This window comes from Salipiger pentaromativorans (genome assembly GCF_024721115.1).
Taxonomy (GTDB): domain Bacteria; phylum Pseudomonadota; class Alphaproteobacteria; order Rhodobacterales; family Rhodobacteraceae; genus Salipiger; species Salipiger pentaromativorans.
This window is the reverse complement of the sequence record NZ_JAMDHK010000015.1, coordinates 30360-87259: the sequence shown is the minus strand read 5'-3', so window position 1 is coordinate 87259 and position 56900 is coordinate 30360. Positions and strand designations below refer to the sequence as shown.

The following is a 56900-nucleotide window of genomic DNA, read 5'->3' as shown; positions in this document are numbered from 1 at the left end:
GGGGCCGGCCAGCAGGTCGGTACTGTCCGCGCCCGACAGGTGCCCGCCCTTGAGCAGAACGTAGTCGGACCCGAGAGACAGGAGTTCAGGCAGGGCGGCGGTCATGGTCACGGCGGTCCAGTCGTCGGGACGGTTCAGCAGGACGGCGGCCTCGGGCAGGTTCGGTGTGATGACTGCTGCCAGAGGCACCAGCGCCTCGCGCAGTGCCGAAACCGCCGGCGGGTCCAGAAGGGCATGACCGCTTTTCGCCACCATCACCGGGTCCAGCACGATGTTGCGCGCCGCGTGATGGCGCAGCCGGTCGGACACCGCGCGGGCGATCCCGGCGTTGGCGATCATGCCGATCTTCACCGCGTCGATGCGCACGTCGTCGAAGACCGCGTCGATCTGGTCGGCCACGAAAGCGGGATCGAGCGCCTGAAACGACCGCACGCCGCAGGTGTTCTGCGCAACCACGGCGATGACGACCGAACAGGCATAGGTGCCAAGCGCGGAGAAGGTCTTGATATCGGCCTGAATACCCGCGCCGCCCGAGGGATCGGTGCCTGCAATGCTCAGAACATTGGGGATCATGCCGGCACCTCTGCCATCAGGGCGGCCGCGTGATCCGCAAGCTCGGCCACATCGCGGCTGAGCGCGAGGTGGCCTTCCTTCAGCGCCGTGATCTCGATCCAGCGGGCCTCGAGCGCGTCATCTGCGGCAATCGGGTCTCCGGCGGTCCAGCGGCACAGGACGGCGACCAGGATGAAATGGCGGCGCAAGGTGCCGGTGCCGTCGTGATCAAAGGCGTCGAGCGCCGTGATCACCCGCAGCGGGTCTGCGGAAACGCCGGTCTCCTCGGCCAGTTCGCGGATGGCTGCGTCGAACAGGGGTTCGCCCGGGTCAATCCTACCGCCGGGAAATCCCCAAAGGCCCGCATCGGGCGGATTGGCGCGACGCACGAGAAGCACCTGGGTGTCGCGCACGACTACGGCGATGGCCGCCGGGATCGGGCGTGGGTCTGTCGGTTGATATGGCAAGGCGGCCTCGTCATGCTGAGGCCGGCAAGGGCAAGAGAGCGCTGCGATCCTGTCCCTTCGCCGGCATGATCCGGATCAGGTTCAAAGGGTCACCGCGCTGCAATCGCCAGCGATATCTCAGCCCCTTGTCGGGACACCCCTAGGTGAGCGGCAGCTTATCAGGCTGAGCGCCCGGTTCAATGCCGGGCGGATGTGCTTGCGCCTGCCGTCGCTTGCTGAAACTTTAGGCAAAACAGACAAGGCAGCAGTCATGGAGTCCCTGTTCCGTTCGCTTGGCCCGGTTATTGGCCGCCCCTCGCCAGCCGAGGCCCTTCGCGCCGGGATCGGCGCCCTGATCGGGCTTGGGGTGACGGGCGCATTCCTGTTGTCGCCCGTGGTCGACCTGACGCTCGGCCTTTACCTGATTGCCCCGTTCGGTGCGACGTCGGTTCTGCTGTTCGCAATGCCCAACAGCCCGTTGGCGCAGCCGTGGTCGGCGGTGGTGGGCAACACTCTCGCGGCACTGGTCGGTGTGGTGGTCTGTTCCGCGGTCGCTGACCCTGTCCTGCGGATCGCCCTTGCGGTCGGGCTGACGATTACGGTCGGCATCCTGTGTCGCGCGATCCATCCCCCGGCGGGTGCGGTCGCCATGACAGCGGCGATGAGCCCGGAGGCGGTCGAGCGACTTGGACTCTGGTTCGCGATCGCGCCCGTCGCCACAGGCACCCTCGCGCTGGTCGTCTGTGCTGCGATCTACGCCCGGCTCACGGGGCGCAGATATCCATTCCGCCAGTTCGATGAGCCAAGTCGCCACCGCACCGAAGATCCCGATCCCGCCAAGCGCATCGGGCTGTCCCGAGAAGAACTGAAAGAGCTGCTGGACCGGTATCGCCAGTCGTTCAATCTGGGTGTCGAAGACCTGGCGCGGTTGATCGGCGCGGCCGAGTTGCAGGCCGCCGCGCACCGGACAGGTCCGCTTCTCGCGACCGACGTCATGTCGCGTAATCTGGTGACCATTGGCCCAGACACTCCGCTGTCAAAGATTGCGGACCTGTTCAGACATCATCGCTTCACATCGCTTCCGGTGACCGGGGTCGAGGGGCATTATCTTGGCGTGATCTTCCAGATTCACCTGATCGACCGAGCGCGCGAGGATGCGCTTCGGCTCGACCGTGGCTATCTCGCGGCGTTTCGGCGCCTGATCGACCAGGATCGTACGCAGCCGGTCCGAGCCAAGGACATCATGAGCGTCGCCGGGCCTCGGGCGGTACCGGCGACTCCGGTCGGAGTGCTCCTGCCGATGATGGCCGATGGTGATGTCGATGCGGTGCCGGTCCTTGAAAAGGGCCGGATTGTCGGCATCGTCACCAGGACGGATCTCATCGCCGCCCTCGCGCGGTCCGGTTTGCGAGCCCAGGACTGAGAGGCGGCGGCCCGGGTCAGGCCGGCTCGAGCGGGTGATCTTCGGGCGCCGGGACGCTTGCGAGACCCGCGACAGGGACATTGTCGATCAGGCGCACGCCATCGAGCCAGGCGGCCAGGAAGAGGCGACCGGGGCGGTCTGCCCTGTTCATCAGCTTGAGGTCGGGATCGCTGCGCAACTCCAGGTAGTCGATCGTGTCGAACCCGGCAGTGAGCAGCGCCGCCCTGGCGTTATCGAGGGCCTGCGCGACTTGTCCGCCGCGGGAGATGACACGCGCGGCGTCGTCCAGGACCTGGGCGATCACCGGCGCAATTTCGCGTGGCCCGGGCCCGAGCCGGAGGTTGCGCGACGACATGGCGAGGCCGTCGTCCTCGCGCACGGTCGGACAGCCGACGATCTCGGTCTTCAGATCCAGATCCTCGGCCAGCCGGGTCACCACCTGCAGTTGCTGGTAATCCTTTTCACCGAAATATGCCCGGTCGGCATCGCACTGCAGGAACAGCTTGGTCACCACCGTCGCCACCCCGTCGAAATGCCCCGGCCGCGCCCCCCCGCAGAGCCCTTCGCTGACGCTGGCCACGGAAATCGTGGTCGCAAAGCCTTCGGGGTACATCTGCGTCCCATCGGGCACATAAAGGACATCCGCGCCGTGAGGCGTCAGCTTTTCCGCATCGCTGTGTTCCGTTCTGGGATATTTCGCCAGATCCTCGGGGTTGTTGAACTGCTTGGGGTTCACGAAAAGCGTCACGATCACCCGGTCATTCTCGGCGCAGGCGCGGTCGACAAGGCTGAGGTGACCGGCGTGCAGCGCGCCCATGGTCGGCACGACGCCGATGCTCTCTCCGGCGCGGCGCCAGTCTTGGGTCATGGCGCGCAGCTCGGCCTTGGTCCGGATGATCAACATGTGCCTGGTTCCTCCTGCGAAAAGACATGTTCAGGGGCGGGGAAGCTGCGGGCGCGGACCTCCTGGGCGTAGGTGCGGATGGCGGTGCGGGCGTCGCTGGCAAGATCGCCATAGCGCTTGACGAACTTCGGCTTGAAGGCATCGAAAAGGCCGAGCATGTCGTCGATCACCAGGATCTGTCCGTCACAGCCTGAAGAGGCCCCGATGCCGACCGTGGGAATGTCGATACCCGCGGTGATCTGATCCGCCAGAGCGGCGGGCACCTTTTCCAGCACGACCGAGAACGCCCCGGCGCGGGTCACCGCATGGGCGTCTTCCAGGATCCGGTCCGCATCCGCGCCGCGTCCCTGCACCTTATAGCCGCCTAGCGCGTTTACCGCCTGTGGCGTCAGGCCGATATGGGCCATGACGGGGATGCCGCGATCCACGATAAAGCGGACCGTCTCTTCCATATGCGCGCCGCCTTCCAGCTTGACCGCGCCGGCCCCGGTTTCCGCCATCAGTTTGGCGGCATTGCGAAAGGCCTGGGCCGGGCTTTCCTCATAGCTGCCGAAGGGCATGTCGACGACCATCAGCGCGCGGCTGAGGCCACGGGCGACGGCGCGGCCGTGCAGCACCATCATCTCCATCGTCACGCCGAGGGTCGAGGGCAGCCCGTGCAGCACCATGCCGACACTGTCACCGACCAGAACCAGATCGCAGTCCGCGTCCGCCAGCTGTGCCACGGGGGTCGTATAGGCGGTCAGGCAGACCAGCGGATCGGCCCCCTTGCGCGCACGGATGTCGGAGGCGGTGAGGCTGCGTTGCGGGGCGGATTGGCTCATGTCGGTCCTCCTCAGACAGGCTTCCGTGGGGTTACCCGGTTCGACGTTATTTCGCAAGCGAGGCGTAATATTATTGCGTTTGAACATGAGAAAACGTCATACATGTGCGTGGTGGGTTGTGGGCTCAGAAGTCCAGTCCGAAGTCCAGCACCCGCGCCGAATGGGTCAGCGCCCCGGACGAAATATAGTCCACGCCTGTCGCCGCGACCTCGGCGATGCGGTCCAGCTTCATGTTGCCCGAGGCCTCCAGCACCACCTGGCGGGCGGTCATTTCCACCGCCTTCGAAAGCTTTTCCGTGTCCATGTTGTCCAGCAGAACAACGTCTGCGCCGCCCTCGTCCAGCACCTCGGCCAGTTGGTCCAGCCGGTCGACCTCGATCTCGCAGCGGATCATGTGGGACGCCTGTGCCTTGACCGACTGCAGCACCGGGCGGACGCCGCCGGCGGCGGCGATGTGGTTGTCCTTGATCAGGATCGCGTCGGACAGGCTGAAGCGGTGGTTGAACCCGCCGCCATGCAGCACGGCCTGCTTTTCCACGATGCGCAACCCCGGCGTGGTCTTGCGGGTGCAGGTCACGCGGGTGTCGGTGCCGCGCGTTTCCGCCACGAAGGCCGCGGTCAGCGTTGCGATCCCCGACATGCGTCCGGCAAAGTTCAGCGCGACCCTCTCGCCCGACAGGATCGAGGCCGCGTCGCCTTTGATCTCCATCAGCAGGTCGCCCGGCGCGATCACGTCGCCGTCTGACTTGTGCGCGATGATCTTCAGCGCGGGATCGACGAGCCGGAACGCCAGCGCGGCAATCTGCAGGCCCGAGACGACGCCGGCGTCGCGGGCATTCAGACGTGCCGCATAAGTGGTTCCGGCCGGAATGACCGTGCGGGTGGTGATGTCGCCATAGGTGCCCAGATCCTCCATCAGCGCGGCACGGACGAGCGGTTCAAGGATCAGGTCGGGCAGGGGGGCCGATTTTGCACGGGGGCTCATGCTGGTTCCTTTCGGGTCAGTGTGTCGCGGATCGTCAGCGCGTCGTTCAGGGTCATCAGCGAGCGGGTGCCGGTTGCGCCGTCGGGCTTGGGAAAGTCCGAGCGGAAATGCGCGCCCCAGCTTTCGCGGCGCTTCAGCGCGGCGGCGGCGATCAGGGTGGCGGTGGCGGTCATATTGAGAAGCGCGTCGCAATCCGGCTGCGCCGCTTCTATGTCGGCGATGTCGGTCAGCGTCCGGGTCAGGCCGTCTGCCGTGCGGATCACGCCTGCGCCATCGGTCATCGCTTGCCGCAGCCGTGTGACCAGCGCGGGCTCGGGGGTTTCTGCCGGGGGAAGGTCGGGCAGGGTGACGGGCGCGACATCCATGGGCGCAGGCAGCGTGGCGTCAATCGCCAGCGCGCAGCGGCGACCATAGACCAGCGCCTCGAGCAACCCGTTCGAGGCCAGACGGTTCGCACCATGCAACCCGGTCGAGGCGACCTCTCCACAGGCCCAAAGGCCGGGCAGGGTGCTGGCCCCGCGGGCATCCGTCGCCACGCCGCCCATGTGGTAATGCGCGGCGGCGGCCACGGGGATCACCTGGGTCACTGGGTCCAGCCCGGCCTGCTGGCAGGCGGCGGCGACGGCGGGGAACTCCGTCAGGATCTTCGCGCCCAATGCCGCGCGGGTGTCCAGCGCCGGGGCCAGCCCTGCCTGCGTCTGGGCATAGACGGCGCGGGCCACGATGTCGCGCGGGGCCAGTTCGCCATCGGCATGCGCCCGGGTCATGAAACGGTGGCCATCGCGGTCCACCAGCACCGCCCCCTCGCCGCGCAGCGCCTCGGTCGCCAGGGGGCGGGGTCGATGCCGCAGGCAATGGCAGTGGGATGAAACTGCACGAATTCCGCATCGGCGATCTGTGCGCCGGCGCGGGCGGCCATGCCGATGACCTGGCCCCGGATGCGCGGCGGGTTGGTCGTCAGCGCATAAAGTCCGCCCGATCCGCCCCCGGCCAGCAGCACGGCAGCGCCGCGCAGGGTGACGCTTGCGCTTTGCCCCTGATCGCAGCGGGCGACGGCCACGCCGGTGACGCGGCCGTCCGAGACCTCAAGCCCGGTGGCCATAACCCCTTCGAGCACCTGGATATGTCGGGCCCCGCGCACCTGTGCCGTCAGGGCGCGCATGATCTCGGTCCCGGCCTGATCGCCCCGCACCCGCACCACGCGGGCAAAGCTGTGCGCCGCCTCACGCGAGAGCACATAGCCGCCGTCTGCGGTTCGGTCGAACGGCGTGCCCAGCCCGGTCAGGTCAAGGATATGACCCCGCGCCTCGGCGGTGACCGACGTCGCCACGCCCGGATCGACGGTGCCCGCGCCGGCGGTCACGGTATCGCGGGCATGGGCATCGGCGCTGTCCGCCGGATCCATCGCCGCCGCCACGCCACCCTGCGCCCAGGCAGAGGACGCGCCGGTCCCCAAATCCTCGGGAGAGATCATCAGCACGGGACGCGGGGCCAGTTTCAGCGCGGCATATTGCGCCGCCAGCCCTGCGACCACGATCAGGATGCGACCCGTGTCGATCGAGGTCATCGCCCTAGCCGGCCATCTTGGCTGAAAGGTCGATCATGCGCTGAACCGCGATCCGGGCCCTGTCGGCGACCTCCGTGTCGACCTCGACCGCGCCTTCCATCGTGTGCAGCGACCAAAAGCACCTTTTCCAGCGTGATCTTCTTCATGTAGGGGCACATGTTGCACGGGCCGACGAAATCGACATCCGGCAGCGCGTCCGAAATGTTGGAGGCCATGGAGCATTCGGTCACCAGCATCGCCTTTTCCGGCCTCTGCTGTGTCACGTAGTCGATGATCCCGCTGGTCGAGCCGGAAAAATCCGCCTCGGCCACCACGTCGGGGGGGCATTCGGGATGCGCGATGATCCGGGTGCCCGGGTTCCATTCGCGGAAATCCCGCAGGTCCTGCGCGGTGTATTGTTCGTGCACGATGCAGGCGCCGTCCCACCACACGATGTTCTTCTCGGGCACCAGATTGGCGATGTTCTGCGCCAGGTATTTGTCCGGCGTCATGATCACCGTTTCCGCATCCAGCCCGCGCACGATCTGCACCGCGTTGGACGAGGTGCAGCAGATGTCGGAGGCCGCCTTTACCTCGGCCGTGGTGTTCACATAGGTGACGACAGGCGCGCCGGGATACCTGGCGCGCATCTCCGCGATGCCCTCGGCGGTGATGCTTTCGGCCAGCGAACAGCCGGCCTCCATGTCGGGGATCAGCACCGTCTTCGCAGGGTTCAGGATCTTGGACGTCTCGGCCATGAAATGCACGCCGCATTGCACTATCACGTCGGCCTTCACCTTCGTCGCCTCGATCGCCAGCTGAAGGCTGTCGCCGACCACGTCCGCGATGCCGTGATAGATCTCGGGCGTCATGTAGTTATGCGCCAGGATGACCGCGTTGCGATCCTTCTTGAGCTGATTGATCGCCGCGACATAGGGCGCATAGATCGCCCAGTCGGGGGGCGTCACGACACGGTCCATCCGGGCGTAGATGTCAGCATTTGCCTTGGCGATGTCGGTGGACGGAGATAGATCGTAGTGATCGGCGAGTTCGGCGCGCAACGCGATCTGGTCGAGCAAAAGCGGAGTTCCTGAGGTTACTTCGGGCCGCCGCAAAGGGCGCGGCCGTACGCGGAGGGCGTCGGCTGAAGGGTATCTACGAGGCGAATGACGTAAGGGCAAGCTTGAGGGAGCGTGCCACATTAATTGCATATGCTAACATTTGCGGCAGGCTGGAGGTCCCAATCCCAGGTCTAAGCGTCTGACCAGGGTTTCAGTGCGGCTCCGGCCGCGAGTCGCGACCTCAGGGGGAATTGTCGTATTCCGAACTGACCTCGGAATCGAACAGGATGCCGCCTCACACGTTAACAATGGCCTCATCGCCCTTTTGGAAGGCGAGGTTGCGGACGGATGGCGACATTGCCGCGCACCAGGCCAGAAGGATCTATGAATTCGATGGCCCCGCAGTCGATGTCACGCGGACGTCCCTCCAGCGCGCAGGGACTGTATTGCGCGGATCAAGGCCACAGCCTGTCTCGTAGCTCACGTAGGCCGCGCACCACTGGCCCGCGGTCCGCACGCGTTCCATGCGGTCCAAGGCCCGTGGCACCTCGTCAACATGGTCGGCGTAGATAAACTCGCGAGGTGCGGTGAACCGCATCTCGGTGCCTGCCCAATCGTCGCGCAGCAGGAGGCGGTGAGCGTCCGACTTGGTCTCTACTGGTACCCTCGAGGGGTCAGGCCTCTTCATCGGCCGTTACGAAGGCCTGAGAGGTGTCGTAGTCCACCGCGAAGCGCATCTCGCGGAGGGGTTTCACGCGCCGGATGGATTCGGCGTAGATCTCGTGCGCCTTGTAGGCGGCCAGCGCCGCGTCATCCACGAACTCTCCGTAGACGACCACGTCGACCTCCTTGCTGGCCGGATCCGTCTTGCGGTTCAGAGCGATCTCGAGGTGCTTCGCATACGGAATCCGCGTCAGGATCTGCAGTCCCTTTCGGACTGTGTCGAGGTTGCCGTCGTTCGGAACAGTGAAGAATACGACATGGCGGATCATTGAAATACTCCGGGCGTTCAGTGGTGGGAGCTGGCCCCAAGCCTCATGCTGGGAACCACGCGCCCCGCGCGGTAGCCCTTGTAAGGTTTCGGCCCGACACCGCAACCCGATCGGCCCGCCATCGTCACGTTTCGCCCTGAGAAACAGGTGCGATGTGGGAGGGAAGACTCTCGTTGAACTGAAAGATTTTATGCCGGGGCACCAGGTTCGGAGCCGGGCGGGAGGTCCGTTCTGACAGCCGATTTAACCGCTGTGCGACCGAGTCTCGGAAAGTGAAAGCAGGCTTTGAGAGGGACGGATCCGAAGACGGAGGGAAGGGTCTGGCGGAATTTCAACCGGACCCGTCAGCCTTGAGTGGTGTTGCTCACCACCCTTGTCCGATCCGCGCGCGGCTGCCGCGCGCTCCTCAGACATCGGAGATATTTCATGGCCAAAGCCACCAAGCGCAAATTCGACGCCGCCGCATCGATTACTGACGAGCTTATCGCAATCATCGACCGGGGCGTGCTGCCCTGGCGCAAGCCCTGGACGGTCGGCGGCAGTGCGGTGCCGCTCCGGCAGAACGGCGAGGCCTATCAGGGGATCAACAACTTCCTCCTGACTCTGCGCACCATGATGGCCGGGTACAGCTCGCCCTACTGGATGACGCTCAAGCAGGCCAACGAGCTGGACGCGCGGGTCATCAAGGGCGAACGATCGTCGCTGGTCGTCTATTACGGCACCGCGGAGCGCCGCGGAGCCGATGCTGCGTCCGACGAGGATGCCGAGCGCGAAGACTCCAAGGCCATTCCCTTCCTGAAATCCTATCGCGTCTTCAACGCTGACCAGATCGAAGGCCTGGACGCGCAGTTCCACCCCGTACCGCCCGATGCGCAGGAGTATCCCGAACGTGCGCCGATCCCGCACATGCAGGACTTCTTCGAGGCTATCGACGCGATGGTCAGCTTTTCGGGGCGTGATGCCTGTTATGTTCCTGCGCTCGACAAGATCTATCTCCCTCCGATCGAGCTCTTCGAGGACCCGCGCAATTTCTATGCCGTCTGGGGACATGAGCTAGGGCATTGGACCAAGGCGCGACACCGGCTGAACCGAAGCTATGGGGATGCGCGGTTCGGCAATACCGCCTACGCCCGGGAAGAGGTCGTGGCCGAGCTCTGCACCGTTTTCCTCGGACAGAAGCTGGGATTTTCCGCGCATACGCTGGAGCTGAACGCGGCGTACCTCGACAATTGGGTACGCGTGCTCAAGTCGGACAAGCGCGCGATCTTCAAGCATGCGGCGGACGCGCAGCGCGCCTGCGACTACCTCGTCGCCGCGTCGGAGGCGGGGCAGGGGAAGGCGGCCGCATGAGGGCGTGGAATTGCCCCCAGGCCGTCCGAGATGTGACCGGTCGGGGGCGGTGCACCGAAAGGGAAAGCAGGCTTTGGGTCTGGTGGTTTCAACACATTCCGAAAGGACGGACCCATGAGCCACCCTCAGCCCAAAGACACGGATGCCCCTGATGCGACGGTCATAGCCGCCCAGAACGATGCCTTCCGCAGGCTCGCCTGCTTGGGGCTTGCCCCAGACCAGCCGATCCCGGGCCGGATGCATGTCACCCGTTCGCTCATGGAGGCCGGAGACGGGTTCATGGCCGAGGCGGTGAAGGCCACGGGGGAATTCGACGCCTTCGAGCCCGAGAACGACCCCGAGGGCTGGCACGATTTCGGGGCGGTCACCATCCGCGGCGAGACCGTGTTCTGGAAACTTGATCTCTACGAGGCGGCATCGGAGTTCCGCTACGGCGCCGAGACCCCGGACAATCCTGCGACCACCGTCCGCGTGCTGACCATCATGATGGCCCACGACTGGTAGGGCGGGGCGTACCTCCCTCTTCAACATCGACAGGCCCGCTGACCCTTCAAAAGGGAAAGCGGGCTTTTTGTCATGTGATCCCCGGAAGGGGGATCGGTCAGGCCGCCCGGGAGAAGCCCGGGGGCCGGATAGCGTGGAAAGGACATCCCATGACTTTGAGCTTCAAACCCGTCTCCGTCGCCATCGGCGATCTCGGGATCCACCCGGCCAACGTACGTGCCAGATCTCCGGAAACCTATGCACCGGAGGATATCGCCGACCTGCAGGCCAGCATCGCGGTGCTGGGCCTGCTGCAGCCGCTCCTCGTCCAGGAGATCGACGGGGTCTTCGGCGTTCTTGCCGGCGGGCGCCGTCATGCGGCGCTCCGTACGCTCGTGGCGGACAAGTCCGCCAAGGGGTTCACGGCCCGCACCAAGGTCGAGTGCCGCCTGGTTCCTGACGATTGCGACCTGACGACCGCAGTGTCGCTCGCCGAGAACATCACCCAGGCGCCAATGAGCGCGATCGACGAGTTCGAGGCCTTTGCGCGCATGATGGAGGTCGACGGGCAAACGCTCGAGAGCATCGCTGCGACGTTTGGCACTACGGTCGCGGCGGTGAAGGGGCGACTGCGCTACGGTCTCATCCACCCCGATATCCGCGCCGCGGCGCGCGCGAAGTCGATCACTCTCGACGTGATGAAGGCCTTTGCGGACCATCCGAGCCAGGAGGTTCAGCGGGAGGTCTTCGAGGCGCTGACCAGGGAGGACGGTTACCTCCAGGCCTACACGGTCCGGAGCGCGCTCAAGTCCCGCGGCGTCCAGGTCAGCGACGACATCGGCGCCTTCGTCCGCGAGGAGTACGAGGCGCGCGGCGGCGCGATCGCGGCCGACCTACTGGACGAGCATTCGGTGCTCGAGGACACCGCGCTGGTCGAAACGATCCTTCTCGAAAAGCTTACCGCAGCCGCGGAACAGGCGCGGGCCGACGCCGGCTTTGCCTGGGCGGAGGCTGTGATCCGCTACGACTATGCGTCCATGGCGGAATACGGCCGCGTCTATCCCGGTCCGGTCGATCCCGACGAGAGGGGCCAGGCCCGGCTCGACCAGATCATCGCCGAACTCGAGACGCTCGAGCGTGAGATGGAGACGAAAGATCTCGAGGATGAGGCCTATCGCGCGCTCTATGACAAGGTCGACGATCTCGAATCCGAGGCGAGAGGTCTGCAGGAGGCCTACAGCGCCGATGACCTGGCGCGCGCGGGCGTGATCGCCGCCTGGTCGAACGGTCAGGTGACCTGCCATGTCGGTCTCGTGCGCCCCGAGGACAAGGTCGCGAGCTCCGATAGCAATCCGGCGCCGACGACGAACGTCACGGGGGCCGGGGAGAGCGACGAGATCAGCTATCCCGCCTCTCTGACGGAGGACCTCAAGACCGAACGGGCGATGGCGCTCGGCGCGGCAATGGCGATGCATCCGGAGGCTACGCTGGACCTCACGCTCTTCAAGCTGGTGACCGATGTGCTGGGCCACGGCATGAGTGTCACCCACGCGATCAAGGTCGATGCGCGCCAGGAATATCGCAGCCACGCCAAGATGGAGGAGATCGACGGCACGTCGCTCGACCAGGTGGCGGAGGCGCATGACGCGCTCGACCTCTCCTGGGCCGACGAGGCCAAATCGCCCGCCGATCAGTTCGCCCTCTTCCGGGCGCTCGATGCGGGCGAGAAGGCGAAGCTCGTGGCCTACGCCGCCGCGGCGACGACGCAGCCGTGCTTTGCTAGGGATCGGCGACACGACAGCCTGATGCATGACTTCGAGGCCGAGATCATGCCGGACATCCGCGCGCATTGGACACCGAATGCGGCGCTCTTCAATCGCTTCAAGAAGGCGTGGCTCCTGAAGATCCTCGGCGAGGAACTGGGGCTCGCACAGGAGGCGGTGACCCTGGCGTCCTCGACGAAGAAGGAGGTTGTCGCCTTCTGCGACAAGCTCTTTGCAGAGCCCTTCGCCACCCTGACAGACGCTCAGCGGGCGGCGGTCGCGGCCTGGTGTCCGCCGATGATGCAGACCTCCGGCTCCGAACAGGCCGAAGCCGAGACCGACGCGCGCGGCGAAGAGCCAGCCGTCTCTGAGGCGGCCTGACGATCCGAAGACCCGCGCCGCTCTCCGAGCCCGGCGCGGGTCAGACCCTTTCTCAGATCACACCGAAAGATAATCCCATGGCACTTCTCACCTTCTCCGCGACCGAGGTCGCGGCCCAGATCGCGCATGCGCGCAGTTGCACGACCTTCCTGCCGAACTGGAACGGTCCCGTCGGCCTGCCTGCGTTGATCCTGATCGTCGGGACCGGGGTCCACCTCCGCTCGAACGGCATCGACGGCACGACGACGCGGATCGTCACCACCGAGCAGGCCGATCCGTCCTTCGCCTTTGCCCAAGGCATCGACCCGTTCCGGGACCGGGACTGGATGGCCGCCCGGCAGGCGGCATTCCGTGACCTGACGGGACAGTTTTACACCGATATTCTCGACGACGTGCAAATGCTCATCGACCGTGGGCACGACACCATCCGGCTGGCGACCGATGGACACACGATCCGCGTCTTCCTGCGCCGGGCGGCCGATTACCTGATCGGCGGCGCCTACGATGTGCCTTCCGGGCTTGGCGGCACGTTCCGGGTGATCCTCAAGGACGCCACCGACACCCACGCGATCGTACAGAACCGCGGCAATTGCGAGGATTTTGACGAGATGCTGCCTTACCGGGTGCCGCTCGACGCGCTGATCGAGGTCGGGGATCGGCGGGCGGCGTAACCCGGCCTTTCTTACACCCGCATCGCCAATGCCCTGCAGGCTGCGTCCTCTCGGGGCATTGGCGACAAACCATATTTTCAAGAGAAAGGACCCTGAAATGGGCTGGCTCTTCTATACCGACCGCCGCGTCAAATCCCATGCCGACGAAAAGGCAGAAATCACCCGGATCTGTAGCTTCGAGAGCGATACCCACAGGACGGTCCTGGTCCGGGCCAGCAAGGTCGGATCGACATGGTACGCCGCCGCGAGGGTCACGCGCCTCGACAGCTCAGCGATCGAGGATGCCACCTATCTGACCGATGAGGACGGGTCGATCACCTTCGCTGCCATCTTCCTGACACGCTACGATGACGGATGCTGGGGCTACAAGGACATGGAGGAGAGCGCCGGGCCGGTGGAGTCGCGGGCGCCGCTGAGCCTATTGGCACTGCTGTCCGAGTTGAAGGACCCGGACAGCCATGCCCATGCCTGGCGCCAGCGCTGCCGGGACTGGGCGGCGATCCCGGACTACGCGGAAGGCGACAGGATCAAACTTGCCGCGCCGGTCACGCTGACCGACGGCGGCACCTGCCAGGTCGTTACGGTGACGCATTATCGTTGCGGGCGGCAAAAACGCCGATGTTACCGCATGGAGGGGACCGGCGGTCTCGTACGACTGTCGAAAGCCTCGTTGGCAGGATCCGTGCTTCTCGGCTCCGCCAGAGGCGATGCGAGCCCGGTCCTGGCGGAGTTCTTCTCGCGGCAACAGCCTCTCTGAGATATCGCCGACGCGCTACGCTCGCGATTGCTCCTGCTCGTTTCCCTGAACCGCCCCAATTCGAGCTCTCAAGCGCCTCCATCCTCCAAAAGGGAAAGGGGGCGTCTTGTTCTTTGGAATTTAGACCCTGACCCAAAGGACAAATGAAATGGCCGACCGACGCCTGAACCCCGCATCCTCAATCCCGACGAAAGCCCTCCTTCGGCATGCGCTGTCGGAGATTGGCATCGAACTCGAAAGCCAGCCCCTCCGGAGCTCCACGCTGGCCCGGATCATGCGCGAGGCCTTCAGCGGCAGCGATGCCGGTGGCGCCTGGTCCTGGCGGATGGCCTACGACACGATGCAGGCTGCCGCCGTGATGGAGACCATGCGCGCCAGCGGATCAGACGCAACCACGGCTGCCAGATCGATTGCCGCGCGACTCCTGACGGAGACCCGGCGTTCCGAGCAGCAGATCCGCCTGCAGCAATTCTCGACCCCGCTGCCCTATGCGGCTCTGGCCGTGCGTGCCGCCGCCATCCGCGCCGGCGAAACCGTCCTGGAGCCCTCGGCCGGGACCGGCACGCTGGCCGGGCTGGCCGCACGCGCGGGCGCGACGGTGATCCTCAATGAGATCGATCCCTTCCGCCGCGCGCTCCTTGAGGTGGTCTTTGACAGCGAGGTCACCGGCTTCGATGCGGAGCATATCGATGATCTCTTGGCGGTCTCCGAGCTTCCGGGCATCATCGTGATGAACCCGCCCTTCGCCTCTTCGGTCGATCGCTCGCGCGACAGACACATCGCGGCCAAGCACCTGATTTCTGCCGCCAAGCGTCTCGCGCCCGGCGGACGTCTCGTGGCGATCATGCCGACGGGCTTTACGCCCGAGCGGGACGCGGCCCATTGGGCCCGGGCGTCGGATATCGCACACCCGCTTCTCGCTCTCACACTCCCGGGTCATGTCTATCGCAAGCTCGGCACCACCGTGGAGACCCAGCTCATGGTCTTCGACAAGGTGGAGGGCGAGGTCGAGATGCTCCGTTCTGAGGTCGCCGACCTTGAAGCGGCTCAGGAGATCGTCGATGACATCGCCAAGTGCCGACCTGCCACGCCGATCCAGACCCGAACGCAAGTCCGGCACATCCGGCGGCAGGGTGGCTTGCGCACAACGCGCAAGCCCATGGCTCCCGCATCTCGCACCTCCAGTTCGACATCAAGCGCCGCGATCCCGCTCACCTTCACCCCGCTTGAGGCGGCCCGCGAAAACACCCCCGTGTCAGACATCTATGCACGCTACCGCCCGCAGCGGATCGAGATCGCCGGCGCACAGGAACACCCGACGCCACTCGTCGAAAGCATCGCCATGGCCTCGGTCGCGCCGCCGGTGCCGTCAAATTCTGCCGCCAAGGAGCTGCGCCTTCCGGCTCGGCTCATCGAGGAGGGCCATCTCTCGGAGGCGCAGCTCGAGACTATCCTCATGGCCAATGACGCGCACGCGCGTGACCTGCCGGGCCGGTTCACGATCGAGGACGATCAGACGCGGATGGTGCGGGCGGACGCTGATCCGGAGGCCCGTGCCTATCGCCTTGGCTATTTCCTCGGCGACGGGACGGGATGCGGAAAGGGTCGGGAATGTGCGGGGCTCATCCTGGTGAACTGGCTCGCCGGTCGGCGCAAGGCGGTCTGGATTTCCAAGTCGGCCACGCTCATCGAGGACGCGATCCGCGACTGGACCGATCTCGGCGGCTCGCCCGCCGATATCCAGCCGCTCTCGAAATGGAAGCCGGACCAGGATATCGCCATGGGCGACGGCATCCTCTTCGTGACCTACACCACCCTGCGGTCCGTCGGCAAATCCGGACAGACCCGGCTTGAGCAGATCCTCGACTGGATGGGTGAAGAGTTTGACGGCGTCCTGGCCTTCGACGAGGCGCATGCGATGCAGAACGCCGCCGGTTCCGACGAGGGGAGAGGCGTCAAACCCTCGCAGCAGGGCCTTGCGGGCCTGCGGTTGCAGCTCGCGGCCCCTCGGGCGCGGGTCTTTTATGTCTCGGCGACCGGGGCCACCAATGTTTCGAACCTCGCTTATGCCTCTCGCCTCGGCCTCTGGGGGCCGGGGGCGGAGTATCCCTTCCCGAGCCGGGAGAGTTTCGTTGCGGCGATGGAGGCTGGCGGTGTCGCGGCCATGGAGGTGGTGGCGCGTGACCTCAAGACCCTCGGCTTCTACACGGCGCGGGCGCTGAGCTTTGACGGCGTGGAATACGACGTGCTGGAGCATGCGCTGACCCCGGCCCAGATCGAGATCTACGATGCCTATGCAGGGGCCTTTCGGACCATCCACCAGAACCTTGAGGCGGCCCTGACCGCAACCGGAGTCAACGATGCCTCCGGCGAAACCAATGCCTCGGCCGCCCGGGCCTCGGCCAAATCCCGGTTCGAGAGTACCAAGCAGCGGTTCTTCAACCATCTGCTGATGGGGATGAAGGCCCCGACCATCATCCGCGCCATCGAGGAAGATGTCGCCGCAGGATATGCCTGTGTGATCCAGGTGGTCTCGACGGGCGAAAGCCTGCTGAAGCGTCGGCTCGAGGCGATGGACCCCGACGACGCGCTGGTCGAAGGCGCGCTCACGCCTCGGGATTACGTGCTCTCCTATCTGGAACAGGCCTTTCCGATCCACGCCCAGAAGCTTGTCGAGATCGACGGCAATGTCATCGCCGAGCCGCTGCGGGATGAGAACGGGGCGCTGGTCGTCTCGCGCGAGGCGCTCGCTCTGCGAGACGCCGCAATGGAGGACCTCATGGTGCTGGCACCGATCCCCTCGGCGCTCGACCAGATCCTCTGGGCCTTTGGCGACGAGGCCGTGGCCGAAGTCACCGGACGTTCCATCCGTCCGCTGAAATCGCAGGACGGCGCGCTCTTCATCGAGAAGCGCAGCGCCAGCAGCAATTCCTCGGAAACCCGCGCCTTCATGGATGGCGAGAAGGACATCCTGATCTTTTCGGATGCCGGTGGCACGGGCCGATCCTATCACGCCGCTCGATCCGCCAGGAACCAGAAGCGGCGGCGGCACTACCTGCTGGAGCCGGGCTGGCGGGCCGACGCGGCAATCCAGGGGCTTGGCCGCACGCATCGCTCCGCCCAGGTCAGCGCGCCCTTCTTTCGGGTCTGCACCTCGGACGTGCATGGCGAGAAGCGCTTCACCTCGACGATCGCCCGGCGGCTCGATCAGCTGGGGGCGCTCACCAAGGGCCAGCGCGAGACCGGTTCGCAGGGCATGTTTCGCGAAGAGGATAATCTGGAAAGTGCGATTGCGCGGGGCGCGCTGCGCGGCTACCTGGCCGACCTCGCGGCCGGGCGTGCCCGCGCGATGACCTACGAGACATTCTCCGACTGGACGGCGCTGCGGCTGATCGACCAGGACGGCGTGCTGCTTGAGGAATTGCCGCCTATCCAGCGGTTTCTCAACCGGGTGCTGGCCCTGCCGATCCACATGCAGAACGCGCTCTTTGCCGAGTTCATGTCCCGGATCGCCGATCAGACCGAGCGGGCCCGCGCCGCCGGCACGCTCGACCTCGGGGTGGAGACGCTGCGTGGCGAGAGGATTGAGCAGGTCTCGGCGGAGGATCTCTGGACCTGTCCGCGCTCCGGGGCCGTGACACGGATCATCGGGCTCGAGGTGACGGATCCTGTTCGTGTTCTCTCTGCCGCAGAGGCGCTGGAGAGAACCCCCGACAAACTGCCGATGGTCAATCGTGCCTCCGGCCGCGCGGCGCTCGTCTCCTCCCGTCCCATGCAGATGTATGACGAGGAGATTGTCACGCTGATGCGCAAGGTAACGCGGCCGACGGGGTCGTCTTATCTCGAGGAGACGAAGTTCGAGGCCTCGGCCTGGGAAGAGATCGACCGCGACGCGTTCATGCGCCTCTGGGACGAAGAAGCCGATACCCTGCCGACGACCACCACGACAAAGCTCTATCTGCTGACCGGGCTGCTGCTGCCGATCTGGAAGGACATCCCCTCGGGCAACGAGCGCATCTACCGCGTCACGCCCGAGGGGTGGGGGAGCATGATCGGCCGGACCGTTAGCGAGGACGGGGCCGCGGCCCTGCGCGCCCGGTTCATGGTCGGTGCGCCGAAGACACCGGGGGACATGCTGACGGCCGCTCTGGGCTCCACCGCCCCGGTCGATCTGGGGCGCGGGCTGACCCTGACCCGGCGCCGCGTCGCGGGCGGGGCGCGCCTCGAGATCGACGGGGCGGATCGGGGGGCGATCGACGGGCTGAAGGCCATGGGATGCTTTACCGAAATCATCGCCTTCCAGCTCCGGGTCTTCGTGCCGCACGGGGAGGGGATCGATGTCGCCGCGATCCTCGGTCGGATCGTCGGGTCGGCAACCGCCAACTCTTCAGACCGGGCCGCCTGAACAGGCACGGTCTTTGCGGCGTCGCGGGACCAGAGGACGAGGTCCGTCCCCGCGCCCTTCGCCGGACCGACAGATGGATCAGATCGATCGACACCTTGCCGCAACCCGACCTTCCCGTCGGGTTGCGCGCCAACCCAACATCACATCGACATGGAGAGCCAGATGACACTCGCAGAAATCAGGGCGGCTGTGGAGGCCGGCACGACGGTCCATTGGGCGAACGAAAGCTACCGCGTGATTAAGGACCGTCTCGGTCAGTACCTCGTCATCTACACGCCGAACGGCAATGCCATCGGGCTCACCGATCACGCGGGCCAGAGGCTGAACGGGCGGGAGGCGGACTTTTTCGTGGCCCAGGCGGGGGCAAATACTTCGGGCGGTCAAGGGAGCCACGCGTGTGGCGATCGAAGGCCGTCGCCCGAGCGCTGCCGCGGACTGACCGGCAGGAGAGAAAGAAAAAGAGGGCTTCTGGTTTTTGCGATCCCATGAGGGGTCGGAAAGCAAACCGGGGTGCTGGCACGAGGTCAGACCCCGCAACCTAAGGAAGGTAAGACCCATGTTCGCAGGAACCCTGATCAAAACCGCCGACACCGCCGCCGCAGCCTTCACCGGCATGATCCATTCCTCGCGGTTCGACATCGCGATCCAGCTCGAGACCCGGACCAAGATGTCCGAGCGCAGCCCGGACTTCGACGTCACCGCCGTCAACAAGTCGGGGCGCAAGGTGCGCATCGGCACGGCCTGGAGCGAGATCGGCAACACCACCGGCAATCCTTACCTGTCGATGCAGATCGATGTCGGCCTCGGCCCGTTCCGGGTCAACGCGGTGCAGACCAAGGAGGCGCGGGAGGCACAGAGCGGCGAATACGAGGTCATCCCGCTGGTCTCGAACGGCACCATGAAGTCCGGCTCGATCTCGGGCGAGCTGACCGCGATGGATGCCGACAACGCCTTCGCGGGATACATCGCCAACATGATGTTCGACCTCGATTTCATCCTCGTGGAGAACACCTACAAGACCGAAGAGACCCATCCCGATTACCGGATCGAGGTCAGCTCACCGCGCGGCACGCCGATCCGCGTGGGCTCGGCCTGGATGGCCCGGAGCAGCCGGACCGGGAACGACTACGTCTCGCTCCTCATCAACACGCCCGACGGCGATCTGCGCGTGAACGCGGTACAGAACGAAGAGCAACGCGGCGGCCAGACCTTCTCGATCATCCCCTTCGTCGAGAGCGCCGCGCCGGACCGCCCGGGCAGCACCGGCATGGCCCTCGTGGGGTAGGAGACCCCGCACGGCGCGCCCGCTCAAACGGTTTTGAGCGGGCGCGCACTCCAGCCCAGAGAGGCCGGTCCCGGGAGGGGAGCCGCGGGATCGCGGTTCCCCTTTTCCCATTCCATCCGAGAGAAAGGAAAATCCCATGTTCAACTTCGACCATCCCAAGCTGATCACGCTGGCCGAGACCGAAGGCTACAGCGATATCGTCGACTTCCTCGAAGACTGCGCGCTCTACAGTCTCGTTCCTGCGATCTGCATGGCGCCCGGATGCGATTACACCGCCGAGCTTGAGCCCGATCAGAGGGCCGGGTTTTGCGAGCTCTGCGGCCGACCGTCCATGAAATCGGGCCTCGTCATCGCCGGCTTCATCTGACCCCCGGCCCTTCCGCTCCACTTCTCATGACTGGGAATGTACTAATGTCACACAACACTTCAGACGCCGCGGTGACACCCGCTGCGGGGTTTTCCGAACAAGAGATCGCCATGATCGATGCGGCGACAGCGATCCTGCGCCGCCATGTGCGGGCGACCACGGCGCTCCAGTCCTGGGACAAACTGACCGACTATCTCGCGCTCACCGCCGTTCGGGAACGGGTCGAGACCTTCCGGGTGCTGCTCCTTGATCGAAAAAACAAGCTGATCCGCGACAAGGTCATGTCCCGCGGCAGTGTCAGCCATGTGCCGGTCTATGTCAGCGAGGTTCTTCGCGCCGCGCTGGTCCTCGATGCCTCAGCAATCATTCTGTGCCACAACCACCCCTCCGGCGATCCGCAGCCGAGCCAGGCCGACATCGACATGACCCGGAAGATCGTTGACGCATGCCGGGTGATGGAGATCACCGTCCACGACCATCTAATCGTCGGTTTTGGTCGGGAGAAAGCCGCGTTCAGCATGCGGGCAGCGGGCCTGATCGGAGCGTGAGGCCAGATCATCGACTCTGGGGTTGACGTTAGTGGCGGATACGATGCGGACGTGCGCTTGCGAGACAGCCGCAGCAACCTGCGCGGACGGCCCGGTTGGTCGCGCGTTCACATTGGCGGGATGCGCTGCGCGGCGAAGCAAAGCGCATTTACGCTTATTTCGGTTGTTTCGCTTATTTCTCTTGAAGGGGATGGTCTACGGGCGCATATCTGCATCAAACCCAAGGGAGAAAACCATGACCGACACCACGCACGCGGAGGTTGAGAAGGGCTTGGAGAAGCGCCTTCCTACTCCAGAAGAAATCAGCTCTGCTGCGCATGCGGCCACGGCCATCGCCATCGCGATGGATGCCGACGGAAACCTCAAGGTTTCAGGTCAGGATGGGGACCATGTTCACATCGCGCCCGCCGTCGGCCATCTAATCATCGACCTGCTGGGTCATGTGGCCTCCGGCAATATGGTGACCCTCGTCCCGGTCGGCACGATGCTGACCACGCAAGAGGCAGCGGATATGCTGAATGTGTCTCGGCCGCATCTCACGAAGCTCTTGAAGGCGGGCGAAATCGAATTCGAGGAAGTCGGCAAGCACAGGCGCGTCCCGCTCGAAGCGTTGACCGCCTACCGTGACCGAAAGCGTCAGGAGCGTGAGGACGCGCTCGACGAGCTCGCTCGGCTCGGCCAGGAGTTTGACGCAGCTTGAGTATCGTCGCCAATCCCTTTGTCGTGATCCTTGACGCGAACGTCCTGTTTCCGTTTCGCGTCCGGGATGTGCTGCTCACATTCGCGCACGAGGGTCTGTTCCGTGCCCGTTTCACGGAGGAGATCATGGCCGAATGGACAGAGAACCTGATCGAATTGAAGCCATCGCTCGAGGACAGCATAAATTCTCAAGCCCGCATGATCCGGCAGACCTTCGACGAATGCTTCGTGACGGGACATATGTCTCTGATCGACGGCCTCGATATGCCGGACAAGGATGATCGACACGTCCTCGCGGCCGCGATCCGATGTTCCGCCCAAGTCATTGTCACTGAAAACTTGCGCGATTTCCCGTCAGGTCTTCTTGACGACTATGACATCCCAGTACTGGGCGCCGATGATATGCTCGTGAACACATACGAGCTCTTTCCCGTCGAAGCTGCTCGTGCGCTCGGGCGGGTCCGCCGCCGCTACAGGAACCCGAGCATGACCGTGAGCGAATTTCTTCTCGATCTCACACGGGCAGGCCTTCCGAAACTCGCAGCGGTCGCGCGACGAGACATCGAGGCGCTTTGACAGCCAGCGTGGGCGGTGCCGCAAGGACGCAGACCAGGAAGGTCGGCTCGCAGGTGGTGAGCTTCAAACGTGATCGATGCGTCTCGCATGCGGCGCGGTGGTCACCACCAGCCTGACGGCTCTCCCCTGCTCGGCTTCGCTTGTCGCAGGGGAGATATCGGCCCTTGGCCGATCGCGCATTCGGCCATGCGGCCTCACCGCGGCGTCGCACCCGGCATCCCGGTTTGCCCGTCTCGCGAGCACGTCGCTCCCCGGCCGCTGCGCCGGATTGCGCTCTGGTCTGTTTTGGCCGGGGCCAAAACGATCCCGCCGCTCCATCCGTCTGCCGCGTCCGGTCGCGCCGCTTGCCTGCTCGCGTCGGGCAAACCTACCGTCATTCACACACACATGAGCGCGGAAGCATATCCTCCGGATGGCCCCCAAATCAGCCCGCCTCAAGGATCGCAAAACTTTTCGGCGAGGGCGGTGCGCGCGGAGGTGTCAGCCCAGTGGTCGACGGCGCGCCCGTGGTTGGCGATGCGCCCGGAAAACTTTTGCGCCCGGCAAGCCGGCGGCTGCGCCGTCCCTGACCCGGACAGATTCGGTGAACCAGACATTCGGCCATGCCCCCACACTCACGTGGTGGCGCCTCAAACATCTGGAGATACCGACATGTCTTACGATCAAGCCACCGCCTACGAGACCATCGAACTTTACGGGCTGACCGAGAAGGGCGCGGTCCTGCCGATCCCGGAGGACGACCTGCTCAAGGACAGCATCGTCCGGGAGACCTTCGAGACCTTGCTCGGCCAGCTGCGGGGCACCGGGCTCGAGGCCGAGATCGAACCGCTGGCGCACGGGCTCGCCACGATCCTGCAGCGCCGCAAGGTGGCCCTGACGAAGGAGGTCGACCGGACCGCCGACAAGATCGGCGCCCTGGCCAAATCGCACGACGGATCGGAGATCGCAGAGACCGCCCTCGAAGAGGCCCAAGTCCGCTTCCTGCAGCTGAGGGAAATCGTCGGAGCCGTCGAGACGATGGCCGAGGCGGCGGCGGAATGCTACGAGGTCGAGACCGGCCACGCCTTCATCCCGGCCGCAGGCTCGCGCGCGAGCGTCCGGGCGCAGGAGACCGGCGCGGTCTTCGAGGCCCGGCAGCTGCTCGAGCAGCACGATCGCGAGACAGCCGCGAAGTCGAAGGTCGAAGGGGTGCCCCTGATCGTCTCCGGCGCCACCGACTGGACCGACATCGACGTGATCTTCACCACGCTCGACAAGGTTCGGGACCGGATCCGGCAAAACCGCAATCAGGAGATCTTCCTCTGCCACAAGGGTGGCAAGCACGGGGCCGAGATGATCGCGGCGAGGTGGGCGCGCGCCCGGGGGGTCGCGCAGGCGCGGTTCGATCCGCGCTGGTCTGCGTATGGACGTGCCGCGCCGTTCAAATGCAACGACGAGATGCTGGACGACAAGTTCGCCGCGACCGGGGTCGTGCTCTTCGGCGGCAACGGGGTCGCGCTGAACCTCGGGCAGAAGGCCGAGGCAAGAGGGCTGACCGTGATGCGGGTCGCGGATCCCGCGAAAAAGAAGACCGAGCAGTGAGAGAAGAGGCCGCCTTCGGGCGGCCATTTCGTCGTTCTCATGGTCCGTGGCCGGTCGGTGTCTGCGGCGTCGGGGTGTCCGCGAAGGAGGTCAGGATTTGGGCGCCTGCCCGCTCGTCGAAACTATCGGGTCGGAGTGCGGTATTCGGCGAATGGGGATCACAGGTCATCGTTCGACCTACGACTGAGGGGACACCGTTCAGCACAATGCAGTTGCGCCCGATCCTGCTCGGATCGCTGGCATCAAACATGCTCCCGTTTCGGGTCGGGCGGGGAATGCGACCTTGCGGCAGATAGCCGTGCCCAGCCGATCCGGGGCTTCCAAACCATCGCACCGACGTGGATGCAGACATCGTTCTCGGCTCTCGCACCTGGCATTCGACCTTGATCTGGACGGTGGCATTTTAGATGCGGGCGAGCCACCCGGATCACGCCTCTTTGCTCACACTTTCGGATCGCACGGGGGCGGGTCGTCCGGTCCCTCCGCTTTAGCGTCGGCAAGAGCAAATACGGCTTCCACTCCGGGTGTCGCGGACCCTCCGCATTTGCGCTTGCGACCGACCCTCGGCTCCCCGTGCCAGGTGATCCTCATCGCAAAAAGGAGAGACCCAGATGACCACCCATTACGTTGCCACCGTCCCCGTCAAGTTCACCGATGCCGAGGGCGAGGTCCGCACCCGCTTCCAGCGCGTCGGCGCGATGTTCCGCAACACCCGGACCGGGGACGGAACGGAGTTCTTCAGCCTCAAGCTCGACTTCCCGGTCGCCGTCCAGGAACTGGTGATGTTCCCGCCCAGCTCGAAAGAACCGCAGGACTGATCGCACCCCCGAAGGGCCGCCAAAAGGCGGCCCTTCTGACTGTCGACTTGCGCATCGACCCCTCCCGTCAGGACCCAGAACGGTCCTGACGGGAGGAGGTGAAAGAGCCGCGAACAGGTCTGCCAGCCAGCCTCAAGGGGGCCATCCCCAAAAACAGTCAGGCGGGGCCTGCCGGTTTTTGCGGCAGAGATTTGGTGGGCCAAATCTGGCCTCCCTTGACCCTGTCTGTCAGCCCCGTCGGGGGGAAGGCGCGCCGCCCCTCGCGTCCGTCCGAACACCTGCGTGTTCGGCCAGACCCTCCGGCGCGGGCGTAAAAAAGGCGGCCGGTGCGCTCACGGAAAGGGGGCTGGCGACCCTTCGGGCCGCGGCCTCGCGCCCCCGGTTTCACCGGGGCCGCTCGGCGGAAAACGGAATACGAGGCCGCCAGCGCTCCATCTATACAATAGTATATCATTGACACGTTTATATAGGTTCGTATGGTAGAGGCGGCCTCGTATGAAGGTGGCAGGAAATAGGGGGGCTTTCTTCGTATGAGCCGGACCAAGAGACTGACACAGACGGAGCGGGCGGAGATTATCCGCGAGGCCGCAGCAGGTGTGGGGACTTCCGCGCTCGCGGAGCGGTTCGGGGTCACGCCGCGGGCCATCCAGTACACGTTGAAGGCGGACGAAGAACGCCAGAAGGATGCGGCCGTGGCGACGGCCGCGGTGACGGTGAAGCTGACACCAGAAGAGCTTGCTGCGCTGGATGAGGTGCTGTCCGCGGCGGGGATCGAGACCCGCACGGAGGGGGTCCGGCGGCTGATCCAGGCGGCGGGGGGAACGTTCGTTCCGGACGCGAATCTGGCGGCTGAGATGGCGCGCTACCGGGCCTCCTTGCACGAGGTCGGCAACGGCGTCGTGCAGGTCGCCAAGCAGATGATGAAAGCCAGCCGGGAGGGGCAGGGGGAAGGCTCCGCGCCGAACGCAGAGTTGTCCGAACTGCGCCTCGTGCAGATGCGTGCGCTGGCGCGGTTCATCCTCGATTCCGCTGACGAGATCGACCTGCTTTTGCGCCGTCGTCGGGATGGGATGCGGCTCTCCGCCACTGCCGCTCTGAGGGAGTTTGCCCATGCGGCTGAATGATGCCGTCCATGACGTCACCGGAGAGATCTTCCGGGATGGCTGGAGCCGGATACGGGGCTCGATGCAAGGGCTGCAGGCGTCCCGGCAGAGGCAGCTCGTGCGCGCCGCTGCGGGGCATCGTGCGGCGGTCTTCAAGGCGATCCGGGGCGGGGGCACGCATACCAAATCCCAGCTCATGAACCAGCTTGATTACCTCACCACCAAGTCCTCGCATATCGTGGACAGCAGCGGGTTCCTGGACGGGAAGACGAGGCTTGAGGGATCGGAGATCAAGGACCTGACGGAGCGGTTCGCCAAGCGCTGGAGTGCGGGGTTCAAGCCCAAGCTCGGACAGACGACGCATATGCTGATGTCCTATCCGATCGGCACCCGGGGCGAGGACGTGCGCGACATCACCGCCAATGTCGCCGAGCGGTTCTTTCAGTCCGAAGAGGGACATTTCGACTACATCATCGCGGTGCATGAGGATCGCGATCACCCCCACGCACATATAGTTTTGAATCGCCGGTCGCAGGAGGGTGAGTTCTTCTTCCTGGGTCGCGATCACCGGTTCAACTACGACGATTTCCGCCTCGCCATGGTGGAAGAGGCCGAGCGGTTCGGCGTGCGTCTGGAGGCCACGCGGCGGCTCGATCGGGGTGTCGTGCACTACCCGCCGCGCACCCGCGAGGTCTATGCGGCCAAGGTTGAGGGGCGGGCCGCGGAGCCACGGCCACGGGTCGGGGCCGATCTTGATCGCGCCCTTGAAGAGATCGCAAACACCCGGATCATCTATCACTCGCTTGCCGCTGAGGCCTCTGCGGACAACCGCGAGGACATCGCCGATGCCCTGTTCCGCTCGGGAGAGCTTCTGGCCAAGGGCGGCAAGCTGACTTTGGAAGGAGGCGTCTACATGGCAGAGGAGCAATCGTTCGAGGATCTGAGGACCCGTTATGCCGATCAGGTCGCGCGCGTCCAGGGCATGATCGATGCGAAGCCGGAGGCCGAACGGCCGCGGCTCGAGCGCAGCCTCAACGAGATCCAGTCGCGGCTCGCGCATATGCAGCCGCTAGGGCTCAGATCCGTGACATTGACCGAAAAGCCCTCGGAGGGCGGGGTCTATTCCGAGACCAATATCGATGCGGCCCGGCTCGACCGGTTGCGAGACCCCGAGGTGCGGGCGCAGGTCGACACCGCGCTGCGCGGGACCGGGATCAGTTCGTCCGTGGTGGTCGCCCGGATGGAAACCGGCGCGCAGAACGCCGCGCTCGAGCGGCAATGGATCGCTGACGATCTGGCGCGGGTGGCCGAGAGGGACGGTCTCAACCTCGAGCGCCGCGCGGATCTGGAGACGGCGCGCGAGACCCTCAACCGGGCCCATGTCCAGCTCGGCGTCGCGCTGGAGCGGGCAGGGGTCTTGCGTGAGGACGGTGTCGTGGAAGATCGCACCGTGACGGAGAGGGTCCATTATCATCGGGACGCCACTGAGGACATGGAGCGCGCCATCCGCCAGGACATGCGTTCGGAAGGTCTGACCGAAGACCAGATCGAGGCGCGGGAGTGGGAGATCGTCTCCCGCGCGGAGCGGCGTATCGAAGAAGAGCAACGCAGCTACCTCGATGCGCATCCCGAACTGCTCGCGCGCCCGGGCGACGTGATCGACCGGTCCGAGCCCTACCGGGAGCGCATCACCGACGAGGCCCGGGCCCGCGAGATCACCCGCGAAGTCGACCGGATCATGGAAGGTCGCGACGCGCGGACCCCCGTTGCGGATGCCGTCACGGACGAGTTCCGCGCGCGCTATCCCGATATGCCGTCGCATCTCGCCCGCGGGCTTGGCGCGACCTATGCGGCCGTCACCGATCTGCGCGACACCGAGGCCCTCAACCAGGTCCGCCGCGACAACGAGTTGCGGGAGGTGGCGCTCGACCTGCGCGACGGGCGGCTTTCGGACGCGCGCGAGGGGGACGCTGTCGAGGGGGCACCGATCGCCGATCCGGACATCCGGCGGGTCGTCGACCATGAACGGGCCGGCAATCTGCAGTCGCCGTTCCAGGACGACGGTCAGCGACTGACCTACCGCGACGCCGTCGAGCGCGAGCTCGACGCGGCGCAGATCGACCGGCTGCGGGACGGGGATGTCGACGTGCTGAAGACCCAGATCGAAGACCGTCTCGATCGGCTCTACGCCGCGAAGACCTACCTGCAGTCGGACGCGGCCACCGCCAACAGCGAGGCGACCCGCGCCGTGGTCGAGGAGATCGCCGACCGCGAGTTCGAGCTCCACCGCGCCGATCTTGTCGATGGCGAGACCGAGCGCGGGGAGACGCACTGATGGGAGGGGTAGGGAAGGGCCGCCTCGCCCTCGGCGTCGCGCTGGTCACACTGGTCGCTATCGCGATCGGCTATGTCATCGCCTCGGCCGTGATCAGTTTCCGGGACCTGGGTTTCCGGGCCGAGATCGACTTCTTCTATATCGTGCAGAACTACCGCGCCATCGGGGCCGCCCGTCCCGACGACTTCCGCCTGATCAACCTGATCATGGGCGGGGCCGGGGTGGCGGGCCTCATGATGAGCCTTGCGATGTCGGGCTCGGCGCTCACCCGGTTCGGCTATACCCATTGGCAGACCCGCCGCGAGATGAAGCGGAACGGCTTCTTCGGCGCGCCGGGCACGGGCTTTGTGATCGGCAAGCTTGGAAAGCCAAGCTCGCGTGCGCCGTTCCTGTGTTCCAAGACCTTTCCCCATGCGTTGATCGTAGCGCCGACCGGGCGCGGCAAGACCACCGGCTTCGTCATTCCGAACCTCCTGACCTGGCAGGGCTCAGCGGTGGTGCTCGACGTAAAGGGAGAATGCTTCGAGGCCTCGGCCCGCCACCGGGCGGCGCAGGGTGACGAAGTGTTCCGCTTCGCGCCCACGGATTGGGAGGACAGGCGGACGCATCGCTACAACCCACTTCTGCGCATCTATGAGCTCAAAGACCCGGCCCGCCAGCAGATGGAGTTGCAGCTCCTGGCCACACTCTTCCTGCAGAACGACAACGACCGTGTTCAGGGGCTTCTCAAAGGGGGGATCGATCTCTTCGTCGCGGCCGGGCTACTCGCGTTCCAACGCCGCAGGCCGACGCTCGGCGAGATATACCGCATCGCCGCCTCGGGCGGGCAGAAGCAGAAGGAATATCTCGCGCGCGCCCATGAGGTCCAAAACGCCGCGGCGCGGCTGATCTTCACACGGCTGGCGTCCACCAACAACGATACGCTGACATCCTATGTCTCGCTCCTGATGACCTCGGGCCTCGATCAATGGCAGAACCCGGCGATCGACGATGCGACGGCGACCTCGGACTTCGACTTCCGGACGATCCGCAAGAAACCCTTCAGCGTCTACCTCGTCGTCCAGCCCCTCATGGTGAAACCCCTCGCACCTCTGATCCGGCTCTTCTTCTCGGACCTGCTGTCGGCGCTTCAGGACAAGGAACCGGGTCCGGACGAGCCCTGGCCGGTTATGATCATGCTCGACGAGTTCAACCGGCTCGGAAAGATGCCGATCGTGGCCGAGAGCATCGAGGTGCTGCGCGCCTATCGCGGGCATCTCGCGGTGGTGACCCAGACCATCCCGGCCATCGACGATATCTACGGCGAGAACACGCGGCGCGCCTTGCAGGGCAACGCCGGGATCAAGCTCTACCTGACGCCCTCCGACGAGAAGACCGTCGAGGAGCTGAGCAAGGCGGTCGGCAAGACCACGAAAACCGTCGTCACGCGGTCCCGCGCGGTCGGGAAGAACCCGTTCGAGGGCCGCAGCCAATCGGAGCGGACGGAGGAGGTGTCGCTCCTGCCCGAGGATGAGGCGCGGCGCCTGCCGCTCGACGAGATCGTCGTCGTCGTGGACGCCCAGATGCCGGTCCGGGCCAAGCGCGTGGTGTATTTCGAGGACCCATTCTTCAAGGGCATCCATGCCGCCCAGGAGGGGGAGCTACCCTTCCCGACGGGGCCGGTCCCTCCGATGGGGGAATTGCCCCTGAGCGTCAGGGCGATGCCCACGGCGCCGCGGGGGTCAGGTCTCACGGAACGTGATTTCGAGGCCAGGATGGGGCTAACAGAAGGCGGAGGGATTGCACCCCTTGAGTCCGGTCCGGCTCAAGCGCCTCGGCGCGGCCGCGCCGCTGTTCTTGCGGATGATCAGCGGCAGATGGAGATGGAGTTCGGGCGGCAGACAGATCTGGAGGTGGAGGCTGCGTCCGAAAACGACGTCGCCCGAGTTCAGGACGCCGTGAGTGATCTCGAGCGGTTGGAGGCGGAGATGTCCGGTTCGGAAGCAAACGTCAGCGAGACGGGCGAGAAATTCGGGCTTGGCTGAGCCGCCATGCGGGCGACACGAAAGAATGTCGCGATGGTGTCTTGTGGCCACGGCCTTGAGCCGACCATTGTCACGGGTGAAGAAAGCCAGGGTCGTCGCGCTCTGGTCGAGGGGCTCGCTCAATCGTCGCAGGGTCGATCTCACGCATCGTCAACTGGGCGTTCACCCTGCGGGCCGCGGGGCCCGCACGAAACCACTTCGCGGCGGAAGCCAGGTTAAAGCGCGGACGACGCTGCCCCTTTGCCGGGTTTGCGGCCTCCATCAGAACCTCGATCATTTCATCGATGCGGTAGAGGCCACCCGCAACGGGGAGGGGCATCTTGCGCTGCTGGAGCGCCTGTCGCTTTATCTCGAGCTTCTCGGCGACATCCGCGAGAGACACCAGGTCGGGACGGACCTCGCGCAGGACTGTGCCTTGCGGCAGCGCCTTGATCAGAGCCCGCGCCGCTTCAAGGATCGCGCTCTCGGCCTCATCCCCTTCAAGTTCCAGTTCTACACCCAGAAGACCGGCGTGACCGGTGCCCACGAGCGCATCTTCAAAACCCGCCTCGAAGATCGCGTCAGAGAGCGAAAACGCATCGTGCTCTCCGTCGGGGAGTGCAAAGACCAGTTCGAATTCGAATTCTTCAGCCATCGGCATTACCTTCGTCGTTCTTCTGAAGCTTCACGCAGGCCAGAGCCTTCTGTCGGATCCTTTTCGCGAACTGCTGTGGATTCTTCGGGGTCGACCAGACAGACATCTGACAAAACTCGCCACAGCGGCAATCCTTATCGTTGGCCGGGCATCGGAGGATCCCCCACGCGTGCCCCTTGCCCTCAATAAGGTTCCATCCCAGCTCTTCGAGCTCCTGGATGACGGCCTCGATTTCCTTTGATGTGTGCTTCTTCCTTGGCACCTTAGATACTCCACTCTCTTAAATTGTCAAGTGACAAGTTAATGTCTCGGCAGAAACATCGCTGCAATTTGCTGCCCGCTACCTGCTCATTCCCTAAGGAAGTTTGCTGTCATACGCTTTGATCTGAGAACGGGATACAGGACCGGCGTCCCAGACAACAACACCGGGGCTGATGGCGGTCGGTTGCGTCGCAAGTATCATTCGCTGCGGTTTTGGGGTGCGGATACTTCTCAATAGCCAACGGTTGCACTCTGAGTGATACGCATATATCATCTTTATGCGTATTTTGGATGTTAAGATGGCAAGCACCAGCGTGACACTCGGCCCGCATTGGGACCAATTCATCGCCCTGATGCTGAAGGAGGGCCGATACGGGTCGACCAGCGAGTTGATCCGTGCCTCGCTGCGGCTCATGGAAGAGCAGGAGGGTCAACGCGCCCGGCTCCGGGTAGCCCTGATGGAGGGCAAGGACTCCGGCGATGCGGGACCGCTGGACATGGCCACGATTAAACGCGAGGCGTGGGCCAGGTCTGGCGCCAATGACGCGTGAAATCCGGCTCAGCGAGGCTGCCAGAACCGATCTTATCGACATCTGGACGGAGACTGACCGAAAATGGGGACCCGACCAAGCGGACAGATATCTCGACGACATCGAACATTCCCTGAACGGATTGCTCGACAATCCGCGGATCGGAACGGACTGTTCGGATCTCTTGCCGGGATGCTGGCGACTGATCACCGGCCGCCACCTTGCGTTCTACGAGGTCGATGGCGCCGCGATCTTCGTGATCCGGGTCCTGCATCAGTCCATGGATGTGCCGCGACATTTGAGGGATCGGTGACGGCAGAGGAAGTCCGGTTGGCCGAGGGAGGTTCGCTGCACCCCATCTGGGAGCCAAACCCGTTTCCCCGGTCTCTGCTCGCCGTGGCGTCAGGCCGAGATCGCGTAGACTGACCCGTCGCCCAAGTCCTTGAACATATCAACCTTCGCGCCGTCCCAATGGTAGGTGATGTGGCGCCCTTGGACGGGAGCGGCGGCGACATCGGGATAAAAAGTCGCGAAACATGTGCCGGCAGGGTTTCGGACGGACGGGTAGACGATACCACTCGCACCATCAGCACGTTGGTCTCGCGCGAAGGCCTGAGGGCTGGTGTAATCTTCCGGGTTGAGAAGATCGTCAAACCCCTCCCGGACGTCGACAAGGACCGCATCTAGTTTCCCGATCAGCTCGCGCTTGTCGGCGATCCATCCCGGCGCTTCGTCGGTTGCGGCAAAAAACAGCTGGGTGTGATGGACGGTCTCAAAAAGGGCTGTTTCGAAATCGTCCGCTCCATAGAAGGCGCCGAAGGTGCCGTCGTGGAACCGCCCCTTGTGATCGGGTGTCACATGCACGAATGGGGCCATCAGATAGGATGCTCCAGGCCCTCCGACGCGCCGTTCCTCGGGGACGAGGTCCAGGTTTCCGATGGTCAGGGCGAGCCTGGGGTTGGTCTTGCTCTCGCCCGAGCCGAGAAGCAACCAGTCGGCTGGGTCTGCGATATCCTCGAAGAGATCGATCGGTGGGTAGGCCGAGTTTATCAGGCGATGGTACCTGTCCCAGGTGACCCTGGTTTCGGGCGCTGTCACCAAGGCCCCCGCACCGCGTCAAGGTAACGCCTGACCCGCATGATGTCGGTGATCTGCCCCCCAAGCATGACCTCCAAAGCCGTCGCGCCGCCAAATGCGGTATTCGAGCGCTTGACCCAGCTGTAACCTCGTGCTGGCTCCTTGAAGAGCAGTCGGAGCGCCTTGTGGATCCCCATGATGTTCGAGAGGCGTGCGGCGGTATCGATCCCGGCACGGCCGAATTCCCCTGCTTTCCAACGCCGAAACGTCCGCACCGAAATATCGCCCATGAGGACGGAGGCCTGCTCATCGCTCAAACCCCAGAGGCCGGCGAGTTTAATAAAGGCGCGCTGCATGGCCTGCACCTCCTCATCGGAGAATTGCGGTACGGGAGCGGCGACGTGTGGTTCGATCCGTCTGAGTTCAGGCATAACAGCCTCCGGAATGGACATATGGCATATATATGCAAATTAGCTGCCACTTGTCAACATCCGGCCTGGACCCGAGGTACACTGCGCGGCGACAGCTTAGCAGCTGTGACTTATCTCAGAGCCCCCGATATCGGCTCGAGGAAACGGCACAGACTCTGTGACGGGACGATTGGGATCATAGGCAAGGCGATGCATACACTGTTGAGTGCGCATTCGGGGATTATCGCCTTCCCAGCCTGCTTAGACGGGCCAACTGTGCCATCATCTTTGCGCCTGTGCCGGGTGGGCCCGATCCGGGAGAAACGGGTGTGTTCTGATTGACACCCGGCCTTTGAGGCATCGTCTGGACGCCAAAGAATTGTCGGGCGCGGAGTGCAGCGTACTCCGCCCCACTCGCTCCGCCGATAAGATACCGGTTGTAGGCCTGCTGGCTGCCGCCAAGGGCTCTGCCGAACCCGTAGGCCCCACCCATCCCTGCCGAGAGCGCAGGCATCATGATGTTTCCCGAAATCGCCCTGACGATGAAGGGCGTCGCGATGATGAAGCCCTTTGCCATGAGCACCATCATGAAGAATGGGATAAGGGCCCCAATGTTGGACGCGCCCTCGGGATCTCCAAGCTCTCCGATCAGTGCCGAACTGACGCCGGTGATTGTCGCGAAAACACCTGCGACGACTATTGGATAGAGCGCGAAGGAGACCAGCGCCGAGAGCCAACGCGCAAAATAATCCTTGGTCACCTCGAAAAGCGTCAGGAAGATCATGACCGGAGCGATCCCGATCAGAAGTGCGATCATGAGCCGGGATGCGACGAGAATGAAGGCAGCAAGCCCGCCCAGGATCGAGAGCAGGAGCACGCCAAGAACATCTAGCAATGCGCCGGCCACCCAATTCAGTTCCGAGCCTGCGGCATTCAGGTATTCTCCCAACTCGGCAATGAGCCGGTCAAACTCCTCTGCGAACGTGCCGCTTGGGCCCGGCGTGCCACCACCAACAGAGGCGACTAGCGATCCGGCGATGCTGTCGATGCCGTTCAAGACGGCTGATGAGAAGGCGTTGAACTGAACCCAGTTGGTCGCGAAAACGCCTATGAGGCCGACTTTCACCGCGAGCCAGAAAGCAGTGCGTCCGTCCATGGCACGGTACTGGTAGATCATGTTCACACAGACCAGAATGACCACAAGCGTCGTTCCAAGAACCAGCATCGTGCCGACTGTTGCCGCCACCGCGCCGAACTGAGTCTCTGCGGCAGAATCCAGGTAGCCCTGGGAGGTTTCGACGAAGTAGGTGACGACGCTCATGACCCGTTACCAGTTGCCCTCGGCTTCGCAGATCGCCATCGCGTCAGGTCTCAACGCGTTGGCGCGCCGGTTGTAGGTGTCCGAGGCCTCAAGCATTTCCCATCGTTCGGTTGTGGCGAAACGATCCCGAAACTCCGTTTCCGCCGCCCCCCAGGACGGGAAACGGGTGTCGCAGGAGCAGGATCCGGTTTCGACGATACGTTCAAGGTTTTGAGCCCGGTAGATGTCCTGCACCAGGACACGTTTGAAAGCCTCTCGCACGGTGATGTTCTGCATCCACTCAGGCTCAGCGGGCCGATCGATGCAGACATCCGACGTGCCGTCGAGAGAGGGGACGAGGTCGCGTTCGGCGGCAGCCGAAAACCCCACAACGGTGATCGAGATGCAAAGCAAGGCGGTTCTCAATTCGCGCCAGCTCCTTCGGCAATCTCACGCTTCAGAAACGCGGTGTGGCCAAGATGCGCGAACTCGGACGTGCTTACGGATACGACCTCCCATCCATCCCGACCACGGGTGTTCAGGTCGTCCTGCATCGCGATCAGGCTGGTTTTCTTGTCCACCGGATAGGTGATGATCTGGTACTCAAACCGCTTCATGGGTCATGCCTCCGCTAAGATCGGTTCCCGGGAGATAGAATTCGGTGATGCCGCGTTGGCCGTCTTCGCGGCCCGCCTGGATGATCACGTCGATCGAGCTTTCGATGTATTGGACCATGTCTTGATAGGTCATCGGGATCTCGGTCTTGAGCGCGGCGATGGCGAGACGCTGGACGGCGAGCTGCGGGGTTTCGGCATGGAGGGTTGTCATCGAACCGCCATGGCCGGTGTTGATCGCCTCGAGGAAAGTCATGGCCTCCTTACCGCGGACTTCGCCGAGAATGATCCGGTCGGGCCTCATGCGCAGCGTCGTGGTCAGAAGCACATCGGCGGATTGAAACTCCGCATCGCGGTTGGCGATCAGGGTCACCGCGTTCGGCTGGGCCGGGAGCAACTCTGCGGCTTCCTCGATGGTGACGATCCGTTCCTCATCGGGAACGTAGGAGAGGATTTTCCGAGCCGCGACGGTCTTGCCGGTCGAGGTGCCGCCGGAGACGATCATGTTGAGCTTGTTCTCGACGCAGAAGCGGATGGCCGCGTAGATGTCACCGGAGGCGACGACCTCGCGCAGCGCGCGGTTTTTCTCCTGGCGCAGTTCCTCGAGCTTGCGTTCTTCGCCGTAGAGGAAGTGGAGTTCGATCTTGTCGAGGGGCAGGCTCGAGAAGAAGCGGAGCGAGATCGACATGCCCGCGAGCACCGCGGGCGGGGTTACGACCTGGGCGCGGATGGGGCGGTCGCGATAGGTGATCGAGACCGAGACGATGGGCTTGTCCTTGCTCATTGTCGTGTTGGCTGAGGAGGCGATCTGGTTGCCAAGATCGCGCACCTCCGTAACCGTCAGTCGCTGATCCAGTGCCCGCATGAAGTGATCCCCCTGGAACTCACCCCAGCAAGAGCCATCCGGGTTGATGCATATCTCGATGACGTCGTCGCGTCCGGCGTCCTTCAGCTTGTCGAGTGAGGTCTGGAGATAGGAGAGCGTCATCTCAGAAAATCTCCAGATCCCGGCCGACCATGACGGTGACGCGCGCGCCTTGGTCGACATAGATGACGGGCCCGATGGAGAGATATTCGCCAATCACACTGTCGGTGGCGTCGGCTAGGTCATCGCCCACGTCTTCAAGTACGTCCGCGGTGGTCTCATCCTCGACCTGGGCGGCGGCCACACTCGGGGCGGCCGAAATGATCGAAATCAGCGCGGCGGAACCGAACCGCTCGTCAAAGCGGGTATCGACGAAGCCGGTGACACCCGAACGCCCCAACTCGTCTCCCCCGAAGGAGCTTATCTGGACGGTCTGGTTGTTTGGCAGGACGATCCGGTCCCAGGCGATGGTGACGCGCTTCTGCGCAATCTCGATGCCGGAACGATAGCGTCCGATGAGGCGCGAGCCGCGCGGGATCAGGAGCCGTGAGCCGTCATAGCTGAAGATGTCTTCGGAGATAATGGCGCGGGTCTGTCCGGGGAGCGAGCTGTCGAGTGCGGTCTCCATCACGGCCTGGATCATCGTGCCCTGAATGACCGTGTTCGAGGGATTTGCGATGACTTCGGCTTGTGTGATGGCGCTCGGCAACGCGCCGTTCAGCACGAAGTCTGTCACCTCGCCGAAGGTGCGTTCGGTAAGTTCTGTCTCGCCCGCATTGGCGCCGCCCGTTCCGCCGAAGGCGATGACGGAGGAGGAAATCCGCCGTTCCTGGAAGGCACGCTCCTCCTCGGCCCGGCGTTGCAGTTCGGCCAGCCGTCGCGCCTCTTCCTCGCGCCGCAGCCTCTCTTCTTCTCGGGCGCGCAACTCTTCGTCGGTGGGGCCGAGCGGTGCGGGTGTCGGCTTGTTGGCCTCCAGCCGCGCGAGGTCCAGGTCCATACGCAGCTGTTGCAGCTCCCGATCTCGCTTGGCCAGTTCGGCCTGAAATTTTTCCTGAGCATTCTCGGAGGCGTCCTGCAGGGCGGCAATCCGTGCGGTCAGCGCATCGATCGCCTCGGCTGCCACACTGTCCGCCCCGACGTCGGTGTCTGGCGCGTCGCGCAGCTCCTCGATCTGGGCCTGGAGTGCGGCGATCTGCGCCAGAAGTTCGGCGTTGGGTTCTGGTTCGACGAGAACGATCTCGGGTTCCGGGGCGGGCGGCGGCACGAAGGGTTCGATCTCTCCGAACCCGTCACCCTCGGTTTGGAACTCGTCCGGGGTGGCCGTCGGCAGGGCGACCTCTTCCCCCGGGCCCGAAAACAGCAAGAGGACCAAGCCGCCCGCCAGGATGAGCCCTGCGAGGAGGAGGGCGAGGAGCGGTAAGCGGTGTTTCGGGGCGGGTCCGTGGCGCGGGTTGCCCCGTTCGAGCGCAGCAAGACGCTGTTCGAGATCCGGGTTGTTGTCACTCATGAGGCGGCCTCCGCGGGCGGCGTCGCCTCGATACACACCACGTCCTCGCCCAGACGCAGCACCCATTGGCGCCCCACGCCCGAGACACGGATCACACCGTCTTCGACCGCGCCTGTGTTCACCGTGCGCTCGCGCCCGTTCGTGTAACGGAAGATCGCCGGGACGGGTGCGTTCCGTGGGAAGGCGAAATAGGTGAAGGTGCCGTCGTCCCAGACCCGGGTCGGCGTGAACTCCGTCCGTGCGCTGGCCCCGTAATTGGTGTTTGGCGCGGCGCGTGCGATGGCGTCGGCCGAGCGGCGATTGTCTTGCGGGTAGCGGAATTGCACGACATAGAAGGTTGGGCTCGAGACCTCGTTCACGTTGAAATAGTAACTCCGTCTGTTGGTGTAGACGGTCACGTTGGTATGGACGCCGCGGGCGACAGGTTTGATCGCAAAGGCGCGACCACCTGGGACGCCGTCGATCTCAAATCCTTCCGTGTCGCCGGCGATGATTGAGCGGATGCTCTCGCCTGTCCCGAACTCGATGGTCGTGACATGGGTCAGGGAAACGTTCAGCCTGTAGACCTGGCCTTCCTGGTAGGACGCGACCCGCACGCGGTGGTCGTTGGGTCCCCCGCGCGGGATCGCCTCGGCTGACGCGTGGGGCGTAAACAGCGAGACCATCAAAAAGGCCGCGACGAACGCCTTGGCGTGTCCGGCGTGTTTCGCATTGCAAAAAGCCTGGCGCCTCTCGCGCTTTTGGGACGCTGGCAAGGCGTTCCCTGATTTCTTGTTCCGGAAGCGAATTTACTGGTTCTCCAATCTGTCCGAGCGGATCGCGTATTCGACGACCGTGAAGCCAAACGGGTTGGTCCAGACCTGGTCGATGGAGCGGCTCTCTTCGGGGCGGAACTCGAAGAGGAGCGTCGCGGTGAAGAGGCCCGCTTGGACCCCCTGGATCGAGGTCAGGCGCTTGCGAAGCCGCACCGTGGCCCGGTTGTTGCCGATCAGGTTGATGCTGAGAATCTCGACATCGAGCCGTGCATTTGGCCCGTAGACTGACGGCGGATACTCTGCATTGGCCGAGTTCCAGATCTGGCGCAGTGAGGCCCCTGCTGCACGGTCCGAACGGCGCAACACGCTGCGGATGCGCACGTCATTGTCGAGCTGGTTGTAGACCTCGCGGTCCGTCACGTAGCGGAAGACCTCCGCCTCGATAATGGCGCGGTTCTCGGTGACGGTGGTGGCCCCGACGGTGGCTTCGGGGAGGGCGAAGCCGGTGGCGGGATCGTAAGGTACCACTACAGGGGGCGGATCGACATCGAGGATGGACACGGCGGCCGCGCTGAGGCAGCCCAGGATGCCAAAGCCGAGGCCGAAAAGTCCCAGGCGCTGCCAGAGCCGTTCCCGTCTCAGCGCGCCGTAGACCAGTTCCTCCTCGATGATGGCGGTTTCTTCGTCCAACAATCAGTCCTCAATCCGCATTCAGTTCCGGGAGTGTGAACTCCATGAAGCGTTGTTCTTCGGCGATGGTGGCGGCATCGATCACGCCGCCGGTGCCATCTCCTACGGTCTGGATCGCTTCGAGCTGCCACATGGCGACGAGCGCGATGGCGAGCTCTGCCGTCACCCGCGTGTTGAGATCGACGCTCTCCTTGAGCTCATCCATGTCGTCGATGAGCCCGACGAGCCGGTCGACACGTTCGAGCGACTGCCCGGCATCCTCATAGCTGTTCTGGGCCGCGGCCGAGACCAGCGCGCCGGTCGTGGCCTGTGTCGCCACGCGCACGGCCCCGGGATTGCCGCTGCGGGCCATTTCCGAGAGCGTGTCCTCGTCGAAGCCGAGATCGGCCAGCACCCGGTCCATCTGGGTTTCGATCTCGACGGCGCCGGATCCGGTGAGCCCGGAAAAATCCCCCGTCTTGATGGCTTGAATCGTGGCGATGATGTCGCCGAACTCCTGGTCCAGGAGACCGTTTAGTTCGTCTTCCATCTGTGTCCGGATGATCTCGGGCAATTCTGCGAGACGCGTTAACGCCTCATACGTTCGTTGTAGCTCGGCGAGCTGCTCCGTGAGCGTGGCAAGCTGTTCGCGGAGCTGCACGAGTTGCTCGTTTTGCAGGATCTCGTCCTCGATCATCTGCCGGAGCTGCTGGATGTTTTGGGCGATGTTCTGGGTGTCCACGACCGGCACGCCCTGGGCCAGGGCGGGGGCACTGGTCACGAAAGGCGAGCAAAGCGCCAAGACGCTGGCCAGGGTCAACGCGCGAAATGGTGCTGAAATGAACATTCTGCGGGGCATCAATCCAGATCCTCCAATGTGAACTCCATGAATTCGTTCTCGGCCATGCGGGTCGCGGCCTGGGCCAGTTGGGCCGCGCTGAGCGGTTGGGTCCGTGCGGCTTTCAGGCGAATGCGCGCGGCCATCAGCCGGACCAGTTCGGCGCGGGCATAGGTGTTGAGCGCCATGCTCTCCTGGATGTCCTGGGTCGCGCCGATCCGGGTGACGATGTCCTGGACGCGCAGGGCGGCCTGCCGGATGGCGGCGGGGGAATTGCTGCCGTAGAAGGCGGCGCCGAACCCGCTGAGCGAGAGATGGGCGTTGGCGAGAAGCGCGGGGTCGATCGTGCCGAGCGCGTCGATGCCACCGATCCGCGCGAGGTAGAGATTGTAGCGTTCGGGGATGACCCTGATGTAGTGCCGGGTCTCCTTGAAGGGCGGTACACCGCCATATTCGAACACACGGCCAGGCCCGGCGTTATAGGCCGCGAGCGCGTTGACGACGTTGCCGTCGAAGGTGGTGAGCTGGGCCGCGAGGTAGCGCGCGCCGCCCTCGACCTGCAGGTAGGGGCTGTCATAGTATTCCGGGTTGATCCCGAGATCGCTCGCGGTGCCCGGCATGATCTGGGTGAGGCCGAAGGCGCCCACGGGCGAGCGTGCGCCGATGGAGAAGCGGCTCTCCTGCCAGATGAGCGCCTGCAGGAGGGCGCGCCATTGCACGACGGAAAGACCGGCCCGCCCGACCCCGGGCCGGCCGTGGGTCTCCTGGGCGACCCGGATGATCAGCTGCTCGATGTTTTCCGCCGCATCCCCGAACGTACCCGCGCCGCCGGGGTTGGGATCGATGTCGCCCGAGCCGTAGACCCCCGCTGCGGACCGGTCCGGATCGCCGCTGCCGCCCTCGAGGTCTTCGACCATGCCCGGCAGTCCCTGGCCGCCGAAGCTCGTCTGCGCGTCTAGGATCGCGCGAAGCGCGGCGAGCTGTTCCCGTTCGATCTCGGTTAGCAATTCTTCGACGGTGAGTTTCTCACGCTGGACGGCGAGGTCGGCGTCCCGGTCGCCCGTCTCGACGATATCGCGGGCCGTTAGCCCGGAATCGTTGGTGGGCACGCCCTGGGCGAGCGCGGCCGCCGGCAGGAGAGCCGCCAGGAGGATATGTGCGACCCTAGACCTCAACGCCGTCGTCCGGGTTTCCGATGGGTGTGAAGATGCAATCCGGCTCGGCGCGGTCGAGCGAGGCGCGGAAGGCGAAGCAGTTGGCCTGGGGTTCGCGATATTCGGCGCAGGACGAGAGAACGCCGAGCGCGGCGAGGAGGATGAGGGGTCGGATCATGAGAGCCTCCAGAAATCAGGTCTGTCGCGGTAGCCGGGGCCGACGAGAGCCTCGCCCTTCTCCATGCCGCCGAGGATGGTGAGGAGGGGGCCGAGGGCGGAGAGGTCGGCATCGACCACCACGGAGCCGCTGTCGTCGCGGATGAGGGCGAGACGGCTGTCGCTGCCGGTGTTCAGGAGCACGTCGAGTTCCTTCTCGAAGAGGTTCAGCATCGCGTAATCCGAGGCATGAGCGCGGATGTTGGGGAGCAGGATCTGGGTCGGCACCGCCTCGACGATGGTCTTGCCGGTGCGCGTGCGCTCTAACTGGCTCGCATATTGCGTCATCATCACCGCGACCGTGTTCTGCTTCCGGGCGGTCACCAGCCAGTTCGAGAGCCGTTCGGCAAAGTACGGGTTGTCGAGCGCCTTCCAGGCCTCGTCGATCACGATGATGGTGGGGCGACGGTCCTCGATCTCCCGCTCGATGCGGCGGAAAAGATAGGAGAGCACCGCCATGCGCTCCTTCTCGCTCTCGCTGTCGAGAATGCCGGTCAGGTCAAACCCCACGACATCGCCATCGAGGGAGAAGGTGTCCTCAAAGCTCTGGCCGAAGATCCAGCCGTAGCGGCCGTCCTCAGTCCATTCGAGAAGGCGTTGGTGCAGGTCGCCACTGTCGTCGGTCGAGACAAAGAGCGAGGCGAAATCCTTCCAGTTCCGAAGAGCGGGGTTACCGGCAGTGGCGTTCTGGCGAACGACCTCCTGGATGCGGTTGGTCTGGGCCGGGGTCAGGGGTTTATCCGAGCGATAAAGAAGCGAGGCGAGCCAATCCGAGAGCCATGCCGTGCCGCGCTCATCAATCTCGGTCCAGAGCGGGTTGAGGCCTGTCGCCTGTCCCGCCTTGATCGAGGCGTAGCGCCCGCCATTGGCGCGGACGGCCATCTCCATCCCGAGCCGATAATCAAAGACGAAGATGCGCGCGCCGACCCGGCGGGCTTGCGTCATGAGGAAGGCCGAGAGGACGGATTTGCCGGAACCGGGTCGGCCGAGAATGAGAGTATGTCCGCCAGTGGGCTCCTTCTCCGGCGAGCCTTGCTCGTGATAGGAAAACCGGTAGGCGCTCTGTTCCGGCGTCGGAAAGAGCGTGATCTCCTGGCCCCAGGGCAGTTGGTGTTTCTCCTTGCCGAGCTGCGTGCGATGAAGTGCCGCGAAATCCGCAAAGTTGCGGTTGGTGACAGCGCTGGCGCGGACCCGTTTCGGCTGGTTGCCCGGATGCTGGCTGAAATAATGCGACTTGGCCGCCATCCGCTCGCCGATCATCTTCACGCCCTCGGCGGCGGCGGCGTTCACGATCTCGGCTCCGAGGGTCTGCAGCTCGTCGAGACTGTCACAGAAAACGGTCACGACCATGTGGTGCGCGCCGAAGCTCTGGCGCTTGGCTTCGAGATCATCATGGGCGATGTCGAGCGCTTCGAGGAGTGAAAGCGCGGCATCCTGGGAGGCTTGCATCTGGCGCTTCTGGCGCTTTATCCGGCCTGCCATCAGGTTCGAATTGATCGGCGTGAAGGAATGGGTGACGATCATGTCGACCGGCAGGTTCAGCATGTCGAACATGGTGCAGGTCGTGCCTTCGGCATATTCGCCGATGGTGAAGCTCTTGCCGAAGCGGTGGCCGACAACGCCGTCCGATAGCTCGAAATGATCCTCGAGAAACGTGACCCGGGTGTTGGCGACGTTACAGGCGAGGAACCCGTAGCGGTTTGCGGGATAGAGCGGCAGTTCGCGGCCCGTGTTGAGCGCGCCGAGAAAACCGACAAGCTCGCCAGAGGCTGCTGAAAGGATGCGGGGCTTGAGTTCGGCGAGGCCGGAGGTGAAGACGCCGACCGCCTCCTTGAGACGACGGATCCGTTTCGCAGTCTCTTCCCTAAACCGCTCCGGCGCAGATCGGTTCACGAAGCCGAGGAAGCTTCTGGGCGGCGGGCGGTGGATGATGGTGAGTGTGAGGGTCTTGTCCCGGAGACCGGCCGAGGCGAGCTTTGCGCGCCAGGCATCATCCACCGCCGCCGCGAAGCCGTCGCCCCGGACCGGGAGCAGGTCCGGGGTGATCGACTTCGAGACCTTGTGCACGTAGTAGCTGAACTCCGGCCCGAGCTGCGCGATGATCCGGGCGAAGAGCGCCGTCACCTTGTCGAGATAGGTATCGTCCGTGGTGTAGCTGTTCACCCCGCTCAGGCGGATGCATTGGAGGAGCTCGTTGGCACGCGTGCGGACCGTGTGGTCGTCCACGAGACTGACATAGGGCAGCATATGCGCGAGGCGCTTCTCGCGCGCATACCAATCCGGCATGAGGGTGCGTTCATCGACGGTCTCGCCCAGGGCTTCACTATGGCGCATAGCTGTCGCCCCCGTGGATGGACCGGTTCCGCGTCGGTGGGGTCTCCTGCAGAGACGTCATCATCACGTCGATGAACCGCGGGTCCCAATCCGCCGCTTTCCAGAGAACCGGATAGAGAACCGCCGCGATGCCCAGGACAACCAGGTGCTGCACCCACACGAAGAGCAGCACCGACCCGAAGAGCCAGATCATGGCATACATGATCGGCAGGCCGAGGAGCTTGGGCGGGCGTACGAGGCCCAGAAAGAGCGGCGATCGTTCGGCCACGTTCGCCTCCTCTCACGACCCGAAGACGGCGGCAACGATGGTCGGCGCGGCCGCAACACCCGCGATTCCCACCAGCACCCAGAGGGCTTGGCGCAGATCGATGATGTTGAAGAACCAGCTGAGGAACACTCCGAGGACCGCGAGGGTGGCGATGACGACGCCAAGCGGTCCGGTCAGCGCGTCCACGATGCCCTGTAATAAGCTCTGAATCGGTGAGAGGTCGATGCTCTGGGCCAGGGCCGGTTCTGCCGCAACGATGAGGAGAGCGGCAAGGGTGATCAGGGGGTTCGTCAATGGCTTCATGGGGACGCTCCTTCCAGCCGGTTGAAGACGGCCAGCACCCGCTGGACGTGGTTTTGGGTTTCTCGAAACGGTGGAATGCCGGAATGCTCGCGCACGGCGTCGGGTCCGGCATTGTAGGCGGCGAGCGCGAGGCGCGCGTCGCCAAACTCGGCCACCATCAGGGCGAGGTAACGCGCGGAGCCGTCGAGGTTCTGTTTCCAATCATGGGGGTCGACGGCAAGAGCGCGGGCTGTATCGGGCATCAACTGCCCGAGCCCGACCGCCCCGACATGGGAGACGGCGTGCGGATTGTACGCACTCTCGATCTCGATATTGGCGCGATAGAGGTGGAGCCAGTCCGTGACGGTGATATCGGCTGCACGGAGCCCAGGGTGGCTCGCATAGCGCAGTCCGGTCTCCTCGATCGCGGCGAGGATATCCGGGCGTGGTGTGAGCGCGCGAGGGATCATCGCCGCGACGCGCACCCCTTCACGTCGCTCAGTGCGGCGCTCCTCGCCCAAGATGCGCAACCCTTCTGAGGTCGAGCCAACGCCAACCCCGTCATTGTAGTTGCGCGCGAACCGCTCCTGGGCGCGCGACGGCGAAAGAGAACCGTCCCCCGCCATCACCAGGACCATGTCTGCCGATGCCGGGAGGCCCAGGTAGGAAAGGAAAAGGGCGCTAAGCCCGGCTGGCAGCCATCTCTTCGCTGGAGAGTTTGTGAACCGTCCGCTTGCCCTCTTCCAGAGGCACGTCGGCGTGCGAGAAACCGATCCCTTGCAGGAAGGAGATGACCCCGGTGACGGTCTTGATCTCGCGGATCTTGATGTCGTTGCGCGAGGTTCGGGTCCGGGCCGTGACCAGAAGTTTCTCGATCCCATCGTCGCTGACAGCGCGCATGATCCAGACCCCATGCCAGTTGGGGCCTTTCTTGAAGGCGTCCTCTTTGCAGACAACTTCGACGCGATAGCCGCTGGCGACCAGATCGCGGAATCTGGGTTCGGTGACCACATTCGGGGCTTCTTTTTCTAGGTCCATCACCCGGATCACGTTCTCCAATAGGGCGAATGACCAGGTTTCAGGTGTTGAAACCAAGTCATACGATCATATAGTATTGACGCACAAGATAAACTTTTGATGCGACAAGCGGATTCTTGCTCAACTAACGAATAGACGGTTCCCATGCATTTGATCAAGAAAATAAGGGGGTTGGACGCCCTCAGGTTGTGCGCATCGACCGTGGCACAAGCTATACTTCTGGTCACGTGCCTGCCGGGCCACGCCTTCGCCGCGTCCTGTTTGCCGCCGCCCAGGCCCTTCGTGCCGAGCGATTCCGAGGCCGCGCGGGACTATGCAGATCTCATCCGCAGCGACTTTGAACTCTACATCCGGGACATCCAGAGCTACTTTCGGTGCTTGGAGGAGGAGCGCGCCCGTGCGTTCGAAGAGGCGCGCGAGGTGAGCCAGGACTACGGTCGCTTCCTGGAGCTGGTGGACGAGTGATGTGACCGCGACCTTTCCAAAGGGTCGCCGCCTAGTGACATCCGGCCGTATCGGCGGCGTGCAGTTCGGAGTCTCTATCATCATGTAAACGCCCACTATCCACTTTTTAGATAATCTATAAAGTAGATTAGCCCTGTCACAAGAGGTTTGTGACACGTGGCGAAAACGATCAGGAGTTCGGGACATGAGGCACTCCGCGACGCTTTGATTGCGGCGCGGAAGGCGGCTGGGTTAACGCAGGCCGAGCTCGCTTTGCGTCTCAGATGCCACCAGTCCTTCGTCGCCCGTCTCGAGAGCGGAGAGCGCAGGGTCGACGTAGTTGAGTTGATCGTGCTCGCGCGTGCTCTGCAGATCGATGCGGTTATGCTACTGGCAGCGGCCGAGGCGGCGACAGAACTCGATCACCGTATTTAGGGCGAGGTGATGGGCTCGTCTTCTCGGATGGTATGACGAGATCGAGTCCCGGTGGGGCGGAAGAGAAATGATAACAATGGATTGTTATGGGGCGCTGCGCTGCACTGTCTCTAATACAGGTTTGGTGGAGAGAAAAACGTCTTAGTAGTTCACCTGCTCGAACCCGTAATTGCCCTCGTAGTCTCGCCAGTCGACGAAGACCGAGCGGTGATAGATGGAGGGACAATGATCGCCCCAACGTTCCAAGCCGACATGGGCCTCGGGCAACGTCGCGACGGACGAGCGAGACCAGGAAAAATCGCCCTGGGTTCCATAGGAACCGAGAAGGACGGTTTCGCTGCGGCTGCAGTCACTGTCACGGGATTCGTGTTGGCGCGCGTAGCGCACATCATAGACACGGATCGACCGGACGAAATTGAACTCTGGTCCGCTGATGTCGATGTCTGCTCGGTCCTGGATCAGATGAAATGCGAACCCGTCAGGATGCGGTAGAGGGTCGACGCCTTTCGACCGCACGGCGGCAGGCAAGAGGGCGCCAGATTTCTCGGGGTCAGATTCCGCAAGAGTCTGGGGCAGGGGAGAAGCGTTGGAGAAGAGGACGTCGAAGACATGCGGAGTACGGCCGGTGCCGTCTATAGGTTCGAAGGAGGCCCCCATGGGGCAACGCCAGATCTGCAGCGGAGGCTCGACAGGCCACGGCGTGATCCGACGGATGAACTCTGCACGCGCCCTTGAGCAGGGCTCTGATGCCGGCCAGCCGCCGGAGAGGCAGAGCAGGATGGCGCAATCGATCGGGTAGGTCTGTGCCGACGCCTTGGTCGAGGCGCCGAAGAGGGAAGCCGCGCTCACAATCGTTCCAAAAGTAAAATGTCGAAGGAAACTGCGCATGACGAGGTTCTCAGTCGGCTGATATGCGTATGTTGTGTGAAACAATAGTATACTATTGTAGGAATGTCAATGTTGCGGAATTTGTTTCTCGCCGTTTCCGGTTTAGGGCAGATCTGGTGAGATCGATCACCTGCGTGACAACCTTTCAAGGAGATCTGTGACCGCATCGTGGGTTACTGCCTTCGCAGCAGCGAGCATGTCCTTGCTCAGAAGTGGATCTATTTGGTCGGCTGCGCGCTCGGCGCCGAGCCAAAGTATGGACAGCTCTGATGTGTTCCATTGATAGACCCAGCCAACAGTTCGGCCTTCGGGACTGCGGATGAGTCGAGCGACCGGAGCCGCTTCTTCCTTGTCGATACTCACTGGTTCTTGTTCGCCTTTTCTGCTTCGGTTCTTCAGTCCTATTCGGCTGGGACGTTCCCGTGATCTGATCTCGGTCGAACTTATTCCTGGCTCGTTAAAAAGGGGCGACACCGACCGCGTCGGTGCCGCCAGAGGTTCGCCCACAGGGAGGTGGTAGAGGGCGAAACCTATTGAAAATATGTGGATTTCATTTGAACTATTTGGCGCATAATCCATCTTATGTAAAAGTTCTTTCCTTGTGTGTATGGTAGTGCGCAAAATTCTTGCCCATACGTTTCTACTTGCCTCGATTTCGTGTGCGAAGAACGACATCCCAACTGTGAAGGTCTCTAGAATGATTTTCAGTCTACAAATCCGTCAGGGTTCCCAAGTAGGCATCCGCAGCGAAAGCCACCGTTTCGGAAAGGGTCGGATGGGGGTGGATTGTCAGACCGATGTCGTCAGCTTGTGCCTTCATCTCGACGGCCAGGGCAATCTCACTGATAAGGTCGCCTGCGTTGGCGCCGACGATGGCTCCGCCAAGCACGGTGCCGGTCTCCCGATCGAAGATCAACTTCGTCAAACCTTCACCCTTCCCCATCGACAGGGCCCGTCCTGATGCCGCCCAAGGGAACGAGGAGGTCTTGACTTTGAGTCCCTGCGCAATGGCCTGCGCCTCGGTCAGGCCGACCCAGGCTAGTTCTGGGTTCGTGTAGGCAACCGACGGGATGCAGGCGGGTTCGAAACCGGCCTCCTCACCGCAGGCTATTTCGGCGGCTACTTTCGCCTCGTGCACCGCCTTGTGGGCCAGCATCGGTTGACCGACCAGATCGCCAACAGCGAAGATGCTGGGCTGCCGCGTGCGCATCTGCACATTCACGGGGACGAAACCCGACTCGTTAAGTTCGATGCCCGCTCGGTCAAGTCCGAGACTTCGGCCATTGGGAAGACGACCCACGGCTACGAGGATCAGGTCGTAGGCCTCTGACGCTTCCCCACCCGGCCCGACGAAATGCGCAGTCAGCGCATCGCCCGCCTCGACCGCCGTCACCCTGGTCCCGGTACGAAGGGTCAGGCCCTTTGCCACCAGACGCTTGGCAAGCGGTGCAACGATGTCCCTGTCCGCGCCGGGGATGATCTGTTCGGCGACCTCGACGATCTCGATGCGCGCGCCGAGCGCGTGGTAGACCTGCGCCATCTCAAGCCCGATGATCCCGCCGCCGATCACCAGCATCCGCTCCGGAACAACCGCAAGGTCCAGCGCTCCCGTGCTGTCGATGATCCGCGGGTCCTCTGGCAGGAATGGCAGTCGCGCCGGTTCGGAACCGGTGGCGATGATCGCCTGATCGAAGCTCAATGATGTTTGCCCGTCCTTGGTGCTCACGATCAGGCTGTTCGGGCTGTCGAAGGCGGCAGTGCCGCGGATCACATGCACCTTGCGTCGGGCAGCAAGCCCGCTCAGTCCGTTGGTCAGCTTGCCGATCACCTCATTCTTGAAGCCCCGGATCGCATCAATGTCCATCTCAGGGTCGCCAAAGGTGACACCATGCATCCTGGCCGAGGCCGCCTCGTCGATGACGCCAGCGATATGCAGCAGCGCCTTCGACGGAATACAACCCACATTGAGGCAGACACCACCGAGCGTGGCGCGCGGGTCAATCAGTGTCACGTCGCGACCAAGATCGGCCGCCCTAAACGCAGCGGTGTAACCACCCGGTCCTGCACCGATTACCACGAGCGGGGCGTGGTCCGCCGAGCGGGAAGTCACGGCTTCTTGCGCGGCCTCCGGTGCCCCGGCACCCTCGACGCTCTCGAAGATCATGACGACATCGCCCTTGCTGACCAAATCGCCCTCTGCCACCCGGATCTCCTGCACCGTGCCTGAAACAGGGCTCGGCACGTCCAGTGTCGCTTTGTCACTTTCCAGAGTCAGGATCGCGTCGTCGGCAGCGATGCTGTCGCCAACGGCCACGAGGACTTCGACGACAGGCACGCCGGAGAAGTCCCCGATGTCGGGAATGCGGATCTTGGATCTCATCGTTTTTTCCTCAAATGGATACGCGCCGGAAATCGGACAGGACCCGGCTCAAGTGCTGCAGGAACTTGGCTGCTGCGACGCCATCGACCACGCGGTGGTCCCAACTGAGGCTCATCGGTTGAATGAGGCGTGGTTGGAACGTGTCCCCTTGCCAGACCGGCTGAATCTCGGCACGTGTCATGCCGAGAATGGCGACCTGCGGCGCGTTGATGATCGGGGTGAAGCCAGTTCCGCCAATGCCACCAAGCGACGATATGGTGAAGGTTCCGCCTGACATCGCCTCGGGCTTGAGTTTTCCGGCACGCGCCAGCGCGGCCAGTTCGGCCATTTCCGTAGCGATCTCGGTAACGCTTTTCTGATCCGCCTGTTTGATCACCGGCACCATCAGCCCGTCGGGCGTATCTGCCGCGACACCGATATTCCAGTATTGCTTGAGGACCAGCGACCCACCGTCGAGCGAACTGTTGAACTTGGGAAAGGCCTGCAGCACCGAGACACAGGCTTTGACGGCGAAGGCCAACATGGTAATCTTGGTGACCTCTGCGCCCGCTTCGCTGTTCAGTGTCTTCCGGAAGCTCTCGAGGTCGGTGACATCGGCCTTGTCGAAATTGCAGACATGGGGAATGGTGATCGAATTTCGCGCCAGAGCGGGGCCCGAGATCTTAGCGATGCGGCTAAGCGGGACTTGGGCCACCGGGCCGAATTTTGCATAGTTCTCTTCCGGCCAGTCCGGCAAATCCGGAAGGCTGCCTGTCTTTCGCGTCGGCTCGGCAAGGCGGGTCTTCACCCAATCCTCGACGTCCTCGCGCAGGATGCGGCCCTTAGGACCGGTGCCCGCCACCTCGCCAATGAGCACGCCTAGCTTGCGCGCATAATGCCGTATCGCCGGTGATGCATGGACCGAAGGATCGGCGGCAGGGGGGACAGGGGCTGGTTCGGCAGGGGCCTGTGGCATTACCGGCCCCGGAGCGGGCGCCTGCGCCGAAGTGGGCGTGGCCGCCTCGGGCTTCGAGGCCTTCTCGGGTGCAACTTCCCCTACTACGTCCGGGGAATCGGATAGCTCCATTCTGGCGATGAGCGTACCCTCACTGACCAGGTCCCCGTCACGCACCAGAAGTTCGACGATCTTGCCTGCATGGGAAGTAGGAATGTCGAGTGTGGCCTTATCGGATTCCACCACGACAACCGTATCCTCAGCGTGCAGAACATCTCCTATCGCCACGCTGACTTCCACGATAGGAACGTCCTTGAAGTCTCCAATGTCGGGCACGCGGATTTCGATGGTCTCGATCATGGTTTCTTCCGTCACACGGTCCAGGGGGCGTCAGGGCTGGGGTCGATGCCCAGTCTGTCGATGGCAGAGGACAGCACCTCAGGTTCAAGCTCACCCCGACGGACGAGAGACTCGATCGCGGCAAGTGCGATGTTCTGACGGTCGACTTCGAAGAACTGACGCAAGGCTTTGCGATTGGCCGAGCGGCCGAACCCGTCGGTTCCGAGCAGGGTTATCGATGCACTCAGGTATGGCGCGATTTGTCCGGGGAAGGCACGGACATAATCGCTCGCCGCCACGATCGGAGTGTCGCCGGCGAGTTCGTCCTCCAGATGGCTGGTCTCAAGCTCCGTAACCGGGCGGAATCTGTTTCGACGTTGAACTTCCATCGCGTTGCGTGCCAACTCGGTATATGAGGTAGCGGAATAGACATCCGCTCCGATGCCGAACTCGCGATGTAGGATATCTGCTGCTGCCAGCACCTCGAGCAGGATGGTGCCCGAGCCGATCAATCGAACACAGGCCTCGCCCTCGGCTGGTCCCCCCAGTCGGTAGAGCCCGCGGATGATGCCCTGCTTCACCCCTTCAGGCATAGTTGGCTGGGCATAATTCTCGTTCATCACGGTGATATAGAAAAACTCGTCGCGTTTCTCGTCCAACATCCGTGTCATCCCGTGTTCCATGATGACAGCAAGTTCGTAAGAGAAAGCTGGATCGTACGCTCGACAGTTGGGAATCGCCGCCGCCCACATGTGGCTCGAACCGTCCTGGTGCTGCAGCCCTTCGCCCGACAGCGTGGTCCGACCCGCGGTTGCTCCCAGTAGGAAACCCCGCGTCCGCTGATCTGCGGCGGCCCAGACGAGGTCGCCGACCCGTTGGAAGCCGAACATCGAATAGTAGATGTAGACCGGAAGCAATTCGGTATCGTGGACGGAATAGGCCGTGCCCGCCGCAGTCCAAGAACTGAGCGCCCCGGCCTCAGTGATGCCTTCTTCCAGTAGCTGGCCGTCCTCGCTTTCCTTGTAGAACAGCATCGAGCCCTTGTCCTCGGGGTCGTAGAGCTGGCCTGACGGCGCGTAGATACCGATCTGGCGGAACAGGTTATCCATGCCGAATGTACGCGCCTCGTCGGCGACGATTGGAACGATGCGCGGACCGAATTTCTTGTCCTTGAGGAGGTTGCTGAGCATCCGGACTGCCGCCATCGTGGTCGACATCTCCTTGTTGTCCGCGCTCAGCGCAAAGGCCGCATATTGCTCCGGCGTCGGGCGTGTTGGCACGCTTTTTGAGGCGTTTGGCGCCCGTCGCGGCAGATAGCCGCCAAGAGCGGCGCGCCGATCCTTCAGGTATCGGATCTCTTCGCTGTCCTCGGCCGGTTTGTAGAACTCAAGCTTTTCGACCGATGCGTCCGTCAGCGGCAGGTTGAATCGGTCGCGGAACGCCAAGAGGGCCTCAACGTCAAGTTTCTTGGCCTGGTGCGCCGTCATGCGCGATTCACCCGCGCCGCCCATGCCATATCCCTTCTTGGTTTTGGTCAAGATGACGGTCGGTCGCCCCTTGTGCTGTTTTGCGGCGGAAAAGGCTGCGTGCAGTTTCTTGAGGTCATGTCCGCCACGCTTTAGCGCATGGATTTCGGCATCGCTCATGTGTCGCACCAGGGCGGCGCTGGCGGGATCGGCGTCGAAGAACTTGGCCCGGTTATAGTCGCCATCCTTGGAACCCAGATCCTGGTACATGCCGTCGACGGTTTCGGCAAAGCGGCGCAGCAAAACGTGATCGGTGTCGCGGGCAAAAAGGTTGTCCCACTCGGACCCCCAGAGCACCTTGATGACATTCCACCCCGCTCCCACGAAGAGCGACTCCAGTTCCTGGATGATCTGACCATTTCCCCGCACCGGACCGTCAAGCCGCTGTAGGTTGCAGTTCACGATGAAGGTCAGGTTGTCGAGGTTCTCACGCGCGGCCAGCGTAAGGCCGGCGATGGATTCGGGCTCGTCCATCTCGCCGTCGCCGAACACGCCCCAGACATGACGGTCCTTGGTGTCGGCCAGTCCGCGCGCGTTGAGGTAGCGCATGAACCGTGCCTGATAGACTGCATTGATAGGGCCGATACCCATCGACCCGGTCGGCACTTGCCAGAATTCTTTCATCAACCAAGGGTGCGGGTAGGAGCAGAGCCCCTGTCCCGGCACTTCCTGCCGGTAGTTGGCAATATCCTGCTCGGTAAGACGCCCTTCGAGGAAAGCGCGAGCATAGACACCCGGCGCGGAATGGGGCTGGAAGTAGACGAGATCGCCTGCGAAATCATCGGTCCGGGCGCGGAAAAAATGATTGAACCCGACCTCGAAGATCTCGGCCGCGGAAGCGTAGGACGCGATATGTCCACCAAGCTCACCATAGGCTCGGTTGGCGCGCACCACCATCGCCAGCGCATTCCAGCGGATGATCGACGTAATGCGTTCCTCGAGCGGCAGGTTGCCGGGATAGGCCGGTTGGCGCGACAATGGGATCGTGTTTCGATAGGCCGAAAAAGGCAGGCCGCTGGAGGTAACGCCGATCCGGCGGGCATGATCGAGAAGCTCGTTTACCACGAAGTTCGCACGCTCGGGTCCGGATCTCTGGGTGATACTCTCGATAGCTTCGATCCACTCTGCGGTCTCGACCGGATCGTCGTCCTTGTGCGCCTGCATATGGCCCAGCTTGTACTTGGTCATGCGAAAATCTCCTGTCATCCCCAACATAATCGATGTGGCGCAGAAAAAGTGGCCATTTTGGCTATCACAATCCACTAAAATTGGCTAAATTCGCCAATGAGTAACCAGAGTTTGGTGATAATCGTCATGAGCATTTCTAGAATCGACTCGCTCGACCTAAGAATCCTATCTGAACTTCAACGCGATGGGCGGCTTTCGATACAAGATCTAAGCAAGCGTATCGGCCTTTCACCGACGCCTTGTGCGAGACGCCTACGCATCCTCGAGCAAAACCGCATAATCAGGGGATACTCGGCGATCGTCGACGAGGTGCAGTTGGGCTTCCCCATCAGCGTTTTTGTTTCCGTTAAACTCGACCACCAGATCGATGATCGACTTCAGTTATTCGAGGCGGCCATCCGCCAGATCCCGGAAGTCACCGATTGCTGGCTCATGACTGGTGGAAGGGATTATCTCGTCCGTGTCGCGGTCGCCGATTTGTCGGAATTTGAGCGTTTCCTGACCGGAAAGCTGACGAAAGTTGAAGGGGTGGCATCAATCGAGTCCTCAATTCCCATCAGGAGGGTCAAAGCAGAATCCGCCCGCCTTTCTTAGCGTGCTGCACGGATAACGTTTCACGGCCACGCGATCCATTCAGATGCGAATACCCTAGCGTTCAAGCGGGTTGCCATAAGATCACTTCAATTCCACCAGCAGGTCCTTGGCGTCGATCTGGGCGCCGGCGGTCACGTGCACGGCCTTTACCGTGCCGTCCTGATCCGCGTGCAGGCCGGTTTCCATCTTCATAGCCTCGATGGTCAGCAGCAGGTCGCCCGCCTTGACCTTCGATCCTGCACCCACGGCAAGCGAGGCGACGACGCCGGGCATGGGCGCCGCGACATGCAGGGGATTGCCCACCTCCGCCTTGGGCCGCGCGGCCTTGCCGCCCGTGGCCTTGCGGTCGAGTACCCGGATCACGCGGGGCTGGCCGTTGAGTTCGAAGAACACCCGGACCTCGCCGTCATCCTGCGTGTCGCCCAGGGTCACCAGCCGTATCTCCAGCGTCTTGCCCGGATCGATCTCGGCGGTGATCTCTTCCTCGGGCTTCATGCCGTAGAAATAGGTCAGTGTCGGCAGGCTACGGACGGGGCCGTACATCTCGTGCCGGTAGGCGTAGTCGGTGAAGACCTTGGGATACATCAGGTAGCCGTTCAGATCCTCGTCGTCGATCTCGATCCCGCCGCAGGCCGCGCTGACCTCGGCGCGCTTCTCCTCCAGGTCGACGGGCTTCAGCCGCTTGCCGGGCCGGTCGAGGTTCGGTTTCTCGCCCTTCAGCGCCTTCTTCACGATCGCGTCGGGGAAGCCGCCCGGAGGCTGGCCGAGGTTCCCGCGCATCATGTCGATGACCGAGTCGGGGAAGGAGACCTCCTTCTTCGGGTCCACCACGTCGGCGCGGGTCAGGCCCTGGCTGACCATCATCAGCGCCATGTCGCCCACCACTTTGGACGAGGGCGTCACCTTGACGATGTCGCCGAACATCTTGTTCACGTCGGCATAGGTCTGCGCCACCTCGTGCCAGCGTTCCTCCAGACCCATGGAGCGCGCCTGCGCCTTGAGGTTGGTGAACTGGCCGCCCGGCATCTCGTGTAGGTAGACCTCCGACGCGGGCGCCTGCATGCCGCTCTCGAAGGCGGCGTACTGGCCGCGCACGGCCTCCCAGTAGTTGGAGATCTCGCGCACCTTCGCGATGTCGATCGACGAAGCCCGCGGTCCTTGCTTCAGCGCCTCCAGCACCGACCCGAAAGTCGGCTGGGAGGTGTTGCCGGACAGCGCGTCCATTGCCACGTCCACCACGTCCACCCCCGCGGCCGAGGCCGTCAGGATTGTGGAGATCGCCGCGCCCGAGGTGTCGTGCGTGTGGAAATGGATCGGCAGATCGACCGCATCCTTCAGCGCCGGGAAGAGCACCTCGGCCACGGGCGCGGTCATCACGCCCGCCATATCCTTGATCCCCAGCACATGGGCGCCGGCCTTCTGCATCTCCTTCGCCATGTCGACGTAATACTTGATGTCGTACTTGGACCGGGCCGGGTCCAGCGCGTCACCGGTGTAGCAGACCGTGCCTTCGCAGATCTTGCCCGAGGCGATGACCGCATCCATGGCCACGCGCATATTCTCAACCCAGTTGAGGCTGTCGAACACCCGGAAGACGTCGACGCCGGTCTCAGCGGCCTGCCGCACGAATTCCTGCACCACGTTGTCAGGATAATTGGTGTAGCCCACGCCGTTGGAGGCGCGCAGCAGCATCTGCGTCAGGATGTTGGGCATCATTTCGCGGATGTCGCGCAGCCGCTGCCACGGACATTCCTGCAGGAACCGGTAGGCCACGTCGAAGGTAGCGCCGCCCCAGCATTCGACGGAGAAGAGCCCCGACAGGTTTTCCGCATAGGCGGGGGCGACCTTGATCATGTCGATCGACCGCATCCGCGTGGCCAGCAACGACTGGTGCCCGTCGCGCATGGTGGTGTCGGTGAAGAGCAGCTCCTTCTGCGCCTTCATCCACCTGGCGAGTGCCTCCGGGCCTTCGCGGTCCAGGAGCGTGCGGGTCCCGTCCGGCACCGCGCCCGAGGTTTCGGGGATGCGCGGCGGCTTCAGGTCGGGATGCGGACGCGGCCGGCCCTCGACCTCAGGATGGCCGTTTACGGTGATGTCGGCGATGTAGGTCAGTACCTTTGTGCCGCGGTCGCGCCGAGTCTTGAAGTCGAAAAGCTCGGGGGTCGTGTCGATGAACTTGGTCGAATACTGGTTCGACAGGAAGGTCGGGTGCTTCAGCAGGTTGATGACGAAGTCGATGTTGGTGCTGACGCCGCGGATGCGGAATTCGCGCAGGGCGCGGTCCATCCGGCGGATCGCGGCCTCCGGCGTGGCGGCCTTGGCGGTCACCTTCACCAGAAGCGAGTCGTAGTAGCGGGTGATCACGCCCCCCGCATAGGCCGTGCCGCCGTCCAGACGGATACCCATGCCGGTGGCGGACCGGTAGGCGGTCAGCCGGCCGTAATCGGGGATGAAGTTGTTCGACGGATCCTCGGTGGTGATCCGGGTCTGCAGCGCATGACCCGTCAGCTTGATGTCGTCCTGGCTGGCCTCGCCGGTCGCCTCCGCCAGACTCTTGCCCTCGGCGATCATGATCTGGGCCTGCACGATGTCGATGCCGGTGACTTCTTCGGTCACGGTATGTTCGACCTGCACGCGGGGGTTCACCTCGATGAAGTAGAACTTGCCCGTCTCCATATCCATCAGGAACTCGACGGTGCCGGCGCATTCGTAATTCACATGGGCGCAAATCTTGCGGCCCAGCTCGCACAGCTCTTCGCGCTGCGCGTCGCTCAGGTAGGGGGCGGGGGCGCGTTCGACGACCTTCTGGTTACGGCGCTGCACCGAACAGTCGCGTTCATAGAGGTGGTAGATATTGCCGTGACTGTCGCCGAGGATCTGGACCTCGACGTGGCGCGCCCGGGTGATCATCTTCTCCAGGTAGCCTTCGCCGTTGCCGAAGGCAGCCTCGGCCTCGCGCCGACCCTCGAGCACCTTTTCCTTCAGCTCCTTGGAGTTGTTGACCGGCCGCATCCCGCGCCCGCCGCCGCCCCAGCTGGCCTTCAGCATCAGCGGATAGCCGATCTCCTCCGCCTCCCTGGTGATGGCTTCCCAGTCGTCGCCCAGCACTTTGGTCGCGGGTATGACCGGTACGCCGGCCTCCTCCGCCACCTTACGCGCGCTGGCCTTGTCGCCAAGGGCCCGCATCGTCGCGGCCTTGGGCCCGATGAAGGTGATGCCGGCTTTGTCGCAAGCATCGACAAAATCGGGGTTCTCCGACAGCAGGCCGTAACCCGGATGGATCGCATCGGCGCCCGACATCTTGGCCACGCGGATGATCTCGGAAATCGAGAGATAGGCCGCCACCGGGCCCAGACCCTCGCCGATCCGGTAGGCCTCGTCCGCCTTGAACCGGTGCAGGCCCAGCTTGTCCTCCTCCGCATAGACGGCGACGGTCTTCTTCCCCATCTCGTTTGCCGCCCGCATGATGCGGATGGCAATTTCGCCCCGGTTGGCAATGAGAATGGTTTGAATATCTCGCATTCTGATATAATCCAATATT

At 63.6% G+C, this 56900-nt stretch carries 53 protein-coding genes, 2 pseudogenes and 1 riboswitch (1 of these 56 only partly in view); of the genes and pseudogenes, 23 read left to right on the top strand and 32 right to left on the bottom strand.

The window, feature by feature from the left end; genetic code table 11:
• Together thiD and M4578_RS19470 are read right to left on the bottom strand one after the other, a co-directional pair.
• Nucleotides 1-573, bottom strand: partial view of a bifunctional hydroxymethylpyrimidine kinase/phosphomethylpyrimidine kinase gene (thiD, locus tag M4578_RS19475; protein ID WP_036562985.1) — the 5' portion only. The gene continues 234 nt to the left of window position 1, outside the view; the window shows 573 of its 807 coding nt (coding positions 1-573); it begins with the start codon at nt 571-573; its stop codon lies beyond the left edge, outside the window.
• On the bottom strand, nt 570-1019 hold the full coding sequence (locus tag M4578_RS19470; protein ID WP_036562981.1) for an NUDIX hydrolase: 450 nt from the start codon (nt 1017-1019) through the stop codon (nt 570-572). Before M4578_RS19470 ends, thiD begins: the two co-directional genes overlap by 4 nt.
• Nucleotides 1020-1053: 34 nt before the next feature.
• Nucleotides 1054-1170, bottom strand: a riboswitch (TPP riboswitch).
• A 99-nt stretch (nt 1171-1269) separates the two neighbouring features.
• Between M4578_RS19470 and M4578_RS19465 the strand changes: the two genes are divergently transcribed.
• The gene (locus M4578_RS19465) at nt 1270-2421 is read left to right on the top strand and encodes an HPP family protein (protein ID WP_036562978.1); all 1152 of its coding nucleotides are present in this window, start codon (nt 1270-1272) and stop codon (nt 2419-2421) included.
• 16 nt (nt 2422-2437) lie between these two features.
• Here the strand turns inward: M4578_RS19465 and panC are convergent, their stop codons facing one another.
• From panC to M4578_RS19435, 6 genes and pseudogenes are all read right to left on the bottom strand, one after another.
• On the bottom strand, nt 2438-3325 hold the full coding sequence (panC, locus tag M4578_RS19460) for a pantoate--beta-alanine ligase (protein WP_258094927.1): 888 nt from the start codon (nt 3323-3325) through the stop codon (nt 2438-2440).
• Complete coding sequence (gene panB / locus M4578_RS19455) at nt 3319-4149, bottom strand: 3-methyl-2-oxobutanoate hydroxymethyltransferase (RefSeq protein ID WP_258094926.1); 831 nt, start codon at nt 4147-4149, stop codon at nt 3319-3321. Before panB ends, panC begins: the two co-directional genes overlap by 7 nt.
• Before the next feature lie 124 nt (nt 4150-4273).
• Entirely contained in the window at nt 4274-5134 is an 861-nt protein-coding gene (gene nadC, locus M4578_RS19450) for a carboxylating nicotinate-nucleotide diphosphorylase (RefSeq protein WP_258094925.1), read from the bottom strand.
• Nucleotides 5131-6701 (bottom strand): annotated as a pseudogene (locus M4578_RS19445) (L-aspartate oxidase). The gene nadC and the pseudogene M4578_RS19445 overlap by 4 nt, the downstream one beginning before the upstream one ends.
• 4 nt (nt 6702-6705) lie before the next feature.
• Nucleotides 6706-7759: pseudogene (gene nadA / locus M4578_RS19440) on the bottom strand (quinolinate synthase NadA).
• A gap of 656 nt (nt 7760-8415) precedes the next feature.
• A complete protein-coding gene (locus tag M4578_RS19435) occupies nt 8416-8733 on the bottom strand; it encodes a Dabb family protein (RefSeq protein ID WP_258094924.1) in 318 nt (105 codons plus the stop codon).
• A gap of 426 nt (nt 8734-9159) precedes the next feature.
• Here M4578_RS19435 and M4578_RS19430 point away from each other — a divergent pair, with 426 nt between their 5' ends.
• The 17 genes from M4578_RS19430 (at nt 9160) to M4578_RS19350 (ending at nt 29879) form a co-directional block, all read left to right on the top strand.
• Entirely contained in the window at nt 9160-10083 is a 924-nt protein-coding gene (locus tag M4578_RS19430) for an ArdC family protein (RefSeq protein WP_258094923.1), read from the top strand.
• 114 nt (nt 10084-10197) lie between these two features.
• On the top strand, nt 10198-10587 hold the full coding sequence (locus tag M4578_RS19425; RefSeq protein ID WP_258094922.1) for a DUF3768 domain-containing protein: 390 nt from the start codon (nt 10198-10200) through the stop codon (nt 10585-10587).
• A 149-nt stretch (nt 10588-10736) separates the two neighbouring features.
• On the top strand, nt 10737-12710 hold the full coding sequence (locus tag M4578_RS19420) for a ParB/RepB/Spo0J family partition protein (RefSeq protein ID WP_258094921.1): 1974 nt from the start codon (nt 10737-10739) through the stop codon (nt 12708-12710).
• 77 nt (nt 12711-12787) lie between these two features.
• The gene (locus M4578_RS19415) at nt 12788-13381 is read left to right on the top strand and encodes a regulator (protein WP_258094920.1); all 594 of its coding nucleotides are present in this window, start codon (nt 12788-12790) and stop codon (nt 13379-13381) included.
• Nucleotides 13382-13478: 97 nt separating this feature from the next.
• Nucleotides 13479-14138: a DUF6927 domain-containing protein gene (locus M4578_RS19410; RefSeq protein WP_258094919.1), complete on the top strand. Its 660-nt coding sequence runs from the start codon at nt 13479-13481 to the stop codon at nt 14136-14138.
• 148 nt (nt 14139-14286) lie between these two features.
• Nucleotides 14287-18543: a strawberry notch family protein gene (locus M4578_RS19405; protein WP_258094918.1), complete on the top strand. Its 4257-nt coding sequence runs from the start codon at nt 14287-14289 to the stop codon at nt 18541-18543.
• Nucleotides 18544-18705: 162 nt separating this feature from the next.
• Nucleotides 18706-19032, top strand: coding sequence for a hypothetical protein (locus M4578_RS19400; RefSeq protein WP_258094917.1), 327 nt, complete (start codon nt 18706-18708; stop codon nt 19030-19032).
• 67 nt (nt 19033-19099) lie between these two features.
• Nucleotides 19100-19828 (top strand): DUF736 family protein, encoded by a 729-nt coding sequence (locus tag M4578_RS19395; RefSeq protein WP_258094916.1) that lies wholly within the window; start codon nt 19100-19102, stop codon nt 19826-19828.
• A 136-nt stretch (nt 19829-19964) separates the two neighbouring features.
• Entirely contained in the window at nt 19965-20195 is a 231-nt protein-coding gene (locus M4578_RS19390) for a hypothetical protein (protein ID WP_258094915.1), read from the top strand.
• A gap of 110 nt (nt 20196-20305) precedes the next feature.
• Nucleotides 20306-20743 (top strand): JAB domain-containing protein, encoded by a 438-nt coding sequence (locus M4578_RS19385; RefSeq protein WP_258094914.1) that lies wholly within the window; start codon nt 20306-20308, stop codon nt 20741-20743.
• Between the two features lie 235 nt (nt 20744-20978).
• Entirely contained in the window at nt 20979-21443 is a 465-nt protein-coding gene (locus M4578_RS19380; RefSeq protein WP_258094913.1) for a helix-turn-helix domain-containing protein, read from the top strand.
• A complete protein-coding gene (locus M4578_RS19375; protein ID WP_258094912.1) occupies nt 21440-22018 on the top strand; it encodes a PIN domain-containing protein in 579 nt (192 codons plus the stop codon). The genes M4578_RS19380 and M4578_RS19375 overlap by 4 nt, the downstream gene beginning before the upstream one ends.
• 651 nt (nt 22019-22669) lie before the next feature.
• Nucleotides 22670-23599 (top strand): DUF2493 domain-containing protein, encoded by a 930-nt coding sequence (locus M4578_RS19370; RefSeq protein ID WP_258094911.1) that lies wholly within the window; start codon nt 22670-22672, stop codon nt 23597-23599.
• A 611-nt stretch (nt 23600-24210) separates the two neighbouring features.
• A complete protein-coding gene (locus M4578_RS19365; protein ID WP_258094910.1) occupies nt 24211-24417 on the top strand; it encodes a hypothetical protein in 207 nt (68 codons plus the stop codon).
• Nucleotides 24418-24947: 530 nt separating this feature from the next.
• Nucleotides 24948-25541 carry a helix-turn-helix domain-containing protein gene (locus M4578_RS19360; RefSeq protein WP_027264455.1) on the top strand — a complete coding sequence of 198 codons (594 nt, stop codon included), beginning with the start codon at nt 24948-24950 and terminating at the stop codon, nt 25539-25541.
• The gene (locus M4578_RS19355; protein WP_258094909.1) at nt 25528-27855 is read left to right on the top strand and encodes a relaxase/mobilization nuclease domain-containing protein; all 2328 of its coding nucleotides are present in this window, start codon (nt 25528-25530) and stop codon (nt 27853-27855) included. The genes M4578_RS19360 and M4578_RS19355 overlap by 14 nt, the downstream gene beginning before the upstream one ends.
• A complete protein-coding gene (locus M4578_RS19350; RefSeq protein WP_258094908.1) occupies nt 27855-29879 on the top strand; it encodes a type IV secretory system conjugative DNA transfer family protein in 2025 nt (674 codons plus the stop codon). The genes M4578_RS19355 and M4578_RS19350 overlap by 1 nt, the downstream gene beginning before the upstream one ends.
• Before the next feature lie 70 nt (nt 29880-29949).
• On the opposite strand, the gene M4578_RS19345 is transcribed toward M4578_RS19350, so the two are convergent.
• Nucleotides 29950-30513, bottom strand: a complete 564-nt coding sequence (locus M4578_RS19345) for a hypothetical protein (protein ID WP_017467933.1) — start codon at nt 30511-30513, stop codon at nt 29950-29952.
• Between the two features lie 560 nt (nt 30514-31073).
• Between M4578_RS19345 and M4578_RS19340 the strand changes: the two genes are divergently transcribed.
• The gene (locus tag M4578_RS19340) at nt 31074-31325 is read left to right on the top strand and encodes a type II toxin-antitoxin system ParD family antitoxin (RefSeq protein ID WP_121067036.1); all 252 of its coding nucleotides are present in this window, start codon (nt 31074-31076) and stop codon (nt 31323-31325) included.
• Complete coding sequence (locus M4578_RS19335) at nt 31315-31617, top strand: type II toxin-antitoxin system RelE/ParE family toxin (protein ID WP_258094907.1); 303 nt, start codon at nt 31315-31317, stop codon at nt 31615-31617. Before M4578_RS19340 ends, M4578_RS19335 begins: the two co-directional genes overlap by 11 nt.
• Nucleotides 31618-31706: 89 nt before the next feature.
• Here M4578_RS19335 and M4578_RS19330 read toward each other — a convergent pair whose 3' ends face one another.
• The 17 genes from M4578_RS19330 to M4578_RS19250 all read right to left on the bottom strand — a co-directional run bounded on the left by M4578_RS19330 (nt 31707) and on the right by M4578_RS19250 (nt 44631).
• Nucleotides 31707-32402, bottom strand: a complete 696-nt coding sequence (locus tag M4578_RS19330; RefSeq protein ID WP_258094906.1) for an RES family NAD+ phosphorylase — start codon at nt 32400-32402, stop codon at nt 31707-31709.
• Nucleotides 32399-32812 carry an MbcA/ParS/Xre antitoxin family protein gene (locus M4578_RS19325; RefSeq protein ID WP_205589670.1) on the bottom strand — a complete coding sequence of 138 codons (414 nt, stop codon included), beginning with the start codon at nt 32810-32812 and terminating at the stop codon, nt 32399-32401. Before M4578_RS19325 ends, M4578_RS19330 begins: the two co-directional genes overlap by 4 nt.
• Nucleotides 32813-33032: 220 nt before the next feature.
• Entirely contained in the window at nt 33033-34112 is a 1080-nt protein-coding gene (locus M4578_RS19320; protein ID WP_121066901.1) for a TrbL/VirB6 family protein, read from the bottom strand.
• A 6-nt stretch (nt 34113-34118) separates the two neighbouring features.
• The gene (locus tag M4578_RS19315) at nt 34119-34517 is read right to left on the bottom strand and encodes a hypothetical protein (protein ID WP_121066904.1); all 399 of its coding nucleotides are present in this window, start codon (nt 34515-34517) and stop codon (nt 34119-34121) included.
• Nucleotides 34514-34708 (bottom strand): DUF4177 domain-containing protein, encoded by a 195-nt coding sequence (locus M4578_RS19310; RefSeq protein ID WP_121066909.1) that lies wholly within the window; start codon nt 34706-34708, stop codon nt 34514-34516. The genes M4578_RS19315 and M4578_RS19310 overlap by 4 nt, the downstream gene beginning before the upstream one ends.
• A complete protein-coding gene (locus tag M4578_RS19305) occupies nt 34695-35693 on the bottom strand; it encodes an ATPase, T2SS/T4P/T4SS family (protein WP_258094905.1) in 999 nt (332 codons plus the stop codon). Before M4578_RS19305 ends, M4578_RS19310 begins: the two co-directional genes overlap by 14 nt.
• A gap of 1 nt (nt 35694) precedes the next feature.
• Nucleotides 35695-37077 carry a TrbI/VirB10 family protein gene (locus M4578_RS19300; protein WP_258094904.1) on the bottom strand — a complete coding sequence of 461 codons (1383 nt, stop codon included), beginning with the start codon at nt 37075-37077 and terminating at the stop codon, nt 35695-35697.
• Nucleotides 37074-37742, bottom strand: coding sequence for a TrbG/VirB9 family P-type conjugative transfer protein (locus M4578_RS19295; protein WP_036051669.1), 669 nt, complete (start codon nt 37740-37742; stop codon nt 37074-37076). The genes M4578_RS19300 and M4578_RS19295 overlap by 4 nt, the downstream gene beginning before the upstream one ends.
• A gap of 123 nt (nt 37743-37865) precedes the next feature.
• Nucleotides 37866-38522: a VirB8 family type IV secretion system protein gene (locus M4578_RS19290; RefSeq protein ID WP_258094903.1), complete on the bottom strand. Its 657-nt coding sequence runs from the start codon at nt 38520-38522 to the stop codon at nt 37866-37868.
• A gap of 10 nt (nt 38523-38532) precedes the next feature.
• Complete coding sequence (locus M4578_RS19285; RefSeq protein WP_258094902.1) at nt 38533-39360, bottom strand: type IV secretion system protein; 828 nt, start codon at nt 39358-39360, stop codon at nt 38533-38535.
• The gene (locus M4578_RS19280; RefSeq protein ID WP_258094901.1) at nt 39360-40448 is read right to left on the bottom strand and encodes a lytic transglycosylase domain-containing protein; all 1089 of its coding nucleotides are present in this window, start codon (nt 40446-40448) and stop codon (nt 39360-39362) included. Before M4578_RS19280 ends, M4578_RS19285 begins: the two co-directional genes overlap by 1 nt.
• A gap of 55 nt (nt 40449-40503) precedes the next feature.
• The gene (locus tag M4578_RS19275) at nt 40504-40671 is read right to left on the bottom strand and encodes a hypothetical protein (protein ID WP_163025989.1); all 168 of its coding nucleotides are present in this window, start codon (nt 40669-40671) and stop codon (nt 40504-40506) included.
• Nucleotides 40668-43043, bottom strand: coding sequence for a VirB4 family type IV secretion/conjugal transfer ATPase (locus M4578_RS19270; protein WP_258094900.1), 2376 nt, complete (start codon nt 43041-43043; stop codon nt 40668-40670). The genes M4578_RS19275 and M4578_RS19270 overlap by 4 nt, the downstream gene beginning before the upstream one ends.
• Nucleotides 43033-43311 carry a VirB3 family type IV secretion system protein gene (locus M4578_RS19265; protein ID WP_121066923.1) on the bottom strand — a complete coding sequence of 93 codons (279 nt, stop codon included), beginning with the start codon at nt 43309-43311 and terminating at the stop codon, nt 43033-43035. The genes M4578_RS19270 and M4578_RS19265 overlap by 11 nt, the downstream gene beginning before the upstream one ends.
• Nucleotides 43312-43323: 12 nt before the next feature.
• Complete coding sequence (locus M4578_RS19260) at nt 43324-43614, bottom strand: TrbC/VirB2 family type IV secretion system protein (protein WP_071974362.1); 291 nt, start codon at nt 43612-43614, stop codon at nt 43324-43326.
• Nucleotides 43611-44231, bottom strand: a complete 621-nt coding sequence (locus M4578_RS19255; RefSeq protein ID WP_258094899.1) for a lytic transglycosylase domain-containing protein — start codon at nt 44229-44231, stop codon at nt 43611-43613. Before M4578_RS19255 ends, M4578_RS19260 begins: the two co-directional genes overlap by 4 nt.
• A 43-nt stretch (nt 44232-44274) precedes the next feature.
• Nucleotides 44275-44631, bottom strand: coding sequence for a hypothetical protein (locus tag M4578_RS19250; protein ID WP_028093938.1), 357 nt, complete (start codon nt 44629-44631; stop codon nt 44275-44277).
• Between the two features lie 144 nt (nt 44632-44775).
• Between M4578_RS19250 and M4578_RS19245 the strand changes: the two genes are divergently transcribed.
• Complete coding sequence (locus M4578_RS19245; RefSeq protein WP_017467345.1) at nt 44776-45096, top strand: hypothetical protein; 321 nt, start codon at nt 44776-44778, stop codon at nt 45094-45096.
• 156 nt (nt 45097-45252) lie between these two features.
• Nucleotides 45253-45510, top strand: coding sequence for a helix-turn-helix domain-containing protein (locus M4578_RS19240; RefSeq protein WP_017467344.1), 258 nt, complete (start codon nt 45253-45255; stop codon nt 45508-45510).
• 141 nt (nt 45511-45651) lie between these two features.
• Here M4578_RS19240 and M4578_RS19235 read toward each other — a convergent pair whose 3' ends face one another.
• From M4578_RS19235 to mdeB, 5 genes are all read right to left on the bottom strand, one after another.
• Nucleotides 45652-46398, bottom strand: coding sequence for a hypothetical protein (locus M4578_RS19235; RefSeq protein WP_171043048.1), 747 nt, complete (start codon nt 46396-46398; stop codon nt 45652-45654).
• Nucleotides 46399-46524: 126 nt separating this feature from the next.
• Complete coding sequence (locus tag M4578_RS19230) at nt 46525-46761, bottom strand: hypothetical protein (RefSeq protein WP_258094898.1); 237 nt, start codon at nt 46759-46761, stop codon at nt 46525-46527.
• A 346-nt stretch (nt 46762-47107) separates the two neighbouring features.
• Nucleotides 47108-48778, bottom strand: a complete 1671-nt coding sequence (gene lpdA / locus M4578_RS19225; RefSeq protein ID WP_258094897.1) for a dihydrolipoyl dehydrogenase — start codon at nt 48776-48778, stop codon at nt 47108-47110.
• Nucleotides 48779-48788: 10 nt separating this feature from the next.
• Nucleotides 48789-50072: a 2-oxo acid dehydrogenase subunit E2 gene (locus M4578_RS19220; protein ID WP_258094896.1), complete on the bottom strand. Its 1284-nt coding sequence runs from the start codon at nt 50070-50072 to the stop codon at nt 48789-48791.
• A gap of 11 nt (nt 50073-50083) precedes the next feature.
• Nucleotides 50084-52765: an alpha-ketoglutarate dehydrogenase gene (gene mdeB, locus M4578_RS19215; RefSeq protein ID WP_420854820.1), complete on the bottom strand. Its 2682-nt coding sequence runs from the start codon at nt 52763-52765 to the stop codon at nt 50084-50086.
• 126 nt (nt 52766-52891) lie between these two features.
• Here mdeB and M4578_RS19210 point away from each other — a divergent pair, with 126 nt between their 5' ends.
• Nucleotides 52892-53359 carry an Lrp/AsnC family transcriptional regulator gene (locus tag M4578_RS19210; RefSeq protein ID WP_258094895.1) on the top strand — a complete coding sequence of 156 codons (468 nt, stop codon included), beginning with the start codon at nt 52892-52894 and terminating at the stop codon, nt 53357-53359.
• Nucleotides 53360-53440: 81 nt separating this feature from the next.
• On the opposite strand, the gene M4578_RS19205 is transcribed toward M4578_RS19210, so the two are convergent.
• Nucleotides 53441-56881, bottom strand: a complete 3441-nt coding sequence (locus tag M4578_RS19205) for a pyruvate carboxylase (protein ID WP_258094894.1) — start codon at nt 56879-56881, stop codon at nt 53441-53443.
• Between the last annotated feature and the right edge of the window lie 19 nt (nt 56882-56900).

What these genes read in the sequence shown, in the direction of transcription:
- M4578_RS19465 (WP_036562978.1), top strand. Translation starts at nt 1,270, where the DNA reads ATGGAGTCCCTGTTCCGTTCGCTTGGCCCGGTTATTGGCCGCCCCTCG.
- panC (WP_258094927.1), bottom strand. Translation starts at nt 3,325, where the DNA reads ATGTTGATCATCCGGACCAAGGCCGAGCTGCGCGCCATGACCCAAGAC.
- panB (WP_258094926.1), bottom strand. Translation starts at nt 4,149, where the DNA reads ATGAGCCAATCCGCCCCGCAACGCAGCCTCACCGCCTCCGACATCCGT.
- nadC (WP_258094925.1), bottom strand. Translation starts at nt 5,134, where the DNA reads ATGAGCCCCCGTGCAAAATCGGCCCCCCTGCCCGACCTGATCCTTGAA.
- M4578_RS19435 (WP_258094924.1), bottom strand. Translation starts at nt 8,733, where the DNA reads ATGATCCGCCATGTCGTATTCTTCACTGTTCCGAACGACGGCAACCTC.
- M4578_RS19430 (WP_258094923.1), top strand. Translation starts at nt 9,160, where the DNA reads ATGGCCAAAGCCACCAAGCGCAAATTCGACGCCGCCGCATCGATTACT.
- M4578_RS19425 (WP_258094922.1), top strand. Translation starts at nt 10,198, where the DNA reads ATGAGCCACCCTCAGCCCAAAGACACGGATGCCCCTGATGCGACGGTC.
- M4578_RS19420 (WP_258094921.1), top strand. Translation starts at nt 10,737, where the DNA reads ATGACTTTGAGCTTCAAACCCGTCTCCGTCGCCATCGGCGATCTCGGG.
- M4578_RS19415 (WP_258094920.1), top strand. Translation starts at nt 12,788, where the DNA reads ATGGCACTTCTCACCTTCTCCGCGACCGAGGTCGCGGCCCAGATCGCG.
- M4578_RS19410 (WP_258094919.1), top strand. Translation starts at nt 13,479, where the DNA reads ATGGGCTGGCTCTTCTATACCGACCGCCGCGTCAAATCCCATGCCGAC.
- M4578_RS19405 (WP_258094918.1), top strand. Translation starts at nt 14,287, where the DNA reads ATGGCCGACCGACGCCTGAACCCCGCATCCTCAATCCCGACGAAAGCC.
- M4578_RS19400 (WP_258094917.1), top strand. Translation starts at nt 18,706, where the DNA reads ATGACACTCGCAGAAATCAGGGCGGCTGTGGAGGCCGGCACGACGGTC.
- M4578_RS19395 (WP_258094916.1), top strand. Translation starts at nt 19,100, where the DNA reads ATGTTCGCAGGAACCCTGATCAAAACCGCCGACACCGCCGCCGCAGCC.
- M4578_RS19390 (WP_258094915.1), top strand. Translation starts at nt 19,965, where the DNA reads ATGTTCAACTTCGACCATCCCAAGCTGATCACGCTGGCCGAGACCGAA.
- M4578_RS19385 (WP_258094914.1), top strand. Translation starts at nt 20,306, where the DNA reads ATGATCGATGCGGCGACAGCGATCCTGCGCCGCCATGTGCGGGCGACC.
- M4578_RS19380 (WP_258094913.1), top strand. Translation starts at nt 20,979, where the DNA reads ATGACCGACACCACGCACGCGGAGGTTGAGAAGGGCTTGGAGAAGCGC.
- M4578_RS19370 (WP_258094911.1), top strand. Translation starts at nt 22,670, where the DNA reads ATGTCTTACGATCAAGCCACCGCCTACGAGACCATCGAACTTTACGGG.
- M4578_RS19365 (WP_258094910.1), top strand. Translation starts at nt 24,211, where the DNA reads ATGACCACCCATTACGTTGCCACCGTCCCCGTCAAGTTCACCGATGCC.
- M4578_RS19360 (WP_027264455.1), top strand. Translation starts at nt 24,948, where the DNA reads ATGAGCCGGACCAAGAGACTGACACAGACGGAGCGGGCGGAGATTATC.
- M4578_RS19355 (WP_258094909.1), top strand. Translation starts at nt 25,528, where the DNA reads ATGCGGCTGAATGATGCCGTCCATGACGTCACCGGAGAGATCTTCCGG.
- M4578_RS19350 (WP_258094908.1), top strand. Translation starts at nt 27,855, where the DNA reads ATGGGAGGGGTAGGGAAGGGCCGCCTCGCCCTCGGCGTCGCGCTGGTC.
- M4578_RS19345 (WP_017467933.1), bottom strand. Translation starts at nt 30,513, where the DNA reads ATGGCTGAAGAATTCGAATTCGAACTGGTCTTTGCACTCCCCGACGGA.
- M4578_RS19340 (WP_121067036.1), top strand. Translation starts at nt 31,074, where the DNA reads ATGGCAAGCACCAGCGTGACACTCGGCCCGCATTGGGACCAATTCATC.
- M4578_RS19335 (WP_258094907.1), top strand. Translation starts at nt 31,315, where the DNA reads ATGACGCGTGAAATCCGGCTCAGCGAGGCTGCCAGAACCGATCTTATC.
- M4578_RS19325 (WP_205589670.1), bottom strand. Translation starts at nt 32,812, where the DNA reads ATGCCTGAACTCAGACGGATCGAACCACACGTCGCCGCTCCCGTACCG.
- M4578_RS19320 (WP_121066901.1), bottom strand. Translation starts at nt 34,112, where the DNA reads ATGAGCGTCGTCACCTACTTCGTCGAAACCTCCCAGGGCTACCTGGAT.
- M4578_RS19310 (WP_121066909.1), bottom strand. Translation starts at nt 34,708, where the DNA reads ATGAAGCGGTTTGAGTACCAGATCATCACCTATCCGGTGGACAAGAAA.
- M4578_RS19305 (WP_258094905.1), bottom strand. Translation starts at nt 35,693, where the DNA reads ATGACGCTCTCCTATCTCCAGACCTCACTCGACAAGCTGAAGGACGCC.
- M4578_RS19300 (WP_258094904.1), bottom strand. Translation starts at nt 37,077, where the DNA reads ATGAGTGACAACAACCCGGATCTCGAACAGCGTCTTGCTGCGCTCGAA.
- M4578_RS19295 (WP_036051669.1), bottom strand. Translation starts at nt 37,742, where the DNA reads ATGGTCTCGCTGTTTACGCCCCACGCGTCAGCCGAGGCGATCCCGCGC.
- M4578_RS19285 (WP_258094902.1), bottom strand. Translation starts at nt 39,360, where the DNA reads ATGCCCCGCAGAATGTTCATTTCAGCACCATTTCGCGCGTTGACCCTG.
- M4578_RS19275 (WP_163025989.1), bottom strand. Translation starts at nt 40,671, where the DNA reads ATGATCCGACCCCTCATCCTCCTCGCCGCGCTCGGCGTTCTCTCGTCC.
- M4578_RS19270 (WP_258094900.1), bottom strand. Translation starts at nt 43,043, where the DNA reads ATGCGCCATAGTGAAGCCCTGGGCGAGACCGTCGATGAACGCACCCTC.
- M4578_RS19260 (WP_071974362.1), bottom strand. Translation starts at nt 43,614, where the DNA reads ATGAAGCCATTGACGAACCCCCTGATCACCCTTGCCGCTCTCCTCATC.
- M4578_RS19255 (WP_258094899.1), bottom strand. Translation starts at nt 44,231, where the DNA reads ATGGTCCTGGTGATGGCGGGGGACGGTTCTCTTTCGCCGTCGCGCGCC.
- M4578_RS19250 (WP_028093938.1), bottom strand. Translation starts at nt 44,631, where the DNA reads ATGGACCTAGAAAAAGAAGCCCCGAATGTGGTCACCGAACCCAGATTC.
- M4578_RS19245 (WP_017467345.1), top strand. Translation starts at nt 44,776, where the DNA reads ATGCATTTGATCAAGAAAATAAGGGGGTTGGACGCCCTCAGGTTGTGC.
- M4578_RS19235 (WP_171043048.1), bottom strand. Translation starts at nt 46,398, where the DNA reads ATGCGCAGTTTCCTTCGACATTTTACTTTTGGAACGATTGTGAGCGCG.
- lpdA (WP_258094897.1), bottom strand. Translation starts at nt 48,778, where the DNA reads ATGAGATCCAAGATCCGCATTCCCGACATCGGGGACTTCTCCGGCGTG.
- M4578_RS19220 (WP_258094896.1), bottom strand. Translation starts at nt 50,072, where the DNA reads ATGATCGAGACCATCGAAATCCGCGTGCCCGACATTGGAGACTTCAAG.
- mdeB (WP_420854820.1), bottom strand. Translation starts at nt 52,765, where the DNA reads ATGACCAAGTACAAGCTGGGCCATATGCAGGCGCACAAGGACGACGAT.
- M4578_RS19210 (WP_258094895.1), top strand. Translation starts at nt 52,892, where the DNA reads ATGAGCATTTCTAGAATCGACTCGCTCGACCTAAGAATCCTATCTGAA.
- M4578_RS19205 (WP_258094894.1), bottom strand. Translation starts at nt 56,881, where the DNA reads ATGCGAGATATTCAAACCATTCTCATTGCCAACCGGGGCGAAATTGCC.